The 57,671-nt window shown below is 53.3% G+C and carries 56 protein-coding genes (2 of these 56 cut by a window edge); 22 read left to right on the top strand and 34 right to left on the bottom strand.

Annotated features, from left to right (window positions below; genetic code table 11):
• Both diaA and dolP read left to right on the top strand, forming a co-directional pair.
• Positions 1–559, top strand: the 3' portion of a protein-coding gene (gene diaA, locus EC840_RS17315; RefSeq protein ID WP_013577230.1) for a DnaA initiator-associating protein DiaA. 32 nt of this gene lie to the left of the window's left edge; the window shows 559 of its 591 coding nt (coding positions 33–591); its start codon lies off the left edge, out of view; the stop codon is at positions 557–559.
• 9 nt (positions 560–568) lie between these two features.
• Positions 569–1,144, top strand: coding sequence for a division/outer membrane stress-associated lipid-binding lipoprotein (gene dolP / locus EC840_RS17310; RefSeq protein WP_113876734.1), 576 nt, complete (start codon positions 569–571; stop codon positions 1,142–1,144).
• A 70-nt stretch (positions 1,145–1,214) separates the two neighbouring features.
• Here the strand turns inward: dolP and mtgA are convergent, their stop codons facing one another.
• Both mtgA and arcB read right to left on the bottom strand, forming a co-directional pair.
• Positions 1,215–1,937, bottom strand: coding sequence for a monofunctional biosynthetic peptidoglycan transglycosylase (gene mtgA, locus EC840_RS17305; protein ID WP_113876733.1), 723 nt, complete (start codon positions 1,935–1,937; stop codon positions 1,215–1,217).
• Between the two features lie 896 nt (positions 1,938–2,833).
• A complete protein-coding gene (gene arcB / locus EC840_RS17300; RefSeq protein ID WP_113876732.1) occupies positions 2,834–5,173 on the bottom strand; it encodes an aerobic respiration two-component sensor histidine kinase ArcB in 2,340 nt (779 codons plus the stop codon).
• Between the two features lie 871 nt (positions 5,174–6,044).
• Between arcB and gltB the strand changes: the two genes are divergently transcribed.
• Both gltB and EC840_RS17290 read left to right on the top strand, forming a co-directional pair.
• A complete protein-coding gene (gltB, locus tag EC840_RS17295) occupies positions 6,045–10,502 on the top strand; it encodes a glutamate synthase large subunit (RefSeq protein WP_112288387.1) in 4,458 nt (1,485 codons plus the stop codon).
• A gap of 9 nt (positions 10,503–10,511) precedes the next feature.
• Positions 10,512–11,930, top strand: a complete 1,419-nt coding sequence (locus EC840_RS17290) for a glutamate synthase small subunit (protein ID WP_095924435.1) — start codon at positions 10,512–10,514, stop codon at positions 11,928–11,930.
• A gap of 160 nt (positions 11,931–12,090) precedes the next feature.
• Here EC840_RS17290 and sspB read toward each other — a convergent pair whose 3' ends face one another.
• From sspB to zapE, 5 genes are all read right to left on the bottom strand, one after another.
• Positions 12,091–12,585: a ClpXP protease specificity-enhancing factor gene (sspB, locus tag EC840_RS17285; protein WP_013577236.1), complete on the bottom strand. Its 495-nt coding sequence runs from the start codon at positions 12,583–12,585 to the stop codon at positions 12,091–12,093.
• A gap of 3 nt (positions 12,586–12,588) precedes the next feature.
• Complete coding sequence (gene sspA / locus EC840_RS17280) at positions 12,589–13,230, bottom strand: stringent starvation protein SspA (RefSeq protein ID WP_112288384.1); 642 nt, start codon at positions 13,228–13,230, stop codon at positions 12,589–12,591.
• Between the two features lie 333 nt (positions 13,231–13,563).
• Complete coding sequence (gene rpsI / locus EC840_RS17275) at positions 13,564–13,956, bottom strand: 30S ribosomal protein S9 (RefSeq protein ID WP_013577238.1); 393 nt, start codon at positions 13,954–13,956, stop codon at positions 13,564–13,566.
• 16 nt (positions 13,957–13,972) lie between these two features.
• The gene (gene rplM, locus EC840_RS17270) at positions 13,973–14,401 is read right to left on the bottom strand and encodes a 50S ribosomal protein L13 (RefSeq protein ID WP_013577239.1); all 429 of its coding nucleotides are present in this window, start codon (positions 14,399–14,401) and stop codon (positions 13,973–13,975) included.
• Positions 14,402–14,747: 346 nt separating this feature from the next.
• Positions 14,748–15,884 carry a cell division protein ZapE gene (zapE, locus tag EC840_RS17260; protein WP_132966305.1) on the bottom strand — a complete coding sequence of 379 codons (1,137 nt, stop codon included), beginning with the start codon at positions 15,882–15,884 and terminating at the stop codon, positions 14,748–14,750.
• A gap of 285 nt (positions 15,885–16,169) precedes the next feature.
• Here zapE and zapG point away from each other — a divergent pair, with 285 nt between their 5' ends.
• The 3 genes from zapG to degS all read left to right on the top strand — a co-directional run bounded on the left by zapG (position 16,170) and on the right by degS (position 19,247).
• Positions 16,170–16,571, top strand: a complete 402-nt coding sequence (zapG, locus tag EC840_RS17255; protein ID WP_013577242.1) for a Z-ring associated protein ZapG — start codon at positions 16,170–16,172, stop codon at positions 16,569–16,571.
• Positions 16,572–16,724: 153 nt separating this feature from the next.
• Positions 16,725–18,092, top strand: a complete 1,368-nt coding sequence (gene degQ, locus EC840_RS17250) for a serine endoprotease DegQ (RefSeq protein WP_112288381.1) — start codon at positions 16,725–16,727, stop codon at positions 18,090–18,092.
• An 87-nt stretch (positions 18,093–18,179) separates the two neighbouring features.
• Positions 18,180–19,247: an outer membrane-stress sensor serine endopeptidase DegS gene (gene degS / locus EC840_RS17245; protein WP_112288380.1), complete on the top strand. Its 1,068-nt coding sequence runs from the start codon at positions 18,180–18,182 to the stop codon at positions 19,245–19,247.
• Positions 19,248–19,322: 75 nt separating this feature from the next.
• Here the strand turns inward: degS and murA are convergent, their stop codons facing one another.
• The 7 genes from murA to mlaF all read right to left on the bottom strand — a co-directional run bounded on the left by murA (position 19,323) and on the right by mlaF (position 24,228).
• Complete coding sequence (gene murA, locus EC840_RS17240; RefSeq protein WP_112288379.1) at positions 19,323–20,582, bottom strand: UDP-N-acetylglucosamine 1-carboxyvinyltransferase; 1,260 nt, start codon at positions 20,580–20,582, stop codon at positions 19,323–19,325.
• Between the two features lie 67 nt (positions 20,583–20,649).
• Positions 20,650–20,904: a BolA family iron metabolism protein IbaG gene (gene ibaG / locus EC840_RS17235; protein ID WP_013577246.1), complete on the bottom strand. Its 255-nt coding sequence runs from the start codon at positions 20,902–20,904 to the stop codon at positions 20,650–20,652.
• 173 nt (positions 20,905–21,077) lie between these two features.
• Positions 21,078–21,371 (bottom strand): lipid asymmetry maintenance protein MlaB, encoded by a 294-nt coding sequence (mlaB, locus tag EC840_RS17230; protein ID WP_112288378.1) that lies wholly within the window; start codon positions 21,369–21,371, stop codon positions 21,078–21,080.
• The gene (gene mlaC / locus EC840_RS17225; protein WP_112288377.1) at positions 21,368–22,000 is read right to left on the bottom strand and encodes a phospholipid-binding protein MlaC; all 633 of its coding nucleotides are present in this window, start codon (positions 21,998–22,000) and stop codon (positions 21,368–21,370) included. The genes mlaB and mlaC overlap by 4 nt, the downstream gene beginning before the upstream one ends.
• Positions 22,001–22,041: 41 nt before the next feature.
• Entirely contained in the window at positions 22,042–22,608 is a 567-nt protein-coding gene (gene mlaD, locus EC840_RS17220) for an outer membrane lipid asymmetry maintenance protein MlaD (RefSeq protein WP_113876729.1), read from the bottom strand.
• Between the two features lie 3 nt (positions 22,609–22,611).
• Positions 22,612–23,409, bottom strand: coding sequence for a lipid asymmetry maintenance ABC transporter permease subunit MlaE (mlaE, locus tag EC840_RS17215; RefSeq protein WP_112288375.1), 798 nt, complete (start codon positions 23,407–23,409; stop codon positions 22,612–22,614).
• A 15-nt stretch (positions 23,410–23,424) separates the two neighbouring features.
• Positions 23,425–24,228: a phospholipid ABC transporter ATP-binding protein MlaF gene (gene mlaF, locus EC840_RS17210; RefSeq protein ID WP_112288374.1), complete on the bottom strand. Its 804-nt coding sequence runs from the start codon at positions 24,226–24,228 to the stop codon at positions 23,425–23,427.
• Positions 24,229–24,535: 307 nt separating this feature from the next.
• Between mlaF and EC840_RS17205 the strand changes: the two genes are divergently transcribed.
• The 11 genes from EC840_RS17205 to npr all read left to right on the top strand — a co-directional run bounded on the left by EC840_RS17205 (position 24,536) and on the right by npr (position 32,553).
• Entirely contained in the window at positions 24,536–25,513 is a 978-nt protein-coding gene (locus tag EC840_RS17205) for a calcium/sodium antiporter (protein WP_112288373.1), read from the top strand.
• Positions 25,514–25,532: 19 nt separating this feature from the next.
• Entirely contained in the window at positions 25,533–26,519 is a 987-nt protein-coding gene (gene kdsD, locus EC840_RS17200) for an arabinose-5-phosphate isomerase KdsD (protein WP_112288372.1), read from the top strand.
• Positions 26,520–26,535: 16 nt separating this feature from the next.
• Positions 26,536–27,102 (top strand): 3-deoxy-manno-octulosonate-8-phosphatase KdsC, encoded by a 567-nt coding sequence (gene kdsC / locus EC840_RS17195; protein WP_113876727.1) that lies wholly within the window; start codon positions 26,536–26,538, stop codon positions 27,100–27,102.
• Positions 27,099–27,668 carry an LPS export ABC transporter periplasmic protein LptC gene (gene lptC / locus EC840_RS17190; RefSeq protein ID WP_112288370.1) on the top strand — a complete coding sequence of 190 codons (570 nt, stop codon included), beginning with the start codon at positions 27,099–27,101 and terminating at the stop codon, positions 27,666–27,668. Before kdsC ends, lptC begins: the two co-directional genes overlap by 4 nt.
• A complete protein-coding gene (lptA, locus tag EC840_RS17185; RefSeq protein WP_112288369.1) occupies positions 27,646–28,203 on the top strand; it encodes a lipopolysaccharide ABC transporter substrate-binding protein LptA in 558 nt (185 codons plus the stop codon). Before lptC ends, lptA begins: the two co-directional genes overlap by 23 nt.
• Positions 28,204–28,208: 5 nt before the next feature.
• Complete coding sequence (gene lptB / locus EC840_RS17180; RefSeq protein WP_112288368.1) at positions 28,209–28,934, top strand: LPS export ABC transporter ATP-binding protein; 726 nt, start codon at positions 28,209–28,211, stop codon at positions 28,932–28,934.
• A 102-nt stretch (positions 28,935–29,036) separates the two neighbouring features.
• A complete protein-coding gene (gene rpoN, locus EC840_RS17175; RefSeq protein ID WP_112288367.1) occupies positions 29,037–30,470 on the top strand; it encodes an RNA polymerase factor sigma-54 in 1,434 nt (477 codons plus the stop codon).
• Between the two features lie 23 nt (positions 30,471–30,493).
• Positions 30,494–30,781 carry a ribosome hibernation promoting factor gene (hpf, locus tag EC840_RS17170; RefSeq protein WP_013577259.1) on the top strand — a complete coding sequence of 96 codons (288 nt, stop codon included), beginning with the start codon at positions 30,494–30,496 and terminating at the stop codon, positions 30,779–30,781.
• Positions 30,782–30,879: 98 nt separating this feature from the next.
• Positions 30,880–31,362, top strand: a complete 483-nt coding sequence (gene ptsN, locus EC840_RS17165) for a PTS IIA-like nitrogen regulatory protein PtsN (RefSeq protein ID WP_192878634.1) — start codon at positions 30,880–30,882, stop codon at positions 31,360–31,362.
• A 67-nt stretch (positions 31,363–31,429) separates the two neighbouring features.
• Complete coding sequence (gene rapZ / locus EC840_RS17160) at positions 31,430–32,284, top strand: RNase adapter RapZ (RefSeq protein ID WP_013577261.1); 855 nt, start codon at positions 31,430–31,432, stop codon at positions 32,282–32,284.
• Positions 32,281–32,553 (top strand): PTS phosphocarrier protein NPr, encoded by a 273-nt coding sequence (gene npr / locus EC840_RS17155; protein WP_120131579.1) that lies wholly within the window; start codon positions 32,281–32,283, stop codon positions 32,551–32,553. Before rapZ ends, npr begins: the two co-directional genes overlap by 4 nt.
• A gap of 25 nt (positions 32,554–32,578) precedes the next feature.
• Here the strand turns inward: npr and EC840_RS17150 are convergent, their stop codons facing one another.
• The 10 genes from EC840_RS17150 to EC840_RS17105 all read right to left on the bottom strand — a co-directional run bounded on the left by EC840_RS17150 (position 32,579) and on the right by EC840_RS17105 (position 41,502).
• Positions 32,579–34,498 (bottom strand): PRD domain-containing protein, encoded by a 1,920-nt coding sequence (locus EC840_RS17150; RefSeq protein ID WP_132966303.1) that lies wholly within the window; start codon positions 34,496–34,498, stop codon positions 32,579–32,581.
• 88 nt (positions 34,499–34,586) lie between these two features.
• Positions 34,587–35,786, bottom strand: a complete 1,200-nt coding sequence (locus EC840_RS17145) for a lactonase family protein (protein WP_113876724.1) — start codon at positions 35,784–35,786, stop codon at positions 34,587–34,589.
• Between the two features lie 120 nt (positions 35,787–35,906).
• Positions 35,907–36,647 carry a KDGP aldolase family protein gene (locus EC840_RS17140; protein ID WP_132966301.1) on the bottom strand — a complete coding sequence of 247 codons (741 nt, stop codon included), beginning with the start codon at positions 36,645–36,647 and terminating at the stop codon, positions 35,907–35,909.
• The gene (locus EC840_RS17135; RefSeq protein ID WP_132966299.1) at positions 36,644–37,771 is read right to left on the bottom strand and encodes a DgaE family pyridoxal phosphate-dependent ammonia lyase; all 1,128 of its coding nucleotides are present in this window, start codon (positions 37,769–37,771) and stop codon (positions 36,644–36,646) included. Before EC840_RS17135 ends, EC840_RS17140 begins: the two co-directional genes overlap by 4 nt.
• On the bottom strand, positions 37,761–38,894 hold the full coding sequence (locus EC840_RS17130) for an amidohydrolase/deacetylase family metallohydrolase (RefSeq protein ID WP_132966297.1): 1,134 nt from the start codon (positions 38,892–38,894) through the stop codon (positions 37,761–37,763). The genes EC840_RS17135 and EC840_RS17130 overlap by 11 nt, the downstream gene beginning before the upstream one ends.
• A gap of 79 nt (positions 38,895–38,973) precedes the next feature.
• Positions 38,974–39,621: a DUF4310 family protein gene (locus EC840_RS17125; protein WP_112288360.1), complete on the bottom strand. Its 648-nt coding sequence runs from the start codon at positions 39,619–39,621 to the stop codon at positions 38,974–38,976.
• Positions 39,622–39,633: 12 nt separating this feature from the next.
• Positions 39,634–40,410, bottom strand: coding sequence for a DUF4311 domain-containing protein (locus EC840_RS17120; RefSeq protein ID WP_056776226.1), 777 nt, complete (start codon positions 40,408–40,410; stop codon positions 39,634–39,636).
• A gap of 32 nt (positions 40,411–40,442) precedes the next feature.
• The gene (locus EC840_RS17115) at positions 40,443–40,742 is read right to left on the bottom strand and encodes a DUF4312 family protein (protein ID WP_113876720.1); all 300 of its coding nucleotides are present in this window, start codon (positions 40,740–40,742) and stop codon (positions 40,443–40,445) included.
• Positions 40,742–41,107 carry an SFCGS family glycine-rich protein gene (locus EC840_RS17110; protein WP_112288358.1) on the bottom strand — a complete coding sequence of 122 codons (366 nt, stop codon included), beginning with the start codon at positions 41,105–41,107 and terminating at the stop codon, positions 40,742–40,744. Before EC840_RS17110 ends, EC840_RS17115 begins: the two co-directional genes overlap by 1 nt.
• Positions 41,108–41,151: 44 nt before the next feature.
• Entirely contained in the window at positions 41,152–41,502 is a 351-nt protein-coding gene (locus EC840_RS17105; RefSeq protein WP_132966295.1) for a PRD domain-containing protein, read from the bottom strand.
• Positions 41,503–41,900: 398 nt separating this feature from the next.
• On the opposite strand from EC840_RS17105, the gene rnk reads away from it, so the two are divergent.
• Positions 41,901–42,311: a nucleoside diphosphate kinase regulator gene (gene rnk, locus EC840_RS17100; protein ID WP_112288356.1), complete on the top strand. Its 411-nt coding sequence runs from the start codon at positions 41,901–41,903 to the stop codon at positions 42,309–42,311.
• A gap of 631 nt (positions 42,312–42,942) precedes the next feature.
• Here rnk and cybC read toward each other — a convergent pair.
• Complete coding sequence (cybC, locus tag EC840_RS17095; protein WP_129638073.1) at positions 42,943–43,329, bottom strand: cytochrome b562; 387 nt, start codon at positions 43,327–43,329, stop codon at positions 42,943–42,945.
• Positions 43,330–43,487: 158 nt separating this feature from the next.
• Positions 43,488–44,828 carry a metalloprotease PmbA gene (gene pmbA / locus EC840_RS17090; protein ID WP_132966293.1) on the bottom strand — a complete coding sequence of 447 codons (1,341 nt, stop codon included), beginning with the start codon at positions 44,826–44,828 and terminating at the stop codon, positions 43,488–43,490.
• A gap of 227 nt (positions 44,829–45,055) precedes the next feature.
• On the opposite strand from pmbA, the gene yjgA reads away from it, so the two are divergent.
• Positions 45,056–45,607: a ribosome biogenesis factor YjgA gene (gene yjgA / locus EC840_RS17085; RefSeq protein ID WP_112290437.1), complete on the top strand. Its 552-nt coding sequence runs from the start codon at positions 45,056–45,058 to the stop codon at positions 45,605–45,607.
• A 52-nt stretch (positions 45,608–45,659) separates the two neighbouring features.
• On the opposite strand, the gene EC840_RS17080 is transcribed toward yjgA, so the two are convergent.
• From EC840_RS17080 to EC840_RS17070, 3 genes are all read right to left on the bottom strand, one after another.
• A complete protein-coding gene (locus EC840_RS17080) occupies positions 45,660–45,953 on the bottom strand; it encodes a barstar family protein (RefSeq protein WP_112290436.1) in 294 nt (97 codons plus the stop codon).
• Positions 45,954–45,958: 5 nt separating this feature from the next.
• Positions 45,959–46,408 (bottom strand): ribonuclease domain-containing protein, encoded by a 450-nt coding sequence (locus tag EC840_RS17075; RefSeq protein ID WP_113876718.1) that lies wholly within the window; start codon positions 46,406–46,408, stop codon positions 45,959–45,961.
• Between the two features lie 77 nt (positions 46,409–46,485).
• The gene (locus EC840_RS17070; RefSeq protein WP_112290432.1) at positions 46,486–47,946 is read right to left on the bottom strand and encodes an NAD-dependent succinate-semialdehyde dehydrogenase; all 1,461 of its coding nucleotides are present in this window, start codon (positions 47,944–47,946) and stop codon (positions 46,486–46,488) included.
• A 185-nt stretch (positions 47,947–48,131) separates the two neighbouring features.
• On the opposite strand from EC840_RS17070, the gene EC840_RS17065 reads away from it, so the two are divergent.
• Positions 48,132–48,713, top strand: coding sequence for a maltose acetyltransferase domain-containing protein (locus tag EC840_RS17065; protein ID WP_132966291.1), 582 nt, complete (start codon positions 48,132–48,134; stop codon positions 48,711–48,713).
• Between the two features lie 66 nt (positions 48,714–48,779).
• On the opposite strand, the gene aaeB is transcribed toward EC840_RS17065, so the two are convergent.
• From aaeB to aaeX, 3 genes are read right to left on the bottom strand one after another with little or no spacing between them, the layout of a single operon-like run.
• Entirely contained in the window at positions 48,780–50,738 is a 1,959-nt protein-coding gene (gene aaeB / locus EC840_RS17060) for a p-hydroxybenzoic acid efflux pump subunit AaeB (protein ID WP_112290429.1), read from the bottom strand.
• A gap of 10 nt (positions 50,739–50,748) precedes the next feature.
• On the bottom strand, positions 50,749–51,684 hold the full coding sequence (gene aaeA, locus EC840_RS17055; protein WP_112290427.1) for a p-hydroxybenzoic acid efflux pump subunit AaeA: 936 nt from the start codon (positions 51,682–51,684) through the stop codon (positions 50,749–50,751).
• A gap of 7 nt (positions 51,685–51,691) precedes the next feature.
• Complete coding sequence (gene aaeX, locus EC840_RS17050) at positions 51,692–51,895, bottom strand: p-hydroxybenzoic acid efflux pump operon protein AaeX (protein WP_112290425.1); 204 nt, start codon at positions 51,893–51,895, stop codon at positions 51,692–51,694.
• A 274-nt stretch (positions 51,896–52,169) separates the two neighbouring features.
• Between aaeX and aaeR the strand changes: the two genes are divergently transcribed.
• A complete protein-coding gene (gene aaeR, locus EC840_RS17045) occupies positions 52,170–53,108 on the top strand; it encodes an HTH-type transcriptional activator AaeR (protein WP_120162176.1) in 939 nt (312 codons plus the stop codon).
• A gap of 83 nt (positions 53,109–53,191) precedes the next feature.
• Here aaeR and tldD read toward each other — a convergent pair whose 3' ends face one another.
• Together tldD and yhdP are read right to left on the bottom strand one after the other, a co-directional pair.
• Complete coding sequence (gene tldD / locus EC840_RS17040) at positions 53,192–54,637, bottom strand: metalloprotease TldD (protein WP_112290424.1); 1,446 nt, start codon at positions 54,635–54,637, stop codon at positions 53,192–53,194.
• Between the two features lie 142 nt (positions 54,638–54,779).
• Positions 54,780–57,671, bottom strand: the 3' portion of a protein-coding gene (yhdP, locus tag EC840_RS17035; protein ID WP_132966289.1) for an AsmA2 domain-containing protein YhdP. The gene runs 945 nt beyond the window's last position; the window shows 2,892 of its 3,837 coding nt (coding positions 946–3,837); its start codon lies off the right edge, out of view; its stop codon occupies positions 54,780–54,782.

The raw sequence follows: 57,671 nt of genomic DNA, 5'->3' as shown, positions 1-57,671 counted from the left end.
AAGTATTCAAACTCAGATTGCAGCGGCAGAAGCCTTGCCTGACGCGATTTCACGCGCCGCGATGACGTTGGTGCAATCGCTGCTCAACGGCAATAAAATTCTGTGCTGCGGCAACGGCACCTCTGCGGCGAATGCTCAGCATTTTTCCGCCAGTCTGATTAATCGTTTTGAAACTGAACGTCCGAGCCTTCCTGCAATCTCACTATGTGCAGATAACATTGTGCTGACCGCGATTGCTAACGATCGTCTGCATGAAGAAATCTATGCCAAACAGGTTCGCGCCTTAGGTCAGGCGGGTGATGTTCTGCTGGCTATTTCTACCCGCGGCAACAGCCGTGATATTGTCAAAGCCGTTGAAGCAGCGGTGACCCGCGATATGACGATTGTCGCATTGACGGGTTATGACGGCGGCGAACTGGCGGGTTTACTGGGGCCTCACGATGTTGAGATCCGTATTCCCTCCCATCGCAGCGCCCGTATTCAGGAAATGCATATGCTCACAGTTAACTGTCTCTGTGACCTGATAGATAATACGCTGTTCCCACACCAGGACGATTAAGGAGATCCAATGAAGGCGAGTCCTCTCTTTGCTGTATTGTTAAGCGCCCTTCTGTTACAAGGCTGTGTTGCAGCCGCCGTGGTTGGTGTGGCTGGCGTGGCCACCAAAACGACCACTGACCCGCGTACCGTGGGCACTCAGGTTGATGACAGCACTCTGGAAGCGCGTGTTTCCAATGCCATCAGTAAAGACAAACAGCTGAAAGATGAAGCCCGTATTGTGGCGACTGCCTATCAGGGTAAAGTTCTGCTGACTGGCCAGGCTCCGACTCCGGACATGGCTGCCCGCGCCAAACAGATTGCTGTGGGTGTAGACGGTGCGACAGAAGTGTATAACGAGATCCGTACAGGCAAGCCAGTCAGTATGGGCACTGCTTCAACGGATACGTGGATCACCACCAAAGTTCGCTCTCAGTTGCTGACCAGCGATTCGGTGAAATCCTCTAACGTGAAAGTGACCACTGAAAACGGTGAAGTCTTCCTGCTGGGTCTGGTCACTCAGGAAGAAGGTAAATCGGCGGCAGGCATTGCGGCGGGTATCAGCGGTGTTAAACACGTCACTACGGCGTTTACCTACGTTAAATAATGGCGTGAACGCAATAACGAAAAAGGACAGCTCAGGCTGTCCTTTTTTTATTCCTCAAAAACGTCAGGGGCTAATGAAGCTTATGCTCTTGCAGGAAAGACTCACCGCCCAGCTGGCTCATCTGGCGCAGTATCCACTGCTGGCGACGCAGCACATAAGCGGAAGGCGCATTCACTTTGTACAGGTGCGGATTAGGCAACACTGCTGCCAGCAACGCCGCCTGAGAAGCCGTAAGGCGGCTGGCAGGTTTATGGAAGAAATGCTGCGACGCCTGCTCCACACCAAATACGCCGTCACCAAATTCCACGATATTCAGATACACAGTGAGTATCCGGCGTTTGGTCCACACCGTTTCAATACCGACGGTCAGGCCCGCTTCAAGCCCTTTTCTCACCCAACTGCGGCCATCCCAAAGGAACAGGTTCTTGGCAGTCTGCTGGGATAACGTAGAAGCACCGCGCATTTTGCCGCCATCTTTATCCAGAACGGACTGGATTGCATCCACATCAAAACCCCAGTGCTCAGGGAATTTCTGATCTTCAGCAGCCATCACTGCAAGCGCCATTGGTGAGGAAATCTCACTCATCGGCACCCAGTCTGAATGTGCGACATAGCCAAAATCACCAGTCAGCCAGGCCGAAACCTGCCGCTCCACCATGACTGCGGAGAAAGGGACCGGCAGAAATGAAAAAAGAAGAATGCCCGCTACCCATAAGCAGAGTAACAGTATCAGCGCACGTTTCAGCCATAAGACTGGCTTGCGCAAAAGGCCCTTTCGAGTAATTTTATTCATTTAGTGCTTTCCACAACACATCCGACCATCTAATCAATCTCGAGAATAACCTGCAAGATCAGGCTAGCGAAATGCAGATTAATAGTGCTAACAATTGAGCAATAAAAATGAAACTTTTGCTTACATTCAGAGCAGAAAATTCCTATTTAACCACTACCATCAAGGAGTTCCGGAAAACCGCCTGAAATTCCTGCTTTTTTTATGCTGATGCATTTTTAAGCGATAAAGTAAAATACTTGTGAATAGATACACAAAAAATACGTAAGTCATACTTATGAATAGCAATTGAGAAAGTGAATAAATTCTCATCGATTATTCCACATCCAGCGAACCCCCTAAGCCAAATCCGCCACCTGTAAACCATAACAAATCAGCAGTATGTACGTCTTTTTCACAGACAAAAAATCCAGTAACCTAAGTGAAATTTTTTCATTTGAAATAAATTTCAGATCTCTTTTGGCTCCGAAAATAGCATTTCAGAAAAAATCACACATAAACGATGAATTACAGTCACTTGCCAGTGATTTTGCATTTTAGACAACCGGTTTCATAGCCGTTTACATTGCAAAATCACTGGCTAAACGGCCTGTGATTGTTCACTTCCATAAGTAAAATTGCATGTCACCAGTACAACATCAGTAGGGTTCATTTGTATTCTGTCAAAAATCCTGCGATAAAGGCTTGATGTTTTGTATAGACAAAGACTAATCTACATCACAGTTTTTAATGAATGTTGTAACAGTTCTGCTTATATTTGTTATGTTGATTGCTACAGGATGTATTAGACTTTAAGACTGAATTCCAAGACCTGCGAAAACCGAACCCTAAAAACTATCGTGGGTTACCTCTTTCCCTGGTGTTGGCGCAGTATTCGCGCACCCCGGCCTCGGCTGGGGTTATTTTTTTTCAGCGTTTGCCGTCCAGTCGCGTAACACTTTGATGTCATTGCGCCACTCGGCCTTCAGCTCATCAATCCATTCCTGTACGTTATCCCACCAAGCCGGCAGCGTCGGGGTCTGAATCTGTTGCGCCAGTTGCTGTAAATGCTTCAGGCCAACGGAACCCGCAGCGCCTTTGATTTTGTGCCCTTCCTCTGCAATGCCTTTTTGGTCGCGCGCCGTCATGTTTGAATCGAGAACCGCGAGATAACCCGGCATCATCTTTTCAAACATATCTGCACTTTGATAAATCAGTTTCGCGCCCACCAGATCGATGTACTGCTCAAGCATGGCGGTATCAAGCAACGATTCGCTGTCTTTCATCACTACAGGCTCCTTTTCTGAAACGGAAACTTCAGGCTGATGATCCCAAAACTGCTGGATCATCGCAGTCAGCGCGGAAACAGACAGCGGCTTGCTCAGCACGTCGTCCATTCCTGCATCAAGATATTCTTTTTTGTCTTTCAACACGTTCGCCGTCAGCGCAATCAGCGGCGGCAGATGCTTACCGGCGTAATCGGTGCGTAACGTACGGGCGATATCCAGACCGGTCATATCCGGCAGCTGAATATCCAGCAAGACCAGATCAAACTCGTCAGGATCAAACATCTCCAGCGCGTCGTGCCCGTTCATGGCCACTTCTACGCTGTTGCCCAGTTTCTCCAGCACCGAACGCGCCACGATGACGTTCAGCTCGATATCTTCCACCAGCAGCACATGCAGCGCCGGGAGTGGCATATCTTCTTCTTCGTCCACCTGTTCTGCCGGTGCATCCAGTTTAGGCGCTCGCACGGTGAGCGTGAAGCTGGAGCCCTGACCCGGCACGCTGCTGACAGTAATATCGCCGCCCATCGTCTGCGCCAGACGTTTGGATACCGCCAGCCCGATGCCCGTACCGGTCGCCGGTTTGCCGCCGTTCTGATCTTTCACCTGATAATACATGGCGAAAATTTTGTCCTGCTCGTCCTGCGGGATCCCCATCCCGGAATCGCGCACCACAAAACGCAGCATATCGTTCGGCTCGTAATGGACGCTCAGGACAATTTCGCCTTCACGGGTGAACTTGACGGCATTGCCGATCAGGTTCCACAAGATCTGGCGCAGGCGCGTGCCATCCGTGGTGATGCTGCGCGGCAGCGGCAGATCCGGTTCCATCACAAACTTCAGCCCTTTCGGCTGCGCCAGCAGACCGGAGAGGTTTTCCAAATCTGACAGGAATTCCGTGAAATCCACCGGCTGATTATCGAGCTGCACTTTGCGGCGCTCGATTTTGTCCATTTCGATAATGTCGTTGAAGATATTGCCGAGGGTGATCGCACTGACGTGAATCGTTTTCAGATAGCTGTGCTGTTCTTTGTCCAGCTCGGTATCGAGCAGAATGCGGCTCAGCCCGACAATGCCGTTAAGCGGCGTACGCAGCTCGTGGCTGATCGTGGAAATAAAGGTGGTCTTCTCACGGCTGGCATTCTCTAACGCATCCTGATAGCGCTTACGCTCGGTAATATCGCGTCCAAAGCCCATCAGGCCATGTCGTTTACCGATACGGTCATAGAACGGCACTTTGCGCAGTTCAAAGCAGGCTTTACGCCCGTCCGGATAGACCAGCCATTGTTCGTACGTCAGGGAAACGTTGTGACGGAATACCTTCTCGTCCGTTTCGACCACTTTCTCGGCGATGTCCGGAGTATAGACGTCGTTAGGGGTGAGGCCGACCAGCTGCTTCTCGCTTTTACCGGTCAGCAGTTCCATCGCCCGGTTACAGCCGGAGAATTCTTTGTCTTCGTTGCGGTAATACACCAGATCTGGTGAGGCATCGAGGAAAGAGCGTAATAATGCAGATTGCTGGCTCAGTTCGATCTGCGCCTGTTCGCGGTGGTGCATTTCCAGTTTCAGCTTATCGACCACTGCCAGACGCGCTTCTTCCGCTTTCACACGGTCGGCGATTTCCTGATTCAGTTGGGTAATGTTGTCTTTGAGCTGCTGATTCAGTTCGAGGTCGCGGTGACGCATCTCTTCCAGCTTATCCACCAGACGCGCTAAACGCTGACGCGACTCTTCGAGCTGCTCGACCACCACCGACAGGAAGTAGACTGCCCAGGGCGTGATCAGCAAACCAAAGAAGATGGAACGAACGACGTCGATACTTTCCACCTGCCCGCGCAGGAGCATGGTGACGGCCATCTGGACAATCATCGCCAGCACCACCAGCGCAGACGCCAGCAGCAGTGAGAATCTCACCAGCCCCAGCTTGACCATCAGATCGACATAATACTGCGCTAAAACCCGGATTTGCTTCATAACGGTTCCCTTAAAACGAAGACGCCTGAATCATACCGCAAAACCTACCCGGCGTGATGGCGGGGTCATCATTGAGCGTGAAGTTTGTGAGATGCACCGTACAAGGGCTGGTCATGGTGCAATGCAGGAAATAAGGGCAGAGTTATTGACTATTTTGCAGGGTGATATTATTAATATCGGCCGGCTTTATCAGGCTGATAAAGTCGCCAAATGCCCTGTGGCTAACATCTTTTCCTTTAATCCTCCGAATTCTTTCCTTCTCGGCGCTTTTCGCGCAGGCATAACTATTCATTATTACTGCAAATAAAGTCATTCCCGGCAATATGAATAATTCTTATTACAAACCCCGCTCATACACATTATTACTGTCACGTTAAAAACAGTGACAAACCGCATGCCCGCAGTGTTTTCCAGTATAAAATACTGGTAATTAAGCACCTGCCAGCACGGTGCGGAGATCTGAAGCTTTTCCTATAGTGAGTCAGCTCACACTTTGCACGCTTTACCACACCGATATAATGCCATTAAAAAGGCAATCTAATTTTTATATATCAATGAGTTAAACTCTTTTATATCACTTTTAATATAAGTTAATTCGCCATTTGACCTGATGGGGCTTTCTCGCTAAGTTGGGAGTCCGCTGGAAGCAATCTCGACGGGTGAGCAACTCGTCATATTTATGCAGTAATTGAAGACTCCCTCATTAAAACAAGTCAACCACCACTTGTGAGAACCATCACGAGAGGCCTTTGACGGAGATGTCCGGGCAATCAACGCACCGCAAGAGTGCGCGAAATTGCGGACAAACTCTGTGAATAAGACCGCTCGCGATTGGTGTGAGAGTCTCGCAGAGCCTGGGGAGGTTCACGTTATGTTGTACGATAAATCCCAAGAGAGGGACAACTGTGGTTTCGGCCTGATCGCCCATATAGAAGGCGAACCTAGCCATAAGGTCGTGCGTACTGCAATTCATGCACTGGCCCGTATGCAACACCGTGGCGCGATCCTTGCTGACGGCAAGACCGGCGACGGCTGTGGCCTTCATTTACAGAAACCTGATCGCTTCTTCCGCATGATTGCCGAAGAACGTGGCTGGCGTCTGGCGAAAAACTACGCCGTGGGCATGTTGTTCCTCAGCAAAGATGAAAAAGAAGCTGAGGCGAGCCGCCGCATTGTAGAAGAAGAATTGCAAAACGAGACGCTGTCCGTGGTGGGCTGGCGTGACGTTCCGACCAATCCGGACGTACTCGGTGAAATCGCGCTTTCCTCCCTGCCTCGTATCGAACAAATTTTTGTCAACGCGCCTGCCGGTTGGCGTCCGCGTGACATGGAGCGCCGCCTGTATATGGCGCGCCGCCGCATTGAGAAACGCATTCAGGATAAAGACTTCTATGTGTGCAGTTTCTCCAACGTGGTCACGATCTATAAAGGCCTGTGTATGCCTGCGGATCTGCCACGCTTCTATTTAGATCTGGCCGACCTGCGTCTGGAATCAGCCATCTGCCTGTTCCACCAACGTTTTTCAACCAACACGGTTCCGCGCTGGCAACTGGCTCAACCTTTCCGCTATCTGGCGCACAATGGTGAAATCAACACCATCACCGGTAACCGTCAGTGGGCGCGTGCCCGTGCATACAAATTTAAAACGCCGCTGATCCCCGATTTGCAGGACGCATCGCCTTTCGTCAACGAAACCGGTTCGGATTCCAGCTCGCTGGATAACATGCTGGAACTTTTCCTGGCCGGCGGGATGGATTTGCTGCGCGCGATGCGTTTACTGGTACCGCCAGCCTGGCAGCAAAACCCGGATATGGACGATGACCTGCGGGCGTTCTTCGACTTTAACTCCATGCACATGGAGCCTTGGGACGGTCCGGCCGGTATCGTGATGTCAGACGGCCGTTACGCCGCCTGTAACCTCGACCGTAACGGTCTGCGCCCTGCGCGTTATGTCATCACCAAAGATAAGCTGATCACCTGTGCCTCCGAAGTCGGGATCTGGGATTATCAGCCGGACGAAGTGGTCGAAAAAGGCCGCGTCGGACCGGGCGAACTGATGGTGATCGACACCCGCAGCGGCAAGATCCACCACTCCGCGGAAACCGATAACGACCTGAAAGGCCGCCATCCTTATAAGCAATGGATGGAGAAAAACGTTCAGCGTCTGGTGCCGTTCGAAGACCTGCCGGAAGATCAGGTCGGCAGCCGCGAGATGGAAGACACATTACTGGAAACGTTCCAGAAACAGTTCGGCTATAGCAGCGAAGAACTCGATCAGATCATCCGCGTACTGGGTGAAAACGGTCAGGAAGCCGTCGGCTCAATGGGCGACGACACGCCATTCGCCGTGCTTTCCAGCCGTCCGCGTATTGTATATGACTACTTCCGTCAGCAGTTTGCGCAGGTCACCAACCCGCCAATCGATCCGCTGCGTGAAGCGCACGTGATGTCTCTGGCGACCAGCATTGGCCGCGAGATGAACGTGTTCTGCGAAGCCGAAGGTCAGGCGCACCGTCTGAGCTTTAAATCGCCAATTCTGCTGTGGTCTGACTTTAAACAGCTCACCACGCTCGACAGCAAACACTATCGCGCTGAAACGCTGGATCTGACTTACGATCCGAGCGAACAAAACATGGAGCAATTCGTCCAGAAACTCTGTGACGAAGGCGAACAGAAAGTGCGTAACGGCGCGGTTCTGCTGGTGCTGTCTGACCGCAATATCGCGCCGAACCGTCTGCCACTGCCTGCGCCAATGGCCGTCGGCGCGCTGCAACTGCGTCTGGTTGAGAAAAGCCTGCGCTGCGATGCCAACATCATTGTTGAAACCGCCAGTGCCCGCGACCCGCACCATTTCGCCGTACTGATTGGTTTCGGTGCGACCGCGGTTTACCCGTATCTGGCCTACGAGACGCTGGCCAAACTGGTCGATACGCAGGTTATCGAGAAGAAATACCGTGAAGTGATGCTGAACTACCGTAACGGCATCAACAAAGGTCTGTACAAGATCATGTCCAAAATGGGCATCTCAACCGTCGCCTCTTACCGCTGCTCAAAACTGTTTGAAGCAGTCGGTCTGGCGAAGGATCTGTGCAACACCTGTTTCAACGGCGTGGTCAGCCGTATCGGCGGTGCCGGTTACAGCGATTTCGAACAGGATTTGCTGAACCTGTCCAAACGTGCGTGGCTGAAACGCAAAACACTGGATCAGGGCGGCCTGCTGAAATTTGTCCACGGCGGCGAATATCACTCCTATAACCCGGACGTGGTCACTACCCTGCAAGCCGCAGTGAACAGTGGTGATTACGACGATTACAAAAAGTACGCCAAACTGGTTAATGAACGTCCGGTTGCGACATTGCGTGACCTGCTGAAAGTGACACCAAAAGGTCAGCCAATCCCTGTGGATCAGGTTGAACCGGCGGAAGGTTTGTATACCCGTTTCGATACCGCAGCGATGTCTATCGGTGCGTTAAGCCCGGAAGCGCATGAGTCTCTGGCTGAAGCGATGAACAGCATCGGCGGACGCTCTAACTCCGGCGAAGGCGGCGAAGATCCTGCGCGTTACGGCACCAATAAAGTGTCCCGTATCAAACAGGTGGCTTCCGGTCGTTTCGGTGTGACACCGGCGTATCTGGTGAATGCTGACGTTATTCAGATTAAAGTCGCACAGGGTGCAAAACCAGGCGAAGGTGGTCAGTTGCCGGGTGACAAAGTGACGCCGTACATCGCGAAACTTCGTTATTCCGTGCCGGGCGTGACCCTGATTTCTCCACCTCCGCACCACGATATCTATTCTATCGAGGATCTGGCACAGCTGATTTTCGACCTGAAACAGGTCAACCCGAAAGCGATGATTTCGGTGAAACTGGTGTCTGAACCGGGCGTCGGCACTATCGCGGTCGGTGTGGCGAAAGCCTATGCGGATCTCATCACTATTGCCGGCTACGATGGCGGCACCGGCGCAAGCCCGCTGTCCTCGGTGAAATACGCCGGTTGTCCATGGGAACTGGGTCTGGTGGAAACACAACAGGCACTGGTCGCCAACGGCCTGCGCCACAAAATCCGTCTGCAGGTGGATGGCGGTCTGAAAACGGGTCTCGACATCATCAAGGCCGCGATTCTGGGTGCAGAAAGCTTCGGTTTCGGTACCGGACCGATGGTCGCGCTGGGTTGTAAATACCTGCGTATTTGTCACCTGAACAACTGCGCAACAGGCGTGGCAACCCAGGACGACAAACTGCGTCGCAACCATTATCACGGCCTGCCAGAACGCGTAGTGAACTACTTCAAGTTCATCACGCAGGAAACCCGTGAAATCATGGCCGAACTGGGCGTCAGCCAGCTGGTGGATCTGATTGGTCGCACCGATTTGCTGACTGAGCTGGACGGTTTCACCGCCAAGCAAAACAATCTCGACCTTTCTGCGATGCTGGCGACTGCCACGCCGCATGAAGGCAAAGCGGTGTACTGCACCGAAAGCAACCCGGCGTTCGACAAGGGTCAGCTTAACAAAGACATTCTGGAACAGGCCGCGCCGCACATCGATTCTAAGCAGAGCAAAGCGTTCTACTTTGATATCCGCAACACTGACCGCTCTGTGGGTGCAATGTTGTCAGGTGCAATTGCTGAGAAACATGGCGATCAAGGCATGGCGGCTGATCCGGTGCGTATTAACTTCAACGGTACCGCGGGCCAGAGCTTCGGCGTCTGGAACGCAGGCGGCGTCGATTTAATGCTGACCGGCGACGCGAACGACTACGTGGGCAAAGGCATGGCCGGTGGCCGCATTGCCATCCGTCCACCAATCGGTTCAGCGTTCCGCAGCCACGAAGCCAGCATCATCGGTAACACCTGTCTGTACGGCGCAACCGGCGGCAAGTTGTTTGCAGCGGGTCGTGCGGGTGAACGCTTCGCAGTGCGTAACTCCGGTGCGATCACTGTCGTCGAAGGCATTGGCGATAATGGTTGTGAATACATGACCGGCGGCATTGTGTGTGTGCTGGGTCGTACCGGCGTCAACTTTGGCGCAGGCATGACCGGCGGTTTCGCTTACGTTCTTGATGAAGACGGCGAATTCCGCAAACGTGTTAACCCGGAACTGGTTGAAGTCCTGGAAGTGGCCGAACTGGCTATCCATGAAGAGCATCTGCGCGGTTTGATCATCGAACACGTACAGTTGACCGCATCGACCCGTGGTGAAGAGATTTTGGCGAACTGGCCGGAATGGGCGCCTAAATTTGCCCTGGTAAAACCGAAGTCCAGTGATGTCAAAGCATTGTTGGGTCACCGTAGTCGTTCCGCAGCTGAGCTGCGGGTACAAGCGCAGTAAGAGGTTAAGATGAGTCAAAACGTTTATCAATTTGTCGACTTACAGCGTGTTGATCCGCCGAAAAAAGCGCTGAAGATCCGTAAAATTGAGTTTGTGGAAATTTACGAGCCGTTCTCAGCAACTCAGGCCGCATCTCAGGCAGACCGCTGTTTGTCCTGTGGTAACCCTTACTGCGAATGGAAATGCCCGGTTCACAACTACATTCCGAACTGGCTGAAGCTGGCGAACGAAGGTCGCATCATGGAAGCCGCCGACCTCGCGCACCAGACCAACAGCCTGCCGGAAGTCTGCGGACGCGTTTGCCCGCAGGACCGTCTGTGCGAAGGTTCCTGCACCCTGAACGATGAGTTCGGTGCGGTGACCATCGGTAATATCGAGCGCTACATCAACGACAAAGCCATCGAGATGGGCTGGCGTCCGGATATGTCTCACGTGCAGCCAACCGGCAAACGTGTAGCGATCATCGGTGCAGGTCCGGCAGGTCTGGCTTGTGCGGACGTGCTGACCCGTAACGGTGTGAAAGCGGTGGTTTACGATCGCCATCCGGAAATCGGCGGCCTGCTGACTTTCGGTATTCCGGCCTTCAAGCTGGAAAAATCAGTGATGACCAAGCGTCGCGAAATCTTCACTGAGATGGGTATCGAGTTCCAGCTCAATACCGAAGTCGGCAAAGACATCACCATTGATGCGCTGCTGGCGGAATACGATTCTGTATTCCTCGGCGTTGGCACTTATCAGTCCATGCGCGGTGGTCTGGCGAACGAAGATGCGCCGGGCGTGTACGATGCCCTGCCGTTCCTCATCGCTAACACCAAGCAGCTGATGGGCTATGATGACAGCCAGGAAGAGCCTTACGTGACGATGGACAAGAAACGCGTCGTGGTGCTGGGCGGTGGTGATACCGCAATGGACTGCGTGCGTACGTCAATTCGTCAGGGCGCAACCCATGTGACCTGTGCGTACCGTCGTGATGAAGAGAACATGCCGGGCTCGCGTCGTGAAGTGAAGAATGCGCGCGAAGAAGGTGTGGATTTCAAATTCAACCTGCAACCGCTGAGCATTGAACTGAACGATTCAGGCCGCGTATGTGGCGTGCGTATGGCGCGTACCGAGCTGGGCGCTCCGGATGCACATGGCCGCCGTCGTGCAGAAATCGTGGCGGGTTCCGAACATGTGATGGAAGCGGATGCCGTGGTGATGGCGTTTGGTTTCCGCCCACATAAAATGGAATGGCTGGCAGCCCATGACGTCGAGCTGGACACGCAGGGACGTATCGTAGCCCCTGAAGGCAGCGACAACGCCTTCCAGACCAGCAACCCGAAAATCTTCGCCGGTGGCGATGCGGTTCGCGGTTCCGATCTGGTCGTCACGGCGATTGCCGAAGGCCGTAAGGCAGCAGAAGGCATCATGAACTTCCTCGAAGTCTGATCCGGTCTGTCGTAAAAACGGGGCTGCCAGCGATGGCAGCCCCGTTTTTTTTAACCGAACGCAATCAGTACAGGCGAAATGAGAGGCCCATGATTCAGGGTAATAAAAAACCCCGCGAACATCGCAGGGTTTAAGCATGAAACCGGGCTGAATCGGGTTGTTATTTCACAACACGCAATGCCGGGCGACCACCGCGTGGCGGAGTCGGCGGCTCATCATCCGGATCTTCTTCAGCCACATCCGGCAAATCGCCATCAATGACTGACATGGTCGGCTCTGTCGGCTCATCCGCGCTCAGGTCGCCATCAAAGGCGCCTTCAGCTTCATAAGCAGGTTCAGGTTCGAACATGGTACCGGCACCGTTTTCACGGGCGTAAATCGCCAGAACGGCAGCGATCGGTACAAATACGTTACGCGGCACGCCGCCAAAACGGGCGTTAAAGCGTACATCATCGTTACCCAGTTCGAGATTGCCGACAGCACGCGGCGCTACGTTCAGAACGATTTGTCCGTCACGCGCAAACTCCATCGGCACCATCACGCCAGGCATCGTCACGTCAACCACCAGATGCGGGGTTAACTGGTTGTCGAGCAACCAGTCATAAAAAGCCCGCAGCAGATAGGGGCGACGCGGAGACATGTCGGTCATCTCCATACCTTAGCCTCGGGTATGCAAACGCATTTCGCGCTCTGCTTCGGTCAGGGAAGCCAGGAAAGCATCACGTTCGAAGACGCGGGTCATATAGCCTTTCAGCTCTTTAGAACCAGCACCTGACAGCTCAATGCCCAGCTCTGGCAAACGCCACAGCAGCGGAGCCAGGTAGCAATCGACCAGGCTGAACTCTTCGCTTTTGAAGTAAGGCATGTACGAGAAGATTGGCGCAATCGCCAGCAGCTCTTCACGCAGTTGCTTACGCGCAGCGTCCGCTTCAGTCGCAGAACCTTGCTCGACCTGACGCATCAGCGAATACCAGTCGTTTTCGATGCGGTGCATCATCAGACGGCTCTCACCACGGGCAACCGGATAAACCGGCATCAGCGGTGGATGCGGGAAACGCTCATCAAGATATTCCATGATGATGCGGGATTCGAACAGGGTCAGCTCACGATCAACCAGCGTCGGTACAGTGCGGTAAGGGTTGAGGTCAATAAGATCCTGCGGCAGGTGATCCATCTCAACCTGCTCGATCTCGACACTGACACCTTTTTCCGCCAGTACGATACGTACTTGATGGCTAAAAATGTCGGTCGGGCCGGAAAACAGCGTCATTACCGAACGTTTGTTGGCAGCGACAGCCATGAAAACCTCCAAGTTTATCTAGAATATTACAGCGAGTTATCGCCAGCCTGCAGTTTTTGTCCCGTAGTTTCATAGACAACCATCGGCAAGGCGAACCCAGCCAGGAAGCGCGGCAACGTCAACTGCTCGGCGAATAGGCACAAAAGTGTGTGATAGTTTACCAGATTTTACGCGGGCTGTGGTGGACGGTGAGACGATTTCGTGGGGAATTGTGTGTCAGGAGATCATTTCGCCTGCGATTGCTGAAAAAAAGGCATAAAAAAACCCGGTGAAGCACCGGGTTTTTGACGCTGATTTTCGTGCCGAAGCACTGAGCTGCAAAGCAGCAGAAAATTAACGTTTGGAGAACTGAGGACGACGACGTGCTTTACGCAGACCGACTTTCTTACGTTCAACCTGACGAGCATCACGAGTAACGAAGCCAGCTTTACGCAGTTCGCCACGAAGATTTTCGTCATATTCCATCAGTGCACGGGTAATACCGTGACGGATAGCACCAGCTTGACCGGAGATACCACCACCTTTAACGGTGATGTACAGGTCGAATTTCTCAACCATGTCGACCAGTTCCAGTGGTTGACGAACTACCATGCGGGCAGTTTCACGACCAAAGTACTGTTCCAGGCTACGCTGGTTAATTACGATGTTACCACTACCCGGTTTGATGAAAACACGAGCGGCGGAGCTTTTGCGGCGACCAGTGCCGTAGTATTGATTTTCAGCCATTGCCTATAATCCCGAATTAAATGTCAAGAACTTGCGGTTGTTGCGCCGCATGAGTGTGCTCGTTACCCGCGTAAACTTTCATTTTGCGGTACATTGCACGACCCAGCGGGCCCTTTGGCAACATGCCTTTAACCGCGAGTTCGATCACGCGTTCAGGACGGCGAGCGATCATCTCTTCAAAGGTCGCTTGCTTGATACCACCGATGTGGCCGGTGTGATGGTAATAAATCTTGTCGTTACGCTTGTTGCCGGTTACAGCAACTTTTTCTGCGTTCAGAACGATGATGTAATCACCAGTATCAACGTGCGGAGTGTATTCCGCTTTATGTTTGCCACGCAGACGGCGAGCCAGTTCAGTGGCCAGGCGACCTAAGGTCTTGCCGGTAGCGTCAACTACGAACCAGTCACGTTGTACGGTTTCCGGTTTAGCTGTAAAAGTTTTCATTAAAAGCTTACCCAATTAAAGTTACACGTTGGCGAACACCCAAACGCCTATATGTTTTTATAAACCACATAAGAACCCAGGTTTATAAAATAAGTATTGGAGGTTCACACGACCATCGTCCAGCAAACCTACCCCTTCGAATAGCCAATGCTGGCACTTATAAAGTTTCGGGAAAAAAACTTTGTAGTAACGTGGGGTCGCAAGATTATAGAGAAGTCTCCTGCAAAGATCGAACCCTTTTTCGACGAAAAGGAAGATTTCCTTCACGACAGCAGAAGGGCTCGCCATGCAGGATGTACTGCGTGTTCTTATATCACAAATAGAACAAAAAATAATCAGCTAAAAATCACGGCAGGTGCGGTCGCTTGAGGTATTCCTCACTTTGCATTTCCTGCAGACGGGACAGGCAGCGCTGATACTCGAATTTCAGCCGCTCGCCCTGATAAATCTCAAACATCGGCGCCGCGGCAGAAACCACCAGTTTGACGTGGCGCTCATAAAACTCATCCACCAGAGCCAGAAAACGTCGCGCCGAATTTTCATTGTCCGCCTTCATCACCGGCACATTGTGCAGCAGCACGCTGTGATAGATTTTTGACAGCGCAATGTAGTCAAGCTGGCTGCGCGCCTCTTCACAAAGCGTATGGAATTCTATCGCCAGCACGCCATCAACGGCGGCAATCGCCCGCATCGGGCGGTGATTCACTTCCAGCGTGACCGCCTCAGTACCCGCCGAACCGCTGTGATTACCGGTCAGTTTTCCCAGCATACTTTGCATGGCGGCCGTCGTATCCCCGCCCGCCGGAGTCAGCCATAAATTGGCCTGAGTCAGCGTACGCAGGCGGTAATCAATTCCGGCATCCACATTCAGGACATCGCAATATTCTTTAATCAGATCGATAGCTGGCAGGAAACGCGCGCGTTGCAGGCCGTTCCGGTAAAGCGAGTCAGGTGGAATGTTGGACGTGGCGATTAACGTGATCCCACGTGCGAACAGCGCCTGTAGCAATGTCGCCAGCAGCATCGCGTCGGTGATATCCGAGACAAAAAACTCGTCGAAACACAGCACGTCGGTTTCCGCTTTGAAACGGTCGGCAATCACTTCCAGCGGATCTTCCTGCCCCTGGAGCTGCGTCAGTTCTTCGTGAACGCGCAACATAAAGCGGTGAAAGTGGAGACGAAGTTTGCGCTCGCCCGGCAGACTGTGGAAAAACAAATCCATAAGCCAGGTTTTGCCGCGCCCGACGCCACCCCACATATATAAGCCCTGAACCGGGCGTTGCGCGGTTTTTGGCGCACTTTTGCCAAACAGTCGCCCCAGCAAGCCACCCCGGCTGGTCGCAGGTTCCGCCGCCGGACGGGAAGATAAGGCCTGGTAAATAGCGTCGAGCTGGGCAACAGCCTGTTTCTGAACCGCGTCCGGCTGGAACTCGCCAGCATCAACGGCGTTCTGATAAACGAAAAGTGGTGATTTGGGTTGCATCTTAGTTAACGTCCCTGAGAAAAAAATTTTAAGTTTTTCACGTCGTTTAGCCGCTTTTTTGCCGTAGGTTCGCCGCTTTTCCCGGCTGTCTGTGTGCTAAAAAACCATCAGACGGCAGCGATTTTCCCGGCAGGATTCCACTCTGACAAGGTTAACGGTTATAGTGGAGCTATTGCATGACGAATGCGTGTGACAATTACGTTAAAACCATTGTGTAAAAAAGTTAAGTCATAAAAGTTACGTGAAAAAGCCCTGCGGGACAACGAAGTCAAAATAGGAGTCATTATGACCTGGGAGTATGCACTCATTGGATTAGTGGTCGGTATCGCGATTGGTGCGGTAGCGATGCGCTTTGGTAATCGTAAATTACGTGATCAACAAGTCATGAAAAACGAACTGGAGAAAAGCAAAGCCGAACTCGACGAATACCGTCAGGAGCTGGTGGGCCATTTTGCCCGCAGCGCTGAGTTGCTCGATAACATGGCGACAGATTACCGTCAGCTTTATCAGCATATGGCGAAGAGCTCCAACAATCTGCTGCCTGATATGCCAGAGCAGGATAATCCGTTCAACTATCGCCTGACCGGTTCTGAAGCCGATAACGATCAGGTGCCGGTACAAATGCCGCGTGATTATTCTGATGGCGCATCGGGTTTGCTGCGTGGCGAGCGTCCGGTTCGTAAATAACAGACGCTCCTGCCTGCATGATAATCTTTGTGCAGGCGTATTTACGGCACATGTTTCGTGCATGTGCCGTTCTCAAGCCCCTTCCCGTGTAGTGAATCATCGTTCTATTGTCCATAACTGACGTCCCTTACAGAAAGCGAGAGAGTTATCGTGATGAAGAAAAAGTCATTTTTGCTCAGTGTGTTAGCTGTTAGCCTTGGATTAACTTTCGCTTCTGCGCCTATGGCGAATGCTGCTTTACCGACACAAGTTCAGGGACAACCTTTGCCGAGCCTGGCACCGATGCTGGATAAAGTGCTGCCGGCCGTCGTGGGCGTTCAGGTTTCCGGCACGCAGCCGCCAAGTGCGGATGTGCCACCGGAATACAAATTCTTCTTTGGTCAGCAAGATCCGGAGCCAAATGCAGGGCCGCAGCCTTTTGAAGGTCTGGGCTCGGGCGTTATTATTGATGCCGCTAAAGGCTACGTGCTGACTAACAATCACGTCGTGAATAACGCTGACAAGATCAGCGTTCAGCTCAACGATGGCCGCGAATATAAAGCCAAGCTCATCGGTAAAGACGATCAGTCTGACATCGCTGTCATCCAGTTGATCGATGCGAAAAATCTCACACAAATCACCATGGCCGATTCAGATAATCTGCGCGTGGGCGATTTTGCGGTCGCCGTCGGCAACCCGTTCGGGCTCGGTCAGACCGTGACGTCCGGTATTGTGTCTGCTCTCGGTCGCAGCGGCCTGAACCTTGAAGGGCTGGAAAACTTTATTCAGACCGATGCCTCGATTAACCGCGGCAACTCCGGCGGAGCCCTGCTCGACCTGAAAGGTGAACTGATTGGCATCAATACCGCCATTATTTCTTCCCAGGGTGGCAGCGTCGGTATCGGCTTTGCTATCCCGGTTAACATGGCGAAAAACCTCAGCCATCAGCTGATTGAATTCGGCGAAGTGAAACGTGGCCTGCTGGGGATCCGCGGCAGTGAAATGACGGCGGAACTGGCACAGGCATTTAAACTCGACAGCCAGCGTGGCGCGTTCGTCAATGAAGTGCTGCCTGATTCGGCGGCAGCAAAAGCCGGGATTAAATCCGGTGACGTGCTGGTCACACTTCAGGGCAAAAAGCTCAGCAGCTTTGCAGAATTACGTGCAAAAGTCGGTACCGCCGGTCCGGGCGTTACCATGCAGATTGGTTTGCTGCGCGATGGCAAACCGATGACCGTGAACGTCACGCTGGATAAAAGCCCGGCCGTGGAAGTCAGCATTGAGAAACTCAATCCTGCCTTGCAGGGTGTGACACTCAGTGATCCGGCAGATAAAAATGCTAAAGGCGTACATGTCGATGACGTGAAGAAAGGCACACCGGCTGATCAGATAGGTCTGCAAAAAGACGATGTGATTATCGGCGTAAACCGTGAGCCGCTTGAGAATCTTGCCGCCTTCCGCAAAATTCTGGAAAGCAAACCGGACCTGATTGCGCTGAGCATTGTGCGTAAAGGGCAGAATATCTACTTATTCATGCCGTAAAGCGTTGAAAATCGGACGCAGGTGCTGCTGCGTCCGATTAACTCATGCTATTCTTCCCTCACTTTTTATCTCGCATCCCATACACCCATGTTTGTTAAGCTATTGAGATCCGCTGTTATCGGCCTGATTGTTGCTGGCATTTTGCTGGCGGCGGTACCTATGTTGCGTAAAAACATCACAGACCCGCTGTTCGAACGCAATTTCACCCAAACCAGCGAAGAACCTGTCAGCTATAACTCGGGCGTTCGTCACGCTGCTCCTGCCGTCGTGAACGTCTATAACCGCAACATGGGTAACAGTTCGCAAAACGAACTGGCCATTCGCACGCTGGGTTCCGGCGTTATCATGAATGACAACGGCTATATCCTGACCAACAAGCACGTCATTAATAATGCCGATCAGATCATCGTGGCGCTACAAGATGGCCGCGTATTTGAAGCCTTGCTGGTCGGTTCTGACAGCCTGACTGACCTGGCGGTACTCAAAATCAACGCCGGAAATCTGCCGGTGATCCCGATTAACTCACACCGGACTCCGCATGTCGGTGATGTGGTGATGGCGATTGGTAACCCGTATAACCTCGGGCAGACCGTCACACAAGGCATTATCAGTGCCACCGGTCGTATCGGTCTGAGCCCGTCCGGTCGCCAGAATTTCCTGCAAACCGATGCCTCAATCAACCAGGGGAACTCCGGCGGTGCGCTGGTGAACTCACTGGGTGAGCTGATGGGGATTAACACGCTGTCATTTGACCAGAGTAATGACGGTGCGACGCCGGAAGGCATTGGCTTTGCAATCCCGACAGCGCTGGCCACCAAAGTGATGGGCAAGCTTATTCGTGATGGTCGCGTCATTCGCGGTTATATCGGCATCAGCGGCCGCGAGGTATCGCCTCTGCACGGGCCGAACAGCGGACTGGATCGCATTCAGGGGATTGTGGTTAATGAAGTCACCCCGAACGGTCCGGCGGCAAATGCGGGTATGCAGGTGCGCGATGTGATTGTTAACGTGAATAATAAACCGGCTGTTTCCGCGATTGAGACAATGGACCAGGTGGCAGAAGTCCGCCCTGGCACGGTGATCCCGGTTAAAATCATCCGTGATGGTCAGCAGCTGACCTTGCAGGTCACCGTGCAGGAATACCCTGATCACTGATAACTGCTGAAGACAGAAACGAAAAAGCCGGAAAGGTCTCCCCTTCCGGCTTTTTTATTGCGTCAGGCTCAGGAATTACTCGCCTTTAAAACGCTCGATTTTTGCACCCAGCTGACGCAGCTTATCTTCGATACGCTCATAGCCACGATCGATGTGATAAATACGGTCAACGACTGTCACGCCTTCTGCAATACAGCCGGCCAGAACCAGGCTGGCGGAAGCGCGCAAATCGGTCGCCATCACCTGAGCGCCAGACAGTTTTTCAACGCCATGACAAATCAGAGTGCTGCCTTCGATTTCAGCGTGAGCGCCCATACGGATCAGCTCAGGAATATGCATGAAACGGTTTTCGAAGATGGTTTCGGTGATAACGCCGGTGCCTTCAGCCACCAGGTTCAGCAGGCTGAACTGTGCCTGCATGTCAGTCGGGAAGCCCGGATGCGGCGCAGTGCGGAACGTCACCGCTTTAGCACGTTTGCCATGCATGTCGAGACTGATCCAGTCCTCGCCCACTTCGATTTCCGCACCAGCTTCACGCAGTTTTGCCAGAACGGCATCCAGCGTATCAGGACGGGCTTCACGGCAGACAATTTTTCCACCGGAAATCGCCGCCGCCACCAGGAAAGTCCCGGTTTCAATACGGTCCGGCACTACGCGATAAACACCGCCACCCAGACGTGCAACGCCTTCGATGGTGATTCTGTCGGTGCCCGCGCCGGTGATTTTCGCGCCCAGCGTATTCAGGAAATTCGCAGTATCAACGATTTCCGGCTCACGTGCGGCGTTTTCAATAATGGTGGTGCCTTCGGCCAGTGTGGCGGCACTCATGATGGTGACTGTCGCGCCAACGCTGACTTTATCCATCACGATGTGTGCGCCTTTCAGCCGACCGTCTACGGACGCTTTCACGTAGCCTTCTTCCAGCACGATCGTTGCGCCCAGTTGTTCCAGACCGGTGATGTGCAGGTCAACAGGACGCGCGCCGATAGCACAACCGCCCGGCAGGGAAACTTCGCCACGACCAAAACGCGCCACCAGCGGACCCAGCGCCCAGATGGAAGCACGCATGGTTTTCACCAGATCGTAGGGCGCACAAAACTCGTTTACCGCACTGGCATCCACAAAGACCGAACCGTTACGTTCGATTTTGGTGCCCAGCTGGCTCAGCAGTTTGATGGTGGTATCGATATCTTTCAGGTGAGGAACGTTCTGGAGTTCAACAGGTTCTTCAGCAAGCAGTGCGGCAAACAAAATAGGAAGTGCTGCATTTTTTGCACCAGAGATAGTGACTTCGCCGCTTAGACGAGTCCCACCCTGTACACGAAATTTATCCATTATGACTGCTCTCTATTCATTTAAACGACAGGTCAGATATGAGGAAGCTGCCGGAACTCCGGCAGTCTTATAAACCGCTCAGTTTACGGTCACGCGCCCATTCTTCAGGGGTATAAGCCTTGATAGACAGTGCATGGATTCGGTTGTCGGCGATGTATTCCATCAGCGGGGCGTAAACGGTCTGTTGTTTTTTCACGCGGCTCATGCCATCAAACATCGCACCAACGACAATGGCCTGAAAATGACTGCCATCGCCAGTAATGTGGGCTTCGTCCAGTGCCAATGCGTTCATCAGCACGTCTTTAATTTCACTCGTTTCCATAGGGGCTCTATTCTTCTGAAGAATCATAACAGCCCGATATCTTATAGGGATCGGCGCAATTCTTAAACCACGAAAAAGCCCCTGAGCAAGAGTTTCGCACAGGGGCTTTGGAGAGCGTCAGGCGACGGTACGTCTTCAGCCGCCTAACTTACCGGAACTGCTGGCTTATTTGCTCAGGCAGCCGGAATAATATCCTGCAGATTGTAGAGCGCAATCAGAGTATTCAGTCTGTCGGTGATACCAGCCACCGTCAGAGAAACGCCCTGCTGGCTGGCCTCTTCACGCAAATGCACTAACAGCGCCAGACCGGAAGAATCCACACGCTCCAGCCCGGAAACATCCAGACAGGTAATCCCGGACATCAGCTTTTTGCGCGCATCCCAGAAGGGGACCAGCGTTTCGCGATCCAGTTCACCGTGCAACGTCAGTCGCGGCGGCTGCGATTCCCAGCGCAATGCTTCACTCATTTTTTATCCAGGGTAATCGGTTCTGCGGCAGCTTGTTTCAGACGCGCAGTCAGACCATCAATCCCTTTCTGACGCAGGATATCCGCCCATTCGTTTTGCTTGGTCGAAATCATACTGACGCCTTCGGCGATCATGTCGTATGCCTGCCATTCTCCGGTACGGCTGTTTTTACGCCACTGGAAATCCAGACGCACTGGCGGACGACCGTTCGGATCGGTAATGGTCACGCGGATAGCAATGATGTCTTTATCTGCGTAAGACTGTTCCGGCTGCACGGTATAGTTCTGGCCGTTGTACATCGCCAGCGCCTGGCCATATGCCTGTTGCAGATAGTCAGAGAACGCGGCGAAATACGCCTCACGTTGTGCAGGGGTCGCCTGTTGATAGTAACGACCTAACACCAGCGCACCGGCGTATTTGATCTGCACGTACGGCAGCAGTTCTTCACGCACGATCTGGCGCAGGTAGTTAGGATCCTGCTTGATTTTCGGCTGTTCGGTTTTGAGGCGGGTGAAGGTTTTGTTCGCCGCTTCATTCATCACGCTGTAAGGGTTGGTTTTATCAACCGCGGCATTGGCCAGCGGAGCCATAACCACCAGCAGTGCGGCGATCACTAAACGTTTAAACATAATCATTTCCTCTTTGATGGAGAATCCGTAGTAGCAAGTTCTTAATGAGCAGCCGGTTGTGGAGCCGTGTTAGCGTCTGGCGCAGGGGCAGAATCGCCCGCGGGTGCTGCGGTCGCAGACCCTGCATCCGGATCCGCTTTCCCGTCGCCGCTCTTATAAAGGAACTGGCCAATCAGGTCTTCGAGAACCAGCGCCGATTTGGTGTCCTGAATGACGCCACCGTTTTTAAGGATAGTCGTTCCCATGTCAGGGTCTTCAAAACCAATGTTCAGCGCCAGGAATTGCTCTCCCAGTAAACCCGAGGTGCGGATAGCCAGCGTACTGGTACTCGGGATCTGGTTGTACTTCTGGTCAATGTCCATTTCTACGCGTGGAGAATAGTTTTTATCAAGCGTAATGCTGCTGACGCGACCAATCACCACACCGCCGACTTTGACCGGAGAACCGCTTTTCAGGCCGCCGATATTGTCGAAGTCCGCAGAAATGCGGTAAGTCGGGTCAGAGCCGATAGAACGGATGTCGGCCACTTTCAGACACAGGAATAACACCGCAATCAGTGCGATGATCAAAAATGCGCCTACCCAGATTTCACTCTTTTTCGTTTGCATGGTTTAATTTCCAAACATCAGTGCTGTCAGCACAAAATCCAATCCCAGCACCGCCAGTGACGAATGCACTACAGTACGTGTCGTTGCCCGGCTGATCCCTTCGGACGTCGGTATCGCATCATAGCCATTGAACAACGCAATCCAGGTCACGGTGATAGCGAAAACAAGGCTTTTAATCAGGCAGTTAAGCAGGTCAGTCCGCCAGTCTACGGAAGTTTGCATCGCTGACCAGAAGAATCCGCTATCGATGCCTTTCCAGTCCACGCCGACCAGCGAGCCGCCCCAGATCCCGACTGCGACAAAAATCGCCGTCAGCAGAGGCATGGAAATCAGGCCAGCCCAGAAACGCGGTGCCACAACGCGGCGCAGCGGATCGATAGCCATCATTTCCAGACTGGAAATCTGCTCGGTAGCTTTCATCAGACCCAGCTCAGCGGTCAGCGCAGAACCCGCACGACCGGCGAACAGGAGCGCCGTCACCACAGGACCCAGCTCACGCAGCAGGGAAAGCGCCACCATCATGCCGAGGCTGGCCTCAGCGCTGTAGGTGGTTAAAATCAGGTATCCCTGCAAGCCCAGTACCATGCCGATAAACAGGCCGGAAACCAGGATGATCAGCAGGGAAAGCACGCCAACGCTGTAGAGCTGTTTGATCAGCAGCGGCCATTGTTTGGCAAATTGCGGCTTACCGACCAACGCCCGAAAGAGCATCAGACCGGCACGGCCAAAAGACGCACAGGTGTTTATTCCGCGGCGCCCGACAGAGGCTAAGGCCCTATTTATTTTCAAAACAAGGTACATTTATCAGGAACTCCATTATCCGAGCAGCTCGGTTTTGTAATCACCGGCAGGAAAACGGAAAGGCACCGGTCCGTCGGCAATACCGTCGAGGAACTGGCGAACTCGCGGATCAGGGTTATTTTGCAATTCCTCTGGTGTACCTTCAGCAATGACATGCTGTGCCGCCACAATATATGCATAATCCGCAATACTGAGTACTTCAGGTACGTCATGAGAGACGACGATACAGGTCACGCCCAGCGCATGGTTAAGTTCATCGATAAGCTTCACCAGCACGCCCATCGTGATCGGATCCTGACCCACAAAAGGCTCATCAAACATGATGAGTTCCGGATCAAGCGCAATCGCACGCGCCAGCGCCACACGACGCGCCATCCCGCCAGACAACTCAGCAGGCATCAGGTCACCGGCACCGCGTAACCCTACCGCTTCGAGTTTCATGGTCACGGTGCTGCGCAGCAGTTCTTCCGGTAATTTACTGTGCTCACGCAACGGGAATGCCACATTCTCGAACACCGTCAGGTCAGTAAACAATGCACCGGATTGAAACAACATGCTCATTTTCTTGCGGGATTCGTACAGCTTACGGCGTGACAACGTCGGAATGTTGTCTCCGTCGAACCAGATTTCCCCACTACTTGGCGCAAGTTGCCCGCCGATCAGGCGCAGCAAGGTGGTTTTACCGATCCCCGAAGGCCCCATAATGGCGGTGACTTTGCCGCGTGGCACGGTCATATTGATCTCTTCGAAAATGGGACGATCGCCGCGCACGAAGCTCATGCCCTTGATCTCTACCAGATTCGATTCGCTTTGACTCATTCAGTTTATCCCTTCGGAATACTTTCGCTAAGAATACGTCTGACCCAGATGGGGTGTCGTATAACTTTGGTATTTTTACAAAAACTTACCCCGGTTTCGTTACCAAAGTTGCCATCGTTTTACTTTTCCGCCACAGACGGTCAAAATCGATGAATTATCATTTTAAATTAAAAGCCCTCATCGTCTAACATACAGGAACCTGCAGGCCTTGTTTTCAGAGAAAATGTTGCCTTAGCTCATGTTGACGAAGGAATCGCCTGCCTGCAAAGGCAACGAACCTCGCATTATACCCAATAAAGGATGTTTCATGCTTCTCGCTATCGTACTGATGATTGTCGGCTTGTTACTGTTAGTTTACGCCGCCGATCGTCTGGTGTACGGAGCCGCAGTGTTGGCACGCTCAATAGGCATACCTCCGCTGGTGATTGGCATGACCGTCGTCGGCGTCGGAATATCTCTCCCGGAACTGGTGGTTTCTACCACAGCCGCCATCAATGATCAGATGGATTTGGCCGTCGGAAACGCAATTGGTTCGAATATCATTAATATTCTTCTGATTTTGGGCGGTGCAGCCCTGATTCATCCACTTTCCGTTCGTTCTGATATATTACGCCGCGAACTCCCTTTATTGTTACTGGTCACAGCACTCTGTGGTTTTGTGCTAAGTGACGGAGAACTCAGCCGGTTTGACGGCGTTTTGCTGCTGGCCAGTGCTGCCGTGTTTATGATGCTGGTGATAAAAATCGCCCGCGCGGCCGAAAAAGAAGGGCTGGATACGCTGACATACGAGCAGATGTCCGAACTTCCTCAGGACAGCAGCAACACCGTGGCATTTCTGTGGCTGGCACTGGGCTTTATCATCATGCCGCTGGCGTCGGGCATGATTGTCGACAACAGTACAGTGATTGCCCGTTACTTTGGCGTCAGCGAACTGGTGATTGGCCTGACCGTCATCGCCATCGGCACCAGCCTGCCGGAACTCGCGACGTTTATCGCAGGTGCCATTAAGGGCGAAGATGATATCGCACTGGGCAATATCATTGGTGCGAATATTTTTAATACCTGTCTGGTGCTGGGATTACCTGCGCTGGTTGCGCCAGGCTCGTTCAACCCGGACGCGTTTCATCGCGATTACTGGGTCATGCTGGCGGTCAGTATCGTGCTTTCCGGGCTGTGTCTGATGCGTAAACATCGTATCGGCCATCTCGCCGGCGCACTGTTACTGTGTGGATTTATCGCCTATATGGCGGTTCTGTTCCTGTTGCCGGACAGCATTGCCTTCTGAACTTTGTCAGGAACTGACTATGGCTAACGTTAACTTCGCCTCCGACTTTGATTTTCAGGCCGTCGGGCGTGATGTGCTGAAAACAGAACGTGAAGGACTTGAGCAGTTAGATCAATACATTAACGGCGATTTTACCCGTGCATGCGAAAAAATCTTCGCCTGCAACGGCAAAGTCGTCGTGATGGGCATGGGCAAATCCGGCCACATTGGTCGCAAGATGGCCGCGACCTTTGCCAGCACTGGCACACCGGCTTTCTTTGTCCATCCGGGCGAAGCCAGCCACGGTGATCTGGGCATGGTATCGAAACAGGACGTTGTGATCCTGATTTCCAATTCCGGTGAGGCGCATGAAATTCTCGGGCTGATCCCGGTACTCAAGCGTCTGGACATCACGCTTATTTGCATGACGTCTAATCCGGAAAGCACCATGGGCAAAGCGGCCGATGTGCATCTTTGCGTGAAAGTCCCCAAAGAAGCCTGCCCGCTCGGTCTGGCACCGACCAGCAGCACCACGGCGGTACTGGTCATGGGCGATGCACTGGCGGTGGCTCTGCTGGAAGCCCGCGGTTTCACACCCGAAGATTTCGCCCTTTCCCATCCGGGCGGAGCACTGGGTCGCAAGCTCTTACTGCGCGTGAGCGATATCATGCACACCGGTGATGAAATTCCGCATGTCAGCCGCGACGCGTCTTTGCGTGACGCCTTGCTGGAAATCACCCGCAAGAATCTCGGCATGACGGTTATCTGCAACGACCTGATGCGGATCGAAGGTATCTTTACCGATGGTGATTTACGCCGCATCTTCGATATGGGCGTTAACATCAACGAAGCCTCGATTGCCGATGTCATGACGACCGGGGGCATCCGCGTCCGCCCTTCTCTTCTGGCGGTGGATGCGCTGAATTTAATGCAGGAAAAAAACATAACCTGCGTGATGGTTGCTGATGGTGACCAGTTGCTGGGTGTGTTACATATGCACGACATGCTGCGCGCTGGCGTAGTTTAATTGAGGAATCCCCTGAATGAGTAATAGCGCAGCCCTGGTGGAAACTTGCTACGGTCCGGTCAGCACGCAAGTGCTGGAACGGGCGAAAGCTATCCGCCTGCTGATTTGCGATGTAGATGGCGTGATGTCTGATGGCCTGATCTACATGGGAAATCAGGGAGAAGAGCTGAAAAGTTTTAACGTTCGCGACGGTTACGGTATCCGCTGCCTGCTGACTTCTGACATTGAGGTTGCGATTATTACAGGCCGCAATGCGAAATTACTGGAAGATCGCGCTGAAACCCTCGGTATACGCCACTTGTATCAGGGACAATCGGATAAGCTTTTGGCCTTCCGCGAACTGTTAGATACACTGTCTTTGCGGGCCGAAGAAGTGGCCTACATCGGTGATGACCTGATCGACTGGCCGGTTATGGCTGAAGTTGGTCTTTCCGTGGCCGTTCAGGACGCGCATCCCATCTTGTTGCCGAAAGCGCATTATGTCACCCGAATTGCCGGCGGACGTGGTGCAGTACGCGAATTGTGCGATTTGATTTTACTGGCACAGGGTAAGCTGGAGGACGCCAAAGGGCTGTCGATATGAGTAAAACAAGACTTTGGATTATTCTGGCGCTGACAGCCATCGTTCTGGTGCTGATCGGCTGGTCAATGTCTGACAACAGCGATGACGTCCAGCCGGCGGTCAACGATCAGGATCCGACCTACCAGAGCTCCCACACCGTCACGATGGTGTACGATCCGCTGGGTAGCCTGACGTATAAACTGGTTTCAGATCAGGTGAAATATTACACCACTGATCAGGTGACATGGTTTACCAATCCGGTAGCGACCATGTACGACAAGAACAAAGTCCCGACGTGGGTGCTGCATTCTGACAAGGCCAAGCTGACTCAGGATAAAATGCTCTATCTTTACGGGCATGTGCAGGCAGACAGCCTGACACCTGAGACTTCTCAGTTGCAAAGAATCAAAACGGACAATGCACGGGTTAACCTGACGACACAGGACGTTGCCTCAGATGATGAAGTAACGCTTTATGGCACAGGTTTTACATCTAACGGCATGAAAATGCGTGGTAATCTGCGTGATAAAACAGCAGAGCTGATCGAAAAGGTAACGACCTCTTATGAAATTCAAAGCAAAAAATAAAATCCGTAATCTCCTGATCGTCAGCTCATTGTTAGCCGTCAGCGTTCCGGCATTCGCCCTGAAAGATGACACGACCAAACCGATTACCATTGATTCGGCTAATCAGGCGCTGGACGTGAACACCAATACCGCGACCTTTACCGGTAATGTGGTGGTAAACCAGGGCACGATCCAGGTTAAAGCGGACAAAGTTGTCGTCATCCGCCCGCAAGGCGTTTCCGGCAAAGAAGTGGTTGAAGGTTACGGTAACCCGGTGACCTTCTATCAGATGCAGGACAACGGCAAGCCGGTAAAAGGCCATGCGCAGAAAGTCCGCTATGAAGTGGAAAACGATCTGGTGACCCTGACCGGTAACGCTTACCTTGAACAGCTCGACAGCAACGTGAAAGGCGACCGTATTACGTATCTGGTGCAGAAACAGCAAATGGAAGCCTTCAGTGATAAAGGCAACCGTGTGACGACCGTTCTGGTTCCTTCGCAGCTGCAACAGAAAACACCTGCAGCGGCGGGCCAGCCGACCAAAAAGAGTAACTGATTTTTATGGCTAAATTAATCGCAGAGAATCTGGCAAAAGCCTACAAAGGCCGCAAGGTCGTTGAAGATGTCAGCCTGATGGTCAACTCCGGCGAAATCGTCGGGTTATTAGGGCCAAACGGTGCCGGTAAAACCACGACCTTCTACATGGTCGTCGGCATTGTGCAGCGTGATGCAGGCCGTATTATCGTTGATGACGAAGACATCAGCTTGTTGCCATTGCATACCCGCGCCCGTCGCGGTATTGGCTATCTTCCTCAGGAAGCGTCCATTTTCCGCCGCCTCAGCGTGTTTGATAACCTGATGGCCGTGTTGCAGATCCGCGACGATCTGAACAAAGAACAGCGTAACGATCGCGCCAATGAACTGATGGAAGAGTTCCATATTTCTCATTTGCGCGATAACCTCGGTCAGTCACTGTCCGGTGGTGAACGCCGTCGTGTTGAAATCGCCCGCGCGCTGGCGGCGAACCCTAAATTCATTCTGCTGGATGAACCGTTCGCCGGTGTTGACCCGATTTCAGTTATCGACATCAAAAAAATCATTGAGCATTTGCGTGACAGTGGCCTCGGCGTACTGATCACCGACCATAACGTTCGCGAAACGCTCGACGTGTGTGAACGCGCTTACATCGTCAGTCAGGGCAAGTTAATCGCCCACGGCACGCCAGCCGATATTCTTGCTGATGAACAAGTTAAACGCGTTTATCTTGGTGAAGAATTCCGTCTGTGATCTGTGCCGCCGGAACCGTGCCTGTTTCACTTTAAAATGAAACAGGCCGTCTCTGACAGAAGTGTTGCCGTTTTCACTCATCAACGGAAATAAAGCCAAGATATGAAGCAAGGTTTGCAACTCAGATTCAGCCAACAACTGGCAATGACTCCACAGTTACAACAGGCCATCCGCCTGTTGCAATTGTCCACGCTTGAGCTCCAACAGGAGATCCAACTTGCGCTGGAGAGCAACCCTCTGCTGGAACAAACCGACCTTCATGAAGAAATCGACTCGGTAGAAGCCACCGACAGCGAAGGGTTAGATACCCGCGAAGCACTCGAGCAAAAAGACATGCCCGAAGAGCTGCCGCTGGATGCGACCTGGGATGAAATCTATACCGCGGGCACGCCTTCCGGCACCGGTAATGATTACAGCGACGACGAGCTGCCGATTTATCAGGGTGAAACCACCCAGACCCTTCAGGATTACCTGATGTGGCAGGTCGAGCTGACGCCGTTCTCAGATACTGATGCGGCGATTGCGACATCCATTGTCGATGCGGTCGATGACACCGGTTACCTCACCGTTTCTCTTGACGACATTCTGGAAAGCATCGGGGATGAAAACGTCACGATGGACGAAGTGGAAGCCGTGCTCAAACGCGTACAGCGTTTTGACCCGGTCGGCGTGGCCGCGCGCGACCTGCGCGACTGCCTGCTGATCCAGCTTTCCCAGTATGTGACCGACACGCCTTTCATCACCGAAGCCCGTCTTATCATCAGCGAACATCTGGATTTGCTGGCGAACCATGATTTCCGCGCACTTATGCGATCAACCCGGTTAAAAGAAGATACACTGAAAGGAGCGATGCTCCTGATCCAGTCTCTTGATCCGCGTCCGGGCCAGTCGATCAATACCGGCGAATCTGAATACGTGATCCCGGATGTGCTGGTGCGCAAAGTGTCAGGAGTCTGGACGGTTGAACTCAATTCGGACAGCATTCCGCGTCTGAAGATTAACCAGCAGTACGCCGCGATGGGGAATTCCGCACGCAGCGACAGCGACGGGCAGTTTATCCGCAGCAACCTGCAGGAAGCCAAATGGTTAATCAAAAGCCTGGAAAGCCGTAACGACACGCTGTTGAAAGTCACGCGCTGTATCGTTGAGCAGCAGCAGGCGTTCTTTGAACTGGGTGAAGAATTTATGAAACCTATGGTGCTGGCTGATATCGCCAGCGCCGTAGAAATGCACGAATCGACGATTTCACGCGTCACGACGCAGAAGTTTCTGCACAGCCCGCGTGGCATTTTCGAACTGAAGTATTTCTTTTCCAGCCATGTCAGTACAGACAGCGGCGGCGAGGCATCGTCAACCGCCATCCGGGCGCTGGTGAAGAAATTAATCGCAGCGGAGAATCCTGTAAAACCGCTCAGTGACAGTAAGTTAGCGACCCTGCTTTCCGATCAGGGAATTATGGTTGCACGACGAACCGTCGCCAAATACCGAGAGTCTTTGTCCATCCCGCCCTCAAACCAACGTAAACAGTTAGTTTGACCTCAACAGAGAAGGAAGACATTATGCAGCTCAACATTACCGGACATCACATTGAGATCACGGATCCCCTGAGAGAGTTCATCACGTCGAAGCTGGCCAAGCTAGAGCAGTATTTCGACAGGATTAATCAGGTGTATGTGGTGTTGAGCGTGGAAAAGGTGCAAAAAGTTGCCGAAGCGACTTTGCATGTGAATGGAGGCGAGTTACATGCCACCTCGGAACATCAGGATATGTACGCAGCGATTGACGGACTGGTTGATAAACTGGCCCGCCAGCTGAATAAACATAAAGACAAACTGAAACAGCACTGACATTCATGTAGCCAACCCTGTGCTACAAACCTTCGGGCATCGGCTTGTGACCTTCGGGAAACGAGCCGATATAGCTTTAAGGGTGAAACAGCGCAAAAGTGAAAGATGACATGATCAACGATATAGCAATGCAATTAACGTCGGTGCTTAATGCCGAATGCACCAAAAGCGGCGTTCATTGCGCCAGCAAAAAACGCGCACTGGAAATCATCAGCGAACTGGCCGCCAGACAACTTAATTTGTCGCCACAGGTGATTTTCGACGCTATTTTGACCCGTGAACGTATGGGCAGCACCGGGATCGGTGCCGGGATCGCCATCCCGCACGGTAAGCTGGAAGAAGATACGTTACGTGCCGTCGGCGTGTTCATTCAGCTGGAACAACCGATCGCTTTTGATGCCATCGATAATCAGCCGGTAGACTTACTTTTTGCCTTGCTGGTACCGGCAGATCAATGTAAAACCCATTTACATACATTATCTTTGGTGGCTAAGAAATTAGCTGATAAAACAGTGTGTCGCCGCCTTCGTGGTGCGCAGAGCGATGAAGAACTGTTCCAGATAATGACTGAAAACGAATAAATTGCTGATTCCCGGTACGGTGCCGGGAAAATGAATTCTGAACACTGAATGCCAGGGGAGTGACACCATGGTGCTGATGATTGTCAGCGGCCGTTCCGGTTCCGGGAAATCGGTTGCCCTACGGGCATTGGAAGACATGGGTTTTTACTGTGTGGATAACCTGCCGGTGGTTTTATTGCCGCAGCTTGCCCAGACCCTCGTTGAACGTAATACGTCAGCGGCCGTCAGCATCGACGTGCGTAACATGCCGGAAACCCCGGAAGTTTATGAGTACGCGATGTCACAACTGCCGGAGAGCTTCTCACCGCAGCTGTTGTTCCTTGATGCCGACCGCAACACGCTGATCCGCCGCTACAGCGACACCCGTCGTCTGCACCCGCTTTCCAGCAAAAATCTCTCCCTCGAAAGTGCCATTGATGAAGAAGCCGATCTGCTCGAGCCTCTGCGTTCTTCCGCTGATCTCATCATCGACACGTCCGAAATGTCCGTTCACGAACTGGCAGAAATGCTGCGTACCCGCCTGCTGGGTAAACGCGAACGTGAGCTGACGATGGTCTTCGAATCCTTTGGTTTCAAACACGGCATTCCGATTGATGCGGATTACGTGTTCGATGTACGCTTCCTGCCGAACCCGCACTGGGATCCGAAACTGCGTCCGATGACCGGCCTAGACAAACCGGTGGCGGCGTTCCTCGACCGTCATACCGAAGTGCACAACTTTATCTACCAGACCCGCAGCTACCTTGAACAATGGCTGCCGATGCTGGAAACCAACAACCGCAGCTATCTGACCGTCGCCATTGGTTGTACCGGCGGTAAACACCGTTCGGTGTATATCGCAGAGCAACTGGCCGACTATTTCCGTTCCCGCGGGAAGAACGTGCAATCCCGCCATCGCACGCTGGAAAAACGTAAATCATGACGGTAAAACAAACGGTAGAAATCAAAAACCGGTTAGGGATGCATGCCCGTCCGGCGATGAAGTTGTTTGAACTGGTGCAGAGCTTTGAATCAGAAGTGATGCTGCGCAACGGCACAGGCATTGAAGCGGAAGCCAGCAGCGTGATCGCGCTGCTGATGCTCGATTCCCCGAAAGGTCAGAAAATCGAAATCGAAGCCACCGGTCCAGATGAAGAACAGGCACTGACGGCAGTGGTAAATCTGATCAATTCAGGTTTTGACGAAGACTAATAATTAAAGCACTATTTGAGCCGTATTAAATGCGGCTTAAACAATCTATTGCAATGGCCTTGAAGCTTTCAAAATTCTCACTGCTCAGCAAACGGCTCATTGAGCGTTCCCGCACAAACGTCACGAACAAATCGTAAATCGCCATCGCTTCTTCGTAATCCGCCTTGCTGATCGCCAGCAGAAAAATCACGTGCGCGGTTTCCCCTTCTCCCCAGGCAATGCCCTGCGGCGAAAGCAACGTAATCACCACGGTTTTCTTCGCCAGCAGTCCCAGCGAGTGCGGCAGCGCAATCCCTTCGCCCAGCATGGTCGAGACAATCTCTTCACGCTCGACCACTGACGGGTAAAACGCCTGATCGACATATCCTTCTTCTTCCAGCTGTGAACACACATGACGGAACAACTCCGCCTGCGTCATCGGTTCGTTGACGATCATGAAGTGCTTTTCGTCGAAGAATTTTTCCAGCATATAAGGCCGTGTGCGGTCGACCAGCACCAGCTTGCCGAGCTGTTCCATCTGGTATTCGGTCGGAAACGGCGACAACACCACCACCGGCTTATTCTTCTCGGTAATGCGGGCGTTGGAAATAATAAAATCTTCGTCGATATGCTCCAGCTGCTCGTAATCACGCAGCGAAACCACCTGTTTCATCACCAGTTGCGGATACTTACGGTTAATCTGCGCCTGGATCATGCGGATGGTTGAATTGCCGGTGTCGCACACCAGCATCACCTGCGGATGCCGCTGGTAGCCGATATTGTAATGCCGCTCCAGCCCGACGCCGATATGCAGCACCAGAAAACCAATCTCGTTTTCACTCAGCGTATACGGCGTGTATTTTCCCCAGCTGGAGACCGCCGCCAGCGTGACGTCATAGGCCATCGGATAATGCTGTTTGATATTGTTCAGCAGCGGGTTCGGGATATTTATCTGATATTTCACCCGGGTAATCATGGTCTTAATGTGCGTCAGTAGGTCAGCACGCAGTTGCTTATCGCCCTGCAAATCATAGTTATAGTGCGAATTGATATACGACAGAATGTAATCGACCAGCGCTTCGTCATCGTCGGCGTTAATGTCGGTCGGCAGGATTTTCTGCACGCGGCGTGCGGCGATATTCACCCGCAGATAAGCTTCCTCAGAGGCAGGAATTTCCTTGCCGACGAGATTTCTGAGCTCAGCTGCCAGTCGTACGGAAACCTGCTTCACCGCCGGGTCACCGTCTTCCGCATCAAAATCGGTCAGCGGGTAACCGCCGGTAATGCGCTTAATCGCCACCGCGCAGTACAAGATCAGATACTGCTCGCCCTCATCGGTCAGTTGAACAGAAGACTGCGTCAGCACCTGATGCATAAAGCGTGTCAGCGGGACCAGCGCTTCCGGCTCCAGACTTTCCGCCTTCAGCAGCGGATTCGCCTGTTCCTCGGCATCCAGCTGGAACAGCAGATCGGTCAGACAGGCGCGGATCGCCAGTTCTGCACCGAACAGTTTCATGCCGTAGCGCGGCTTGGTTTCGATATTCAGGTGATAGCGAGCCAGATGCTCCCTCACCTCAGCCATATCATTTTGCAGGGTTCCCCGGCTGACAAACCATTCATCGGCCAGATCTTCCAGCTTCAATGAAAAAGCTGAGGTCAAAAAGCGGATCAGCAACGTTTTCACCCGCTCAGCGGCAGTGCGCGGCGTCGGATTCGGTTTGCGTTGCGTCGATTGCTGTAACGTTGAGAAAAGCGTCTGATCGTCAATCCGCAGCTGATACCCGCTGCCACGGCTGTGAACAAAGGTCGCGCCAAAATCGGCGATGATTTCATTCAGCGCAGTAATATCGGCACGCACCGTGCGCGTCGACACAGACAGTCGTTTTGCCAGCTCATCCTGAGGAAGGGTTTCGGTTTGCAGCGCATCAAACAGTTGCGCCAGACGTTGATTGGGAAATCTCACCATTGTTCTTCCATATTATTGCGGATACGCCCTCTGCGCAGTCACCGGGAAAGTTTCCACGCAGAAGGTTTAGTTCAGACGCAGTACGTTATCAGGGCAAGATCACCATCTGTGACGGACTGCCCACAGCCACATAATTATCAACGAATGACAGTTTGCCGTTTTCGCCAGAAACCTTGAATCTGGTGATGTTATCGCTTCGTTGATTCATTGCGTAAATATATTTGCCGTCCGGTGACAACGTCAGCGTTCGTGGATAATCGCCACGCGTCCAGGTTTCATCACTCCAGGTCATTGCGCCTTCGCCGGTCACGTTAATCTGCGCGATGCTGTTATGCAGGCGGTTCGCCACGTACAGATGCCTGCCGTCTTTGCTCAGCACAATCCCTGCCGCAAAGTTGGTGCCTTTGAAACCGGCCGGCAGCGATGACAGGCTGTGCAACTCCGTCAGCGTGCCTTTGGTGGTATCAAAGCGATAACTGGTCAGGGTCGAGGCTTCCTCGTTGATCAGGAAAACCACTTTGCCGTTCGGATGGAACACAAAATGGCGCGGTCCTGCACCTTCTGAAGAGGCCTTGATGAACGGCGGATCGTTGGCTTCCAGCACGCCGGTTTCGCTGTTGAGCTTCCACTGATAGATCCGGTCAAGCCCGAGATCGGTGGAGAACACAAATTTGCCGGAAGGATCGGTGGCGATCATGTGCGCGTGCGGCCCGTTATGGTCGCTGATGGCAAAACTACCCTCCGCCGCCGCTGCCGGTTTGCCTGCCCCCGCCGGACCGGAATCCTGCTGGCTGTTGCTTGCTTCGCTCAGTTTTCCACTGGCATCCACCGGGAACACTGCCACCACGCCGCTGATGTAGTTCGCCACCAGCAGATGGTCACCTTTTGGCGTCAGCGACAAATACACCGGCCCTGCACCCTGCGAATCCACCTGGTTAATCAGCGTCAGGCTGCCGTCTTCCGGTGCAATGCGGTAGGCCGCCACAGCGCCATGTTTGCCGCCGTTGTAATTATCAATTTCACTGCCGATAAACAGCGTTTTGCCGTCGTGGCTGAGCACCATCTGCGCCTGATTCGGCAGCTGGCTGGCGAGCGTTTTATCACTCAGCGCGCCGGTTTTCGGATCGAATTTAAAGCGGTAAACACCTTCCCCGTTCGGGTTGTAAGTGCCGACGTAAGCAAAATGCGGAGTCATCGAAGTCATTGTTTTTTCTGCTGCATAGAGCGGCATGGCAGACACTGCCAGCATCGCGGAGGTTAAACCTGAAATCAGAAACCAGTTTCTCATACATTTCCTCAGAATTTGGGATATCAGACAAACGAGAGAACCCTGCACCCGCTCAGTCGCTGAGAGATGCAGGGTGTTTAACCGCGCAGACGGCTTACCGCGCAGGAAAGGACAGAACCCTCAGCCCAGCAGCTTTTTGACGCTGGCCAGCAGGGTTTTCACATCTTCAGGACGGGTGTTACCCGATGCGCTGTCGATGATTGAGCTGTAAATATGCGGGATGATTTTGGTCACGCCCGCCGACAGCGCGATTTTCATAATCGGCTCGAAGTTTTCTAAATCGATGCCGCCGGTCGGTTCCAGCCAGAAATCCTGTTCCGCACAGGCACGGGCCACGGCAGCGAATTCATCGCGGGTTTTCAGGCCGCCCATCGGGAAATATTTCACCGAGCTGCCGCCCATATCTTTCAGCAGTGCAATGGCGGTTTCCACCGGCACAATGGCGTCCGCAGAAGCAGAACTCAGTGGTCCGGTATTGATCTTCACAAAGCCGGGTTTACCGGTCGGTGAAATCAGACCGTTGACCACGCTGTCGTTTTGCCCAAGCATTCCACGGCTGGTACCGACGCCGGTAAAGACCTGATTGACGTGCTGCGGCTGAACCTGCGCAGAAATCTGGCTGACCATCAGCGACTGACGTGGATCGCCCGCGCCCAGACCGACGGACAACGCGTTTTCAATCAGAGCGGCATACTCTTTCATGTCCGCCACTGCGCTCGCGACATCCGGATAATTTTTGGAAAGCACGCCGACCAGCACATGACCTTCTGCCGCTTCGTAGATGTCACGGGCATTGTCTTTCGAGCCCGCCAGCACATTCAGGCACACGCGGTCACGGTAGAAATTTGGGGTCAGCTTCATGCTTTCTCTCCGCTAAAAAGTTGTTTAAAACGTTGTGCGACAACGGCGAGTTGCGGTGGCGTCACGCTGCGCACATCGACTTCAATCTTGCCTTCGTTGGCGCGGTAGCCACGGAAATAAATCGCGATATCGCCGTTTTTCATGGCGTCCACAATGTCTTTGGTTTTCCAGCCCAGCACCGCTTCATCGAAAGTGATTTCCGTGCGGGCGATATCACGTCCGGCGCTGTCCCAGACTACGCGACCAGTAACGCCGTTGATTTCATTCAGGCTGGCGATAAATGGCGTCATCTTGTCGACCATTTCCTGCCCGGTGGTTTTCGGCAGCGTGATGTAGCTTTCGATCGCCTGCGTCAGGCCAAGAATGCCTTCTTTGCCGACTTTCATCGCACGGCCAATCCCGCCCGATTGCAGTTTTACCCATTCGACGTACTGTTTTTTGCCGAGTACCAGACCGCTGGTTGGCCCTTCAATGGCTTTCGCGCCGCTGTAAATCACCAGATCTGCGCCCATCTCGTAGTAGCAGGTCAGGTCTTCTTCTGCGGCCGCATCGACGATCAGCGGCAGATTATGCGCACGCGCCACTTCAGCAGCTTCCGCTACCGACAGAATGCTTTTCTGCACTGAGTGGTGCGATTTGATGTACATGATGGCGGCGGTACGCGGCGTGATGCAGGCAGCAAGCTGCGCGGCAGAACATTCATTGGCGTAACCGGCTTCCACCACTTTGCCGCCGCCCATGGTGACCATCGTGCCCACCGGCGCACCGTAATTCACGTTATGGCCTTTTGGCAGCACGATATCGTGCGGGATTTCCAGCGGTGCGGCGTGCAGGTTTTCCAGCAGCCACGCATCATCTTTGACGATCACCGCCGCTACGGACTGCGCGATCCCGGCGGAAGCACAGGACACCACCACGGCGTTTTCTACGTTCAGCAGTTTCGCAATGTAAGCGCCGGTTTTATTCACCAGATCTTTCATCTCGAAGTAATGATTCAGACCGGTATTCACTACTGCGGCGACTTCCTCGCGCGGCGTGGAAACGCCCAGCGCCGTCATACGACCAGATGCGTTAATAACCTGTTTTAAATCATATTTTTCATATAAAGATTGTTCAGAAGACATGAGCAGATTTCCCTTCTTCAGTTAACAGGGGGACGCCCGCGACCACAGCGGCCAGAGGCACCAGCAAACTTTCGCCCTTCACGGACTGTCCTTCGGAATCGACAAACACCTGTGGCGCAAAACGCTGCTCGAACAGGGTCAGGTCGGCATCAGCGCCGGCTTCCAGGCGGCCTTTAGCCGGCAGGCGCAGCGCGTCAGCGGCGCGTGAGGTGACGCAGTCAATCACCTGCGTCAGGGTCATACCGACGCTAAAGAACTTCGACATGACGGTCGCAAGGCTATGCACCGGGCCCTTCATACGGTTACGGCAGTAAATATCGGAACTGATGGTGTGCGGCAAAATGCCCTGCTTAATCGCCAGTTCTGCCACGTCGAAACTGAAACTCGCGGTGCCGTGACCGACATCCAGCAATACGCCGCGGCTCAGCGCACGTTTAATGGAATCGCGCAGCACACCGTCCGGCGAGAGAATGCGGTTCGGTTTGCCGTTGTAGCAGTGGGTGATAATGTCGCCCGACGTCAGCAAATCCGCGATCTCATCGAGGTTCGGCGGGTTATTACCGATATGCACCATCAGCGGCAGGTCGTCGTTTTCCTGCTGAATTTCTTTTGCGCGCACCAGTGGCTTGATGCCGTTCTGGCCGACCACGCTGCTGCTCATGCGCGCTTTAATACCGATGATAAAACCGGGATTTCGCGCGATGGCGTCACGCACGCCGACTTTGTCGATCTGCGTCATATCCGCCAGTTCGTTCTGCGTGACAATGCCGGTGCGGGCGATATTCAGAAACGCGTAGACGTTGGTTTTCGCCGCACGGGTTATCTGATAGAAATCGTCGACATCATTCGCGCCGGTGCTGCCGGCATCCGCCACAGTGGTGACACCACAGGCGACGCCAATCAGATCGGCGTCGTCATGATAAATCGGCGATTTGGGGTAACAGTGAACGTGGGAGTCAATCCAGCCTGCGCTGGCATAAACCTTGCCCTGAAGATTGAGAGTCTGGCGGGCAGTGGCATCGGCTGCCAGCGTGCCAATGGCGGCGAATTTGCCGTCCTGAATTGCAATATCAGTCAGGCTGCCGTCTGTGCGTAATGCCTGCCGGATGATTAAGTCATACATACGACGTTCTCCATAATCCGGGCGTCAGGAATATTCCCGACGCCCGCTTTACTGCTGATTTTCTTCTATGTTGCTGTTCTTACAATGAAACCGGGAAGATAGCGCCCAGGATCATGGCACCCAGGATCGCCCCCCCGGTGATAGGCTTCTGCCACAGATAGAAACCCAGTGCGCCGAGCAGTGAACCCAGACCGATCGGAATCGAGGCCGCCATCGCTGACAGGATAATCAACGGCCCGAGGAAGCGGCCGGAGGCATTACCCGCGCCCATCATCACGTCAGCGCCGTAGGTTGAATTGCTCTGATTGATGGTGAATTTACGCGCCAGAATGATGATGTAACCGACGGCTAAACCGAGGATCAGGCCGGTGACCAGCGAAGCGGCGAAGTTCGCCACCGGGAAAATAAACCCTGCACCCAGCAGCATCGCCGGAACGCCCAGACCAATACCGGTCTGGATTGCGCCGCCGATATCGAGAATACCGACCAGTGAACCTTCGATGATGCGGGCAAACAGGAAGCTGGCACCGAAGGCCGCCACAGCGCCGTACACACCGGTGTCCATGCCCGAGCGCAACATCGACACAAACGCCACTTCGTTAAATGCGCCGATGCCGTACAGGTAATACATGTGTGTCCCGGCGAAAACGCCGGAAGACAGCAGTCCGACAAAAATCGGGAACGACCACTCGGCGTACCAGAAACCACGTTTGGCTTGTTCTTCCATTGTCATGCTCCCTTACTTACCGCTGAGTGAATTGTGAATGCCGTTCAGCCATGTCGGGACGTCCAGCATGAATGACTGCAACAGTTTGACGTCGAAACCACGGAAGAAACCGCTGAGGACGAACAGCGCGATAATCGCCGCCATCATCACTTTGGTCACGTGGTTCCAGCCGCTTTCTTCGACGCCTTTACCGATCAGGATACCCAGCACCAGACCCGGTACGGCGTTACCCATGATCATCTGCGCCAGACCGCCAAAAATGGTGGCCCAGAAACCGGAACGACGCCCTGCATCAATCGCCGCCAGCCAGAAAATCACCGGCATGACAGTGTTCACCAGCAGGTTGGCCGCCGGTACCAGCACTTTAATCGCGGTAACCTGTAACGCCGGAGGAACGGCGGACGCGGTGGTGTTGAGGAAGGCCACCACAATCATGCCGATGATGCCGCCGGCAATCGCCATCTTGCGTGGATCATGCATGGTTTCGGCGACATTGCGGTTTTTGAACATCAGCGCCGCGGTAGCCCAGTGAGGGATAATGCGGTGGTCAACGTCCTGCGTGAAAGAACCTGCTGCAACGGAAGATGCCCAGGCGTTAAAGAAGAAGCCCAGACCGAATGAGAAATGCGAAGCCGGATCGCCTTCACAGGAGTTTAATTCCCCAAGTGTACGAAAAGCCCCCATTCCTTGCACGGTTGGCGCATGGAACATACGTGCGGCACCCGCACCTACGCCCACGCCAACCAGTCCGCCGATAATAAGCGACTTAAATAAAATAATTAAAAACATCAGTATATCCTTGTCATTTATAGCTAACGTTTTTATTTCGTGACAAAAACTACCTGTTCCGTATTAATAACAGTCAGGTTGACGATAATGTCTAACGCCACGTAATAACTCTTTCTTTCCCTGGCCAGAAAAAAGAACAGAAACTTTTCTCTTTTCACTGACTCTTCTGCTTTTATTACCTTGACGTCCTGCGGTTCAATACGCAGCAAGACATTATTGGCGGAAGATTTGAGAACAGTCCTCTGAACCTGACTCAGTGCGGAAGAAAAGGCGGCAGCCTTATTTTCGCCTTTTCCTTCAACCCGAACTGTCGTGGTTAATTGTTGCTTCATTACGCCTGACCATACTTCTTGTTAAACGCTTCAACCAGACGCTGACCCAGTTCTTCTTTATCCATAAATCCGAACCCTAATACCAGACAGCCTTCGTTAATTGCCGTGACGCCTTCATCCACTGAGCGCATCCCGTACTTGGCTTTATATCCATATTTATTTTGTGCGGTAATCGCACCCGCGCCGCCACTGCCGCAGAAGGAAATACCTAAGCTGGCACCTTCTGCTTTCATCACGTCGCCGAGTTTCATATCTGCTGCCATACCCGGGACAACAATGGCTTTGCCACCAGCTGCTTCCACGCCTGCCGCCACTTTCTGGCCTTTACCTAAACGGTCGCCGATCACAACTAATACTTGTCCCATAATTCACATCTCCAGATTAATTAATTCGCGGTATTCTAAAAAAGTTATTTCGGTTCGTTGTCTCTTGCGACTTCAAAATGCACCGAGAGCAAATAGGCTTCCTCAATCGGTAAATTTCCGAACCAGCTGACCACTTCTTCTGCCATTTGCATGGATTCGGCAGATATTTCATCAAATAAATCTTTTTCGACTTCAGGTAACGGCTCGCTGGTAATGGCGCGTAATACCATGGCTTTTACGTGAGACGTTAACATCTGCAACTGAACATCTGTGGTGTAGATATTCTTCGCGCTTTGCATTGTCTGAATATCTTTTAATACTTGCTCTGTTGTGGCCGGAGCATCTTTCAATTCAATCCGCCCGATCCCTTTCACAGATGCGCTTGCGTTATTCACTCGCGATTACCTCTCTCCTTACCTGACTCACTATTTCAGCCGTTTATTTCGTCTGTCTTTACCCTAACTCCGGGAAGATTTCCTGTGTAGTGGGTCTTTTTCCAGTTCAAAGTGGAAATACGATGAGCTGAGCAGATCCAATTCGCAAAACGAAAAGTTAAGTCGGCATATCACTGAATATTGCTGTCTGTAGCAGCGTATTTCACTGGTAATCGGATTTTTCGCAATGCGGATTAATTCCCTCACAACGCTTTCATTTCCGCTTAAGAGTGCCTAGTATCAAAGAACACATGCAAATCACTGACACCCCTGCGTTAACGCGCGGGGGTGTTATTTTTTGCCGACCGGCACCCCACTCGCATGAAGCGGGTGATGCAAAAGGAACCACGGAGAATGTTATGAGTAAACCGACACTGATCATCAATGAACTTGACGCAGAACGCCTGGACACACTGCTGGCGCAACCTGCTTTTGCCAACAGCCCGGTCGCCGACGCACTGAATGAAGAGTTGGATCGCGCAGAGATTTTGCCACCCGAGCAAATCCCGGCCGACGTGGTTACGATGAACAGCAAGGTTCGCTTTACTGAAGGTAAAGACGGCGAAGAACACATCCGCACGCTGGTGTATCCGGCTGCGCTCAAAGACAGCAACGAGCAACTGTCGGTGATGGCGCCGTTAGGTGCCGCCCTGCTGGGGCTGCGCGTAGGCGGAAGCATCACGTGGGAAATGCCAAATGGCGAGAATAGCCGGATTGAAGTGCTGGAATTGTTGTTTCAGCCGGAAGCGGCGGGAGAGTTGAGACGTTAAGGGTTTTCTTTTGCAGAGGCCGCTGCACGGCGGCTTTACTTGAGAATGAGACAGTTTCGGTTTCTCACGTGCGGTGATCGCTTGACTCGCAGCGCCGAAACCGCCCAAGAGGGAGAAGTGCTTTCTCCCTCTTGGATCTCCCTCCGCTTTTTTACTGCGCGCTGTCGCTGGCACAACGGACATGTTCTGCTGCATCGGTGAGTGGCGCAAAATGTCATCGCTGCGCGATTCCCTCATTTCAGGCTTCGAGCCATAGGTCTCGAGCCGTTCATTCGGTGCCATTTTTGAGCACGCCAATAAACTTATCTAAAAGATAAAACAATTTGCCGTTGAATTTAAGATCTCACGGGCGATTCAGAAATCTTGCTGAGTGAGAGGTTGCAGACCTTAGGCTGCAATCCCGAAAGGAAGGCACCGCGCAGCGGCAAGATTTCCAGCCTGTCGCGGTGGTATCTGAAACATAGCCAGCAAGCGGAGCGCGCAGTTTAAGACGTGGAGATTCCAAAGAGGGCTCGTCTTAGCCCTCTTTGGTCGGTTTCGGCGCGAGAGGCCGTGTGATCCCCGCGATTGAGAAACCGAAATTTTCACCGCCCGCAGCATTGAGAATGCCGCTCAGACACCGGTCATCTGCTTACTTAAACTTCTTGTGGTTCTCATTCCTTGTCGCCTTGAACCCTTCGGCTTCTTTCTTCGCTTCATCGATCTTACCCGCTTTGGCTAAAGCGGAGGCCTTGTCAATCTGGCCAATCAGCGTATCCAGCCCTTTGTGATAATCCTGCATTTCCGGGCTGTCCGGTGCTTTGCCTTCCAGTTTCGGTGGTGTGGCTTTTTTCGCGTCTTCGGCAGCGGCTTTCATATTAGCCAGACCGGTAGTCAGTTCGGCCTGATCGTTGGTTTTCAACACCTTGCCGTAGTTATCAGCAATCGTGTCCATGTCCGTTTCTAAATCTGCCGCCAGTGCCACCGTGCTGCTTCCCAGCATTGCGACTACCGCTAACGCCATCAGTTGTTTACGCATGAGCTTTCTCTCTATTGTTATTTATTTGTTAGATAAAACGACATTGCTTGTAAGGCTTTATAAAAATAGGCTGAGAGAGAGGAAAACGGCATGAATTTTTTGTAAAGAATGGTAGCGGAAGAAGCAGCAGCGATCGGGCGACCGCTGCTTTGGAAGCGTTATTCGCCGGCGATTTTCATTGCCGGTAACAGCACGGAACCGCACTGAATGTTGCTGCGGGTTTCGATATCGCTGCCGATGGCGACCATATTGCGCCACATGTCTTTCAGGTTACCGGCGATGGTGATTTCGCTTACCGGATACTGAATCTCACCATTCTCAACCCAGAAACCTGCTGCGCCACGAGAGTAGTCGCCGGTCACACCGCTGACGCCCTGTCCCATCAGTTCGGTGACGACCAGGCCTTTGTCGAGCTTACGCAGCATACCGGCGAAATCATCACCCTGACCGGCGATGCGCCAGTTGTGGATACCGCCTGCGTGGCCGGTGGTTTGCAAACCGAGTTTACGCGCGGAATAACAGGTCATCAGCCAGTTTTGCAGCACGCCGTCCTTGACGATATCGCGACGCTCGGTGCGCACACCTTCGCTGTCGAACGGCGTGGAAGCCAGACCCTGCAACAGATGCGGATGTTCTTCGATGGTCAGCCACTCCGGCAGGATTTGCTTGCCGAGGCTGTCGAGCAGGAAGGACGATTTACGGTAAATGCTGCCGCCGCTGATCGCCCCGACCAGATGACCGAACAGGCCGGTCGCCACTTCGGAGGCGAACAACACCGGTGCCTGCATGGTCGGTAATTTACGTGGTGCCAGACGCGATAAGGTGCGGCGTGCGCACTCTGCGCCAACCCATTCCGGATCTTTCAGGTCACTCATCTTACGGGCGATGGAATAGGCGTAATCACGCTCCATGTCGCCTTCGTGTTCAGCAATCACGGAGGCGGAAATCGAATGGCGCGTCGAGCAATAGCTCTGCAACATGCCGTGACTGTTACCGAAAACGCGGATGCCGTAATGGCTGTTAAAGCTGCCGCCTTCAGTGTTGGTGATGCATTTGTCAGCCTGCAAGGCAGCCTGTTCAGCACGGGCAGCCAGCTCAATGCTGCGATCGGGATCCAGCTCTTCCGGGTGGAATAAATCCAGATCCGGCGCGTCAAACGCCAGCATCTCTTTATCAGCCACGCCCGCGAACGGATCCGGTGACGTGTAACGGGCGATATCCAGCGCCGCCTGCACGGTGCGGGAAATAGCGTCCGGGCTTAAATCGGTGGAGGACGCGCTGCCTTTACGATTCTGATAATAAACGGTGATGCCCAGTGCGCCGTCGCTGTTGAATTCCACATTCTCGACTTCACCAAAACGGGTGCTGACGCCGATACCGGTGGTTTTGCTGACCGCCACTTCTGCGGCATCTGAACCCGCTTTCGCCAGTTCCAGAGCCTGAGATACGGCCTGTTCCAGAGTTTTACGCTGCTGCGCTACTTGATTCACTACGTTCATCGGCATGTCATCGCTTATGAGAGAAAAGGGATTGTTCTACACTGGTATTAAGAAACTTATACCTTTGAGTCTAACAGAGACTCGCCACAATTTCGCATTCCCTCCGGCGTTGTTATGCCCAAAGTTGCAACAGAACATGGATGTATGCGGCATAACCCTGCATAATGCCGCCGAAGCAATAAAGCACAATCAAACTGACAGGATTACCTCGTTAAGAGGAAGCGCCCATGACAAAGAAAATTGACGACTGGCACGATGACGTTCCCGAAACCAACGAGAACGAAGATGAAGAAGAAATCATCTGGGTCAGTAAAAGTGAAATCAAACGTGACGCCGAGGCGCTGAAAGATCTCGGTGCAGAAATGGTTGAGCTGGGTAAAAACTCGCTGGACAAACTGCCGCTGGATGACGATCTGCGCGCTGCGATCGACTTAGCGCAGAAGATCAAAAAAGAAGGCCGCCGCCGTCAGCTTCAGCTGATCGGTAAAATGCTGCGTTCCCGCGATGTCGAGCCGATTCAGACTGCGCTGGATAAGCTGAAAAACCGCCACAACCAGCAGGTTTCGCTGTTCCATAAACTGGAAATGCTGCGTGACCGTCTGGTTGAAGAAGGTGATGATGCAATCCCGCCGGTGCTGGAACTGTATCCGGAAGCCGACCGTCAGCAGCTGCGTGCGCTGATCCGCAACGCGCAGAAAGAGAAAGCCGCTAACAAGCCGCCGAAATCTTACCGCCAGATCTTCCAGTATCTGCGCGAACTGGCTGAAGGTCAGGACTAAAAAAACAAAAACCCGCCTTTTTACTTAACAGAAAATGGCGGGTTTTTTCTTTTCAGCCTTTGGCCTTTACTGCCGGTTTCTCCAGCAGATTCAGCCGCAGATCCCCTTCCAGCTCCTCTTCGGCCTCTTCAAACAGTAAAATCAGTGCGCCGAAACGCCGCTTGCGGCTGGCATTCAGATTGATGAAATCTATCTCAACCGGCAGCGCAATCCCGCCTGTTACCTCATCCCAGAGTGCATCCAGATTCGCACCGAAGCTGTCGGTCAGACCAAACTGACGGACAAACTCGGCGTAGAATGCGGGTAAATCCGGGATGTGATTAAAATCGAAGCTCACTTTATTCATCGACATTACTCCACCCGAACGAAGTTCTGATAATGGTCTTTACTGACGTAAATCAGCCCGTCGCTGGCAAACAGCACGCGGTCTGCCCCGCGACGCCCGCAGCGATAGTTGATATCTGCCTCGCGCCATACCCGTTTGTTGGCCGATGGCAGACGACCTTCACGGTTTGAGAACCGGTCGCCGCCAATGGCTTTGCCCGGCAACACATCACACAGGTTGCCGGAACGCGCATCCCATCCGGCTTCCCGTGCCTTTTTCTTGGTGATGTAGTTTTCCGGCAATTGATGATTCTGGCGCAAATAGCTGATCACCGTTTTCTCTTCAGTCCCCGTCACGATAGTGCCCGGGTTGTGTGTCGTTTTCGCGACAATCTGTCCTGCGATGCCACACAGTCCCGCGATCACGGCGACCGCCATCATCAGTTTGCGCGAACGCAGCCAGTTAAATGCCTTCATTGACGTCCTTTGTGTTTAGCCCGCATCGATCTGTTCCTGTTTATTGTTTCTTAAAACGCTGTATCTGGAAAGCTGACTTAAAGATTTCCTAAATGCAGCGTTTTCACCTGCAGATATTCTTCCAGCCCCAGCACCGACCCTTCGCGTCCCAGACCAGATTCTTTCACACCACCGAACGGCGCGGCTTCGTTGGAAATCGCACACTCGTTTATCCCGATCATGCCGCTTTCAATTGCATCAGCCACGCGGAAAATACGTTGCAGATTCTGGCTATAGAAATACGCCGCCAGCCCGAAAGGCGTGTCGTTGGCGCGTTTAATCACTTCTTCTTCCGTTTTGAAACGGAAACAGGCCGCCAGCGGGCCGAAGGTTTCTTCATGCGCCACTTTCATGTCATCGGTGGCATCAATAATGACCGTCGGCTGGAAGAAGTTGCCGCCAAGTTTATGGCGCTCACCGCCTTCCATCAGACGCCCGCCTTTCTCCAGCGCGTCTTTAACATGCTCCTCGACTTTCTCCAGCCCCTGAATGTTAATCAGCGGGCCGACAATCACACCTTCGTCCATACCATTGCCGACTTTCAGCTTGCGCACTTCTTCCGCCAGACGTGAGGTGAACGCCTCATAAACGCCGTCCTGCACGTAGATGCGGTTGATACACACGCAAACCTGTCCGGTGTTACGGAATTTACAGGTAATGGCGCCCTTCACGGCAGCCTCGATATCCGCATCATCAAAGACGATATACGGCGCGTTACCACCGAGTTCCATTGACACCTTTTTCATGGTGTCAGCGCTGTTACGCACCAGCGTTTTGCCGATTTCTGTAGAGCCGGTGAACGACACTTTACGTACCGCATCGCTCGCCATAATCACCTGGCTGATGGCGCTCGTATCACCCGCCACGCCGTTGATCACGCCATCCGGCACACCGGCATCTTTTGCCAGTTGCAGCAGAGCAAAGGCCGACAGCGGCGTATTACTGGCCGGTTTGATCAGGCCGGTACAACCTGCAGCCAGCGCGGGACCGAGTTTGCGGGTCAGCATCGCCAGCGGGAAATTCCACGGCGTGATCGCCGCCACTACGCCGACCGGTTCACGTGTCGCCAGAATGCGCGAACCGGATTTGGCCGGAGGAATGATTTCCCCGTTGGCGCGTTTGGCTTCTTCGCTGAACCATTGCAGATAACTGGCGGCGTAATCGACCTCGCCCAGCGCTTCTTTCAGTGGCTTGCCTTGTTCGGCCACCATCAGCTCGCCGAGAAACTGTTTGTTTTCCAGCATCAGTTCATACCAGCGGTGCAAAATTTCGGAGCGTTCTTTGGCGGTGGTTTTGCGCCAGGCCGGGAAAGCGTCGCTGGCGGCTTTGACGGCGGCTTCTGTTTCCGCTTTTCCTGACTTAGAGACTTTGGCGACCACATCGCCGGTCGCCGGATCCAGCACATCGAAGGTGTCTTTGGCTTCGAGCCATTTACCGCCGACAAAATAGCCAGTCTTAAATAATGGATGCGTGGAGAGTTTATGAGGTTGGGCTGACATGAGGATCCTCCTGATTTATGCCGTTTTAAGCGAACTATCAGGTAAGTATAGCGGCTTGAGCAGAAGCGTCTGTCAGACAGCACTGAGAGACACAGATCGCAAAGTGAATTGTCATACGTTCACAGTTTCCGCATCCCTCAGTAAACTGCGGTGAACTCCACCCCATTTTTACAAAGGAATAAGGCATGTCGACGCGCGAAAAAATGAATATCGGTGAACTGTATACAGACATGGGCGAAGGATTGCCGGAGGAGCGCCGCGCCGGAAAAGAGCGGGTGTACGACTACAACCTGACCCGTCCTTCAGAGGAAGAAAAACGCCAGCGGATGCTGAAAGACATGATGGGCAGCCTGGGCGAAAACGGCTGGATTGAGCCGCCGCTGCGTGTCGCGTATGGCACGCATATTCATATCGGCAACAACTTTTACGCCAATTTCAATCTCACGGTGGTGGATGACGCAATCATCACCATCGGCGATAACGTGATGATTGCGCCGAACGTCACCCTGGCGACAGCCGGACATCCGATCGATCCGGAAATCCGCGCCACCGGACAGCAATTCTCCCTGCCGATCGTCATTGAAGATAACGTCTGGCTGGGCATGGGTGTGATGGTAAATCCGGGTGTGACCATCGGGCGTAACAGCGTGATTGGTGCGGGAAGCGTAGTGACAAAATCCATTCCCGCCGATGTGGTGGCGGCTGGCGTACCGTGCCGGGTAATACGCCCGATCACCGCCGCTGACCGCGAAACATTCATGAAATGATGCCCGGATTTTGGCGATAAAAAAGGCCCGTGCGTTTAAACACCGGCCTTTGTTTATTACGGGCTGTTACGCCACAAACGAATGCTGATAACGATGCAGCATCTCGGTCAGACGTCGCACCGGCTCAGTCACTTTCAGGGGCGCGTCGTAATCGACCAGCTTTTGCTGATACTCACCCAGCTCTTTCAGCAGACGCTGATAATAGTATGTCCGCTTACCTTCGCCTGACGCCGAAACCACGTGATCGGCGGTGTTACGGATTTTTTTGTGGAACGCCGACAGCTCATCATTTACCGGCACTTCAGCAAGTTTCATGCGCTGATGAGCGATAATAAGCATCAGCGCCAGACGGTATTTACCGATGTCATTCGGGAACATCACCAGCAGCTGATTGAGCTGATGATAAAGCGCCGGCAGGTGGTTTTCACGACGACGGTACGCTTTGGTGGTCAGCGCCGATACCGCACTGCTCATAAAGCGGTTCAGCAACGTGCGCCCGGTTTTATCGCGGGACTTATCGCGAATAATCAGCAACACCGCCATCGCAATCACCGTACCGATCGCCTGCCCCAGCGCGTTGTCGAGAAAAGAGGTTACGTTGAATTTCATCGGGTTACTGAGCACCAGAATGTTGATGGTGCCCGCCAGCAAACCGAGCATGCCGAGACGGCGCTTGGTCACTTCGATACCGATAAAGAAGGTGAAAATCCCCAGCATCAGACACAGCAGGAACAAACTTTGCTGCGTCGAAGGCATGATCAACATAAACATCATCGAGCCGACCGGGATCGCCAGCAACATGCCGACAATAAAGTCCATCGCCATGCCTTTCGGGTTCGGGGTACGCATCGCCAGCGAGGTCACCACGGCGATAATAATCACGCAGCCGCTGGCTGACGTCCAGCCGGTCCATAGCCACATCAGACAACCTATCGCCGTCGCGGTAAACGTACGCAGGCCGTTGATCAGCGCATGATGCCGCTCAGCCGACACCGGACGAACCACCACTTCACCTTCCAGCACACCGCTTTCAATACTGCTGATGCTGCTGTTGGTCTGGACGCCTTTCATCAGCAACAGCGCACGCGTGCCAGCGCCGGTCCAGGCACTGAGCGTCACCAGCACATTATCGCTGTGCATGCCGGTAATAATCTGGCGCAGTTGTTTCAGGCGGCGGTGAACATCGGCAACGGTTTCTGCCGGTTCAGCAAACAGCGCTTTAAGCTCAGGCGACAGCCTTTCCGGCGTGTCTTGCATAATCAGATAGGTTTCGCAGGCCTGGGTGATCATACTCAGCGAGGTGCTGTGCAGCGCTTTCAGACGCTGGTTGCAGCGCTGCCAGCGCGAGGATTCCATCATCAGGCTGCCGCGCATGCCATTCAGCGCCGTGGTGCTTTTCACCAGGTTGTTCCAGGACTTATCGATGTCTTCTTTGGTGCCGTTATTCACGCAAATCCGCATCAGCGCAAACTGATCCAACATCAGCTGACTGACGGCGCGATCAATATCTTTTTTGATGGAACGGGGAGAAAACAGCAGATCAGCCACGATGGCGCAGCAAATCCCTATAACGATTTCACTGCAACGCTCGACGGCGAACTGCGGTGTCTGTAGCGGCGCACTGGCTGAGGTCACCACGATAATCAGCGCGGTATAACCCGCCAGCCCAAGTGCGTAGGAATTCTCGATGCGCACCAGTGAAGACCACCAGGTGCAGACCCCCGCCCAGATACAGCATAAAAGCAGCATCACAACCGGTGCGCGGGCAGTGGCGATAACAATCACCAGCGCCGCGATACAGCCGATAAATGTGCCAATAACACGCAGAAAACCACGGTGACGAATAGCACCGGCAAAGGGTTCGCCACCCGCCACCAGCGCCGGGCCGGAGGTCACAATGGCGGCGGTCATGGCCGACCAGCGCGGTGTCTCGAGTTGCAGATAGAACCCGAGAACCAGCGCGCCGAGGATCGCGAACGTCAGCTTGCAGGCAAAACGCACGCGCGGGATAAGTACGCTATTCATCTTTCCGGCCTTAGCCAAACTCTCTCAGGCGATGCAGGAGACGAAGGAAAGGAGAACCTTCATCTTGTTTGCGGTCATGCTGACCGGTGATAACCACGGTCGCGGTCGTCCCTGCCGGATAAGGATGTTGCTGGTCTTCATCATCGAGCAGGATTTTCACCGGCACGCGCTGCGCCAGACGCACCCACTCGAGGTTGCTGTCGATGGTCGCCAGACCATTCGTTGCAGCAGAAGAAGAGCTGTTGGTGACCGCCGCGGCCACGCTGTCCACGGTGCCGTGCATGATACGGTTACTGCCCAGCGGGGTGATTTCCGCACGGTCGCCTTTGTTCAGCCCTGGCAATTTGGTTTCTTCCAGATAGGCGAGAATGTAGAAGGAGTTTTTCTTCACCAGCGCCACAGCAGTCGAACCACGGTTGATGTAGTTACCCGGATGAACGGTCAGGTTAGTGACCCAGCCATCGGCAGGTGCAACCACCACGGTACGTTCCAGATCCAGCACGGCCAGATCACGTGCCGCCTGCGCTTTTGCCAGCTGATGTTCAGCGGTTTGCAGGACGTTATTGGCCTGATCGATTTCTTCCTGCGACATGGCCTGCACGCCCAGTTTTACACGACGTCCGGCTTCACGTTTTTTCTCTGCTGCCAGCGCCTGATAATACGCGACGTCAGCACTCGCTTCGTCCAGCGCCTGCTGGTAGCGCGGCTGGTCGATTTTAAACAACACCTGGCCCTTCTTCACCAGCTGGTTATCGACCACAGGCACATCGGTAATCAGACCGGTAACATCGGGCGCGATAGACACGACATCAGCGGTAAATTTGGCATCACGGGTCCACGGAGATTCGGTATAGAACGCCCAGGCTTTGAAAATTGCGATGACAGCCAGCACGACCAGAATCAACGTTATTGCATAACGTATTATTTTTATAGAGAAATTTTTCACAACGCCCTCAGACGAACATGCAGGAGATCAGGTAAAAAAGACAGCAGTACAAAGCTGTGTTGAACAACGCCGGATGCCAGACAAAGTCATAGATACCGGTGGGTTGCAGTACACGCCGCAGCACGAAAAACACCACCAGCGCCAGCAGTATTTCAAAAAACACCGGAGGAAACGACAATCCGAAAATCACCATTACCGGAAGCAAACTCATCAAAAATTCCTTACATTATGACGACGGACAAACACGTATCGTCCCGCGCACGCATTATTCATTATTTTAGGCAACGGCACGCGACCCCGGTGGAAAATAATTCAGCGGGAGCAGATCAATGAAGCCGTGGAGTTGCCAGGGAAGTGTGCGAAGGTAAGCATTATGTCAGGAAAACTGAAACCTGAGCATTATCGCCCGGAAGGGTATATTAGCGTGCTTATTATCAAGTAATCAACGTTCTGTGATCTAAATCACTTTTAAGCCAGAGTTAACAATGGACCGATTAAAACGCATGTCGATTTTCGCTCAGGTGGTGGAAAGCGGTTCTTTTACTGCCGCTGCGCGGCGCCTCGACATGAGCGTATCCGCCATCAGCCAGACTGTGTCAAAGCTGGAAAACGAGTTACAAATCAAACTATTAAACCGCAGCACGCGCAGTATTGGTCTGACGGAAGCGGGCAAGCTTTACTATCAGGGTTGCCGGAAAATGCTGCACGATGTGCGTGAAGTGCATGAACAATTGTATGCCTTCAACAACACGCCAACCGGGACCTTGCGCATCGGCAGTTCATCAACAATGGCACAAAATGTTCTTGCTGCGATGACTGCCGAAATGCTCAGCGAATATCCCGGCCTGACGGTGAATCTGGTGACCGGCATACCCGCACCCGATTTAATCGCCGACGGTCTGGATGTGGTGATCCGCGTCGGCGCGTTACAGGATTCCAGCCTGTTCTGCACCCGCTTAGGCTCAATGCCGATGGTGGTGTGCGCAGCGCGCAGTTATCTGGCCCAGCACGGTACACCGGAAAAGCCGGCTGATATGGTGAATTTCTCATGGCTGGAATACAGCGTGCGCCCCGACAGCGAATTTGAGCTGATCGCCCCTGAAGGCATTTCGACCCGTATTACACCGCAAGGGCGCTTCGTCACCAACGATTCGCAAACCATGATCCGCTGGCTGAAAGCCGGTGTCGGGATCGCGTATGTGCCGCTGATGTGGGTGATCGAGGAAATTAACGCAGGCGAAGTGGAGATTTTGTTCAGAAGCTATCAGTCCGATCCGCGACCGGTCTACGCGCTGTATACCGAAAAGGACAAACTGCCGCTGAAAGTGCAGGTCTGCATTGATTATCTGACGGATTATTTCAAACGGGTCAGCAAGGTGTATCAGGGATACCGGCAGGGGAAAAAGGGTACGCAGTGGAGTTGAGTTTGTATCAAAACCCGCAAAACTCAATTAAAGCCCACCAGTCTCCCCTTGTGAAAGGGGAGACTGAAATGCAACAACAAAACTTAAGCAGTACCGCCGACGGTCAGATTATCCAGTTTCAGGGTTGGCTGACCGACACCGACAGGCAAACTCTGACCTTCTTTACCGCACACGCCGACGCCTTTATCGAGCGCCAGATCGTTACCGACCATAGAAATCTGCTGCATGGCTTCAATACCGGAGCCAATCAGCGTTGCGCCTTTCACCGGTTTAGTGATCCGGCCTTTTTCGATCAGATAGGCTTCTGAAGTCGAGAACACAAATTTACCCGACGTGATATCCACCTGGCCGCCACCGAAGTTTGGCGCATACAGACCAAATTCCACGCTGCTGATGATATCTTCCGGCGTCGATTTCCCGGCAAGCATGTAGGTGTTGGTCATACGTGGCATCGGCAGATGCGCATAAGACTCACGGCGGCCGTTGCCGGTCGGCGCGACACCCATCAGGCGCGCATTCAGTTTGTCCTGCATGTAACCTTTCAGCACGCCGTTTTCGATCAGTACGTTGTACTGGCCCGGCACACCTTCATCGTCAATCGCCAGTGAACCGCGCAGACCCGGCATAGTGCCGTCATCGACCACGGTACACAGCTCAGACGCCACCAGTTTGCCCATCTGGCCGCTGAAAACTGACGTGCCGCGACGGTTGAAATCACCTTCCAGACCGTGACCGACCGCTTCGTGCAACAGCACGCCCGGCCAGCCTGCACCGAGTACTACCGGCATTCCGCCAGCCGGAGCGGCTACCGCGGTCAGGTTCAGCAGCGCCATGCGCACGGCGTCACGGGCGAAAGCTTCGGCACGAACTTCGCCGTTAACGGTTTCCAGGAAGTAGTCATAACCGACACGACCGCCGCCGCCGCTTGAGCCGCGTTCGCGACGTCCGTCCTGTTCGACCAGAACGCTGACAGACAAACGCACCAGCGGACGGATATCCGCCGCCAGCGTGCCATCTGTCGCCGCAACCAGCACGGTTTCGTACACGCCGGTAATGCTGGCACTGACTTCCTGCACGCGCTTATCTGCCGCACGGGCGATTTTGTCTACGCGGTGCAGCAGGTCGATTTTCGCTTCACGCGGCAGGCTTTGCAGCGGATCCAGCGGAGAATAAAGAGATTTGTACGCAATTTCGCCCAGCGTGTGCGCTTTGCCATTGCCCTGCTCACGGACAATGCTGCGGGCCGCTGTTGCGCTCAGGTTCAGGGCATTCAGGGTAATCTGGTCAGCATAGGCGAAACCGGTTTTTTCACCGCTTACCGCACGGACGCCGACGCCCTGATCGATATTGTAAGAACCATCTTTGATGATGCTGTCTTCGATAACCCAGGCTTCGTGGAAACTGGACTGGAAAAAGAGATCGGCATAATCAAGGCGACGTTCAGACAACTGGCCCAAAACGGAAAACAAATCCTGATGACTCAGATTATTAGCAGTTAGTAACTGCTCACTGACTAAGGCCAGACTCATAAATGTTCACTCTCTTTTTAGACGAAAATCCGGCGGGCTGAGCGTTATAAAAACGTCAACCCGCCGGACAATCCATTGTTACAAGGTTATTTACAGCCTAACACAGCCCGAACGAGGTTTCCTGCCACCTTCGCCGGTGACATTACTGAGCGGCAGCGGCTTTTGGATGTTCTACCGGTTTACGCAGAATTTCGTTGATGTGTGGATCTGCGATAGTGCCGCTAATCTGATAGCGAATCAGCGAAATTTTATTCCACAGCGGCGCCAGCACTTTACTGGCAGCAAATACCGCCACGCCCACCACCGGGTTGATGACGAAGGCGGTGGCCACGCCGACGGTCGCTGAGATTTCAGGCGCGATAACCGCTTCCAGATCGAGGCGCTGATTAACAAAATTCACCTGACCGGTAATGGCAATATCCGCTTCCAGACCATCAACCAGCAAGTCATCGGTATGCAATACGCCGTCTTTAATCCAGGCGGTGGATTTGATCGAATCGAAATAGAATCCCTGACCGAAGGTATCACTGAAATCGAGGCGCAGTTTACGCAGCAAGGCGTCGAAACTGACCAGACGCAGCAATTGCCCGGCCCGGCCGGTGCCGACATCAGCGATTTCGCCTTTGCCCAGCGTGTTTTTCAGCGTGCCGTTGAGCGTGCTGATATCCGGTTTCCACGGCACGGATTTCCAGTGCAGGTCGAAGTTAATGTCGAACGGCGCGCCTTTCAGTGGCGTGGTCACACCAAAGAATGACATCGCCTGTTCAATGTTTTTACCCGCCAGTTTGCCTTTCAGGCCGGTACTTTCGCCCTGTGCGTTCTGCTTCCAGTCGCCCTGAACGTTGAGGCGCGCTACGCCGGTGTCGATCAGGCCGTTGCGCAGCATCAGCTGATCGCCCTGCGGGGTGAGATCGGCGTTCACTTTGCGGAAGTTCTGTCCGAGGAACCAGCAGGCCTGGCAACGCAGTTGCAGCGCAGGCCAGTTAGCGAAGGAAATCTTACTGGTCGCGAACGGATTTCCGCCCGGCTGACCGCTGCTGGTAACATCAGCCACGGTCCATTGCGGATTGAAATACACATATTTCAGGTTCGCCAGCCACGGTCCGTTGTCATTCATATTCAGCTGACCATCAATTTCTTTGCCTTTGGCGATGATTTCCATTCCCTGACGCCCCTGCACCGAAGTCAGGGCCAGATCATTCCACACCTGTCCACCCAGCGTCAGTGCTGGCGTAGTCAGGGTTATCTGATGCGGGAAGCTGAAACCGGCCATTTTGCTGCTGTTGCCCCGGGTGCTTTGCGCCGCTTTATCCGGCGAGAGCAGGCCCAGCCAGTTTTCGCCATCCAGCGGCGGCAGATTAAGTGTCAGGCTGCTGTCTGCCGGCAGGGGTGGCGTTTTCTTCGCGTTAGCCTGCCAGGATGCGCGATCCAGTTTCAGCTGTTTGCCCAGCAGCCAGCGGCTGTTGAAGCGGTCTTTTCCGGCCAGTACGCCTTCCAGATTAAAACTGTGCAGATCGCCTTTCACATTGACCACCAGCGGCATTGCGTGCCCGGCCTTTTTGCTCAGCGGATCGGGTAAGTGACTGCTCACATCTTTCAGGTCGGCGTTCACATCGACGGTATAAGTCGGAGTGCCTTTGTGCGGCAGCGTGATATTCACATCGCCTTTCCACGGTGTACCGCCAGAAATTTTGCTGGCTACCGCGGCCGGCAGACCCGGGATTTTTGCCAGCTGCCAGTTAGCATCCAGACCAACCTGCACCTTAAAGTCATCCGCCAGTTCCTGCGTGCTGAACATCACATTTACCGGCTGGCCGAACCATTCACCGGTAAGACGGTTACTTTGCAGGTTGCCGTTGTCATAGCTGAACTGACCGCTGAGATGGCTGATTTTGCTGTCCAGCGGTTTAATAAACAGACTGTTGTCTTTTAACGTTACCCCGCCTGAGGCACGAACCATCTCACCATCCAGCGGAATATCCAGATGTAAGCGACCATTCACTTCGCCGCCAATCTGCAATTCCTGTAGCGCCGAACCCAGCGAATCATGCAGCGGCGTACCCATGAAGTAGTCGCCGATATCTTTGCCCTGACCGCGCAGGTCGGCATCGATAAACAGCTTTTCTTTCAGGTAATCAGGAATATTGGCGACCACATTGTTGCCATCAACATTGCCCAGTCTGGTGTGCGCGGCTTTCATAAACAGGCCGTCATTGAGGAAATCGAGATCAATATCCAGATCAGTCAGTGCCGGCCAGCCTGGCTGGAATTCGAAAGTTGAGTGGCGCAAAGGCACCCAAACTTCAAACTGCCCTTCGTTCTTTTTGAACGGGAAATCATGCGGATTGCCGTTGAACGTTAACGTCGCGTTATCGACCTGACCGGCCTTTATGGCACCGCTCAGATAATCCACCAGATGTTTACCCATCAGCGGCTCAGGGAAATAGCGCCACGCCTGTCCGGCGTCATATAAACGGATACCCGCCAGAATATTCAGCCACGGCTCGCCTTTAACGGGCTGGTGGTAACGGAAGTCGCCTTTCGCCCACAACGCGTTAGCCTGGACGTCCACATCTTTGCCCGACAGCGCCCAGCCGTCCTGAGTGTTAGTCCAGTTAAATGTCCCGGTCGCGGCGCCTATCTCCAGCGGCGCACGGAACATGTCGCCATAAGGTAAGACGCTGTCTTTGAGATTCACCGCCAGCTGGCCGCCCGCCACGCTGCCTTTGAGGCTGCCGCTGAAATGACTGACGCCCGGCAGCATCTTCCAGAGCTGCCAGCTGACATCGTGCCAGCTTGCATCAAAGCGGGTCTGATCCGGCTGTTTGATCGGGATATCCAGCGCAAGCCTGTCGACGTTACCGGCAGGTTTTAAATCCTGCCAGCGTTCCAGCAAGGCGGGCGTCAGGAATGAGAAGGTCGGGATCACCGGTCCTAAACGTTCGAGTTGCAGATTGGCGCCACGGATACGCAATTCTTCGCCCTGCGAGGGGCCGAGGAAATCATTATTTTCAGGCAGATAAAGCGCTTCAAG

Source organism: Rahnella sp. JUb53, from assembly GCF_004346065.1.
Classification (GTDB): Bacteria; Pseudomonadota; Gammaproteobacteria; order Enterobacterales; family Enterobacteriaceae; genus Rahnella; species Rahnella variigena.
This window is presented reverse-complemented; position numbering and strand designations above follow the sequence as displayed.

Bases quoted from the DNA above. Each gene is read 5' to 3' on its own strand.
- dolP (WP_113876734.1), top strand. From the start codon at position 569: ATGAAGGCGAGTCCTCTCTTTGCTGTATTGTTAAGCGCCCTTCTGTTA.
- mtgA (WP_113876733.1), bottom strand. From the start codon at position 1,937: ATGAATAAAATTACTCGAAAGGGCCTTTTGCGCAAGCCAGTCTTATGG.
- arcB (WP_113876732.1), bottom strand. From the start codon at position 5,173: ATGAAGCAAATCCGGGTTTTAGCGCAGTATTATGTCGATCTGATGGTC.
- gltB (WP_112288387.1), top strand. From the start codon at position 6,045: ATGTTGTACGATAAATCCCAAGAGAGGGACAACTGTGGTTTCGGCCTG.
- EC840_RS17290 (WP_095924435.1), top strand. From the start codon at position 10,512: ATGAGTCAAAACGTTTATCAATTTGTCGACTTACAGCGTGTTGATCCG.
- sspB (WP_013577236.1), bottom strand. From the start codon at position 12,585: ATGGAGATGACCGACATGTCTCCGCGTCGCCCCTATCTGCTGCGGGCT.
- sspA (WP_112288384.1), bottom strand. From the start codon at position 13,230: ATGGCTGTCGCTGCCAACAAACGTTCGGTAATGACGCTGTTTTCCGGC.
- rpsI (WP_013577238.1), bottom strand. From the start codon at position 13,956: ATGGCTGAAAATCAATACTACGGCACTGGTCGCCGCAAAAGCTCCGCC.
- rplM (WP_013577239.1), bottom strand. From the start codon at position 14,401: ATGAAAACTTTTACAGCTAAACCGGAAACCGTACAACGTGACTGGTTC.
- zapE (WP_132966305.1), bottom strand. From the start codon at position 15,884: ATGCAACCCAAATCACCACTTTTCGTTTATCAGAACGCCGTTGATGCT.
- zapG (WP_013577242.1), top strand. From the start codon at position 16,170: ATGACCTGGGAGTATGCACTCATTGGATTAGTGGTCGGTATCGCGATT.
- degQ (WP_112288381.1), top strand. From the start codon at position 16,725: ATGAAGAAAAAGTCATTTTTGCTCAGTGTGTTAGCTGTTAGCCTTGGA.
- degS (WP_112288380.1), top strand. From the start codon at position 18,180: ATGTTTGTTAAGCTATTGAGATCCGCTGTTATCGGCCTGATTGTTGCT.
- murA (WP_112288379.1), bottom strand. From the start codon at position 20,582: ATGGATAAATTTCGTGTACAGGGTGGGACTCGTCTAAGCGGCGAAGTC.
- ibaG (WP_013577246.1), bottom strand. From the start codon at position 20,904: ATGGAAACGAGTGAAATTAAAGACGTGCTGATGAACGCATTGGCACTG.
- mlaB (WP_112288378.1), bottom strand. From the start codon at position 21,371: ATGAGTGAAGCATTGCGCTGGGAATCGCAGCCGCCGCGACTGACGTTG.
- mlaC (WP_112288377.1), bottom strand. From the start codon at position 22,000: ATGTTTAAACGTTTAGTGATCGCCGCACTGCTGGTGGTTATGGCTCCG.
- mlaD (WP_113876729.1), bottom strand. From the start codon at position 22,608: ATGCAAACGAAAAAGAGTGAAATCTGGGTAGGCGCATTTTTGATCATC.
- mlaE (WP_112288375.1), bottom strand. From the start codon at position 23,409: ATGTACCTTGTTTTGAAAATAAATAGGGCCTTAGCCTCTGTCGGGCGC.
- mlaF (WP_112288374.1), bottom strand. From the start codon at position 24,228: ATGAGTCAAAGCGAATCGAATCTGGTAGAGATCAAGGGCATGAGCTTC.
- EC840_RS17205 (WP_112288373.1), top strand. From the start codon at position 24,536: ATGCTTCTCGCTATCGTACTGATGATTGTCGGCTTGTTACTGTTAGTT.
- kdsD (WP_112288372.1), top strand. From the start codon at position 25,533: ATGGCTAACGTTAACTTCGCCTCCGACTTTGATTTTCAGGCCGTCGGG.
- kdsC (WP_113876727.1), top strand. From the start codon at position 26,536: ATGAGTAATAGCGCAGCCCTGGTGGAAACTTGCTACGGTCCGGTCAGC.
- lptC (WP_112288370.1), top strand. From the start codon at position 27,099: ATGAGTAAAACAAGACTTTGGATTATTCTGGCGCTGACAGCCATCGTT.
- lptA (WP_112288369.1), top strand. From the start codon at position 27,646: ATGAAATTCAAAGCAAAAAATAAAATCCGTAATCTCCTGATCGTCAGC.
- lptB (WP_112288368.1), top strand. From the start codon at position 28,209: ATGGCTAAATTAATCGCAGAGAATCTGGCAAAAGCCTACAAAGGCCGC.
- rpoN (WP_112288367.1), top strand. From the start codon at position 29,037: ATGAAGCAAGGTTTGCAACTCAGATTCAGCCAACAACTGGCAATGACT.
- hpf (WP_013577259.1), top strand. From the start codon at position 30,494: ATGCAGCTCAACATTACCGGACATCACATTGAGATCACGGATCCCCTG.
- rapZ (WP_013577261.1), top strand. From the start codon at position 31,430: ATGGTGCTGATGATTGTCAGCGGCCGTTCCGGTTCCGGGAAATCGGTT.
- npr (WP_120131579.1), top strand. From the start codon at position 32,281: ATGACGGTAAAACAAACGGTAGAAATCAAAAACCGGTTAGGGATGCAT.
- EC840_RS17150 (WP_132966303.1), bottom strand. From the start codon at position 34,498: ATGGTGAGATTTCCCAATCAACGTCTGGCGCAACTGTTTGATGCGCTG.
- EC840_RS17145 (WP_113876724.1), bottom strand. From the start codon at position 35,786: ATGAGAAACTGGTTTCTGATTTCAGGTTTAACCTCCGCGATGCTGGCA.
- EC840_RS17140 (WP_132966301.1), bottom strand. From the start codon at position 36,647: ATGAAGCTGACCCCAAATTTCTACCGTGACCGCGTGTGCCTGAATGTG.
- EC840_RS17135 (WP_132966299.1), bottom strand. From the start codon at position 37,771: ATGTCTTCTGAACAATCTTTATATGAAAAATATGATTTAAAACAGGTT.
- EC840_RS17130 (WP_132966297.1), bottom strand. From the start codon at position 38,894: ATGTATGACTTAATCATCCGGCAGGCATTACGCACAGACGGCAGCCTG.
- EC840_RS17125 (WP_112288360.1), bottom strand. From the start codon at position 39,621: ATGGAAGAACAAGCCAAACGTGGTTTCTGGTACGCCGAGTGGTCGTTC.
- EC840_RS17120 (WP_056776226.1), bottom strand. From the start codon at position 40,410: ATGTTTTTAATTATTTTATTTAAGTCGCTTATTATCGGCGGACTGGTT.
- EC840_RS17115 (WP_113876720.1), bottom strand. From the start codon at position 40,742: ATGAAGCAACAATTAACCACGACAGTTCGGGTTGAAGGAAAAGGCGAA.
- EC840_RS17110 (WP_112288358.1), bottom strand. From the start codon at position 41,107: ATGGGACAAGTATTAGTTGTGATCGGCGACCGTTTAGGTAAAGGCCAG.
- rnk (WP_112288356.1), top strand. From the start codon at position 41,901: ATGAGTAAACCGACACTGATCATCAATGAACTTGACGCAGAACGCCTG.
- cybC (WP_129638073.1), bottom strand. From the start codon at position 43,329: ATGCGTAAACAACTGATGGCGTTAGCGGTAGTCGCAATGCTGGGAAGC.
- pmbA (WP_132966293.1), bottom strand. From the start codon at position 44,828: ATGAACGTAGTGAATCAAGTAGCGCAGCAGCGTAAAACTCTGGAACAG.
- yjgA (WP_112290437.1), top strand. From the start codon at position 45,056: ATGACAAAGAAAATTGACGACTGGCACGATGACGTTCCCGAAACCAAC.
- EC840_RS17080 (WP_112290436.1), bottom strand. From the start codon at position 45,953: ATGAATAAAGTGAGCTTCGATTTTAATCACATCCCGGATTTACCCGCA.
- EC840_RS17075 (WP_113876718.1), bottom strand. From the start codon at position 46,408: ATGAAGGCATTTAACTGGCTGCGTTCGCGCAAACTGATGATGGCGGTC.
- EC840_RS17070 (WP_112290432.1), bottom strand. From the start codon at position 47,946: ATGTCAGCCCAACCTCATAAACTCTCCACGCATCCATTATTTAAGACT.
- EC840_RS17065 (WP_132966291.1), top strand. From the start codon at position 48,132: ATGTCGACGCGCGAAAAAATGAATATCGGTGAACTGTATACAGACATG.
- aaeB (WP_112290429.1), bottom strand. From the start codon at position 50,738: ATGAATAGCGTACTTATCCCGCGCGTGCGTTTTGCCTGCAAGCTGACG.
- aaeX (WP_112290425.1), bottom strand. From the start codon at position 51,895: ATGAGTTTGCTTCCGGTAATGGTGATTTTCGGATTGTCGTTTCCTCCG.
- aaeR (WP_120162176.1), top strand. From the start codon at position 52,170: ATGGACCGATTAAAACGCATGTCGATTTTCGCTCAGGTGGTGGAAAGC.
- tldD (WP_112290424.1), bottom strand. From the start codon at position 54,637: ATGAGTCTGGCCTTAGTCAGTGAGCAGTTACTAACTGCTAATAATCTG.